Consider the following 56,287-nt stretch of genomic DNA (forward strand, 5'->3'; position numbering starts at 1 on the left):
TGGTGTTTGCGAACTGATGCCCCGGTTTGCGGAACTCGGGGGAAGGACTGCTCAGGGTTGGAAAGTGCCTGACGCGATGCCCACCGTGAACGATAACAATCAGCCTCTTGCAGTCATCGGAGCGTTTAGGGGCTGCTCGGACCGCAAGAACTTCTAGGAAAACCAAAGAAAAAGAGCGCTCACCTTGAGCGCTCTTTTTTGTATAGCAACAAGTCCAATCTATACCTAGGCGACATTCGCATGTATAGGTCTTCTTTACCCGTTGAATTCGAGTTTACGACTTTACAGTTACAAATGACCGTCCCGCAAACCCGCATGAATGCTAGAGGTCTGTTTACGACTTTATTTGCGAGTTTACGACTTTAATTACCCGGATTAGCGTCGGCCCATAGCGCGCCGGTCATTCGACCGTCACGCTCTTGGCGAGGTTTCGGGGCTTGTCCACATCCGTCCCGCGCGCGCAGGCGGTGTGGTAGGCCAGCAGTTGCAGCGGCAGCACGTGCAGGATGGGTGACAGGGCGCCGTAATGCTCGGGCATGCGAATGACGTGGATGCCCTCACTGCTTTCGATGTGCGTGTCGGCATCGGCCAGCACATAGAGCACGCCGCCGCGGGCGCGCACTTCCTGCATGTTGCTCTTGAGCTTCTCCAGCAGCGCATCGTTCGGTGCCACGGTGACCACGGGCATGCTGCTGGTCACCAGCGCCAGCGGGCCATGCTTGAGTTCGCCAGCCGGGTAGGCCTCGGCGTGGATGTAGCTGATCTCCTTGAGCTTGAGCGCGCCCTCCAGCGCAATGGGGTAGTGCAAGCCCCGGCCCAGGAAGAGTGCGTTTTCCATGCGGGCAAAGTCTTCCGCCCAGCCCATGACTTGCGGCTCCAGCGCCAGCACGGCCTGCAGAGCCACGGGCAGATGGCGCATGGTCTGGAGGTGTTCAGCCTCTTGCGCTTCACTCAGGCGCCCACGTGACTGCGCCAGGGCCAGCGTCAGCAGGAACAGGCCTGCCAGTTGGGTGGTGAAGGCCTTGGTGCTGGCCACGCCGATTTCGACCCCGGCGCGGGTGATGTAGGCCAGCTCGCACTCGCGCACCATGGCGCTGGTGGCCACGTTGCAGATGGTGAGGGTGTGGCGCATGCCCAGGCTCTGGGCGTGGCGCAGCGCGGCCAGGGTGTCGGCGGTTTCGCCGCTCTGGCTGATGACCACGACCAGGGTACGCGGGTCGGGCACGCTGGTACGGTAGCGGTATTCGCTGGCCACCTCCACCTGGGTCGGGATGCCGGCGATGTCCTCCAGCCAGTACTTGGCCGTGCAGCCGCTGTAGTAGCTGGTGCCGCAGGCCAGGATGAGCACGCGGTCGATTTCCTTGAATACGCGCCAGGCGGCGGTGCTCTGCTTGCCGTCCTGGGCCAGGCCATCGAACAGCTCGGGCACGATGCCCTGCACACCTTCGAGCGTGTCGGCAATGGCGCGCGGCTGCTCAAAGATTTCTTTCTGCATGTAGTGCCGATACGGCCCCAGTTCGGCCGCGCCGCTGAAGGCCTGCACGGTGCGCACAGGGCGCTGCGCAGGCGTGAGCGGCGCGCGGTCTTTGCCCACGATCCAGTAGCGGCCCAGTTGCAGGTCCACCAGGTCGCCTTCTTCCAGGTACACGATCTGGTCGGTGACACCCGCCAGGGCCATGGCATCGCTGGCCAGGAAATGCTCGGCACCGTCCTGCCCCACGCCCAGGATGAGCGGCGAACCGGCGCGTGCACCCACCACGCGGTGCGGCTCGTCCTTGTGCAACACGGCTATGGCGTAGGCGCCGCGCAGCTCGGCAATGGCCGCCTGTACCGCTTGGAACAAATCACCGTCGTAGTGGCTGTCCACCAGGTGGGCGATGACCTCGGTGTCTGTCTGGCTGGCAAAGACATAGCCACGCGCCTGCAGTTGCGTGCGCAGCTCCTCGTGGTTTTCGATGATGCCGTTGTGCACCAGGGCCACACGGCCGGGGCGCTGCGCGCCATCCGCGGCTGCCTCGGCGCCGGGTCCAACGCTGAAATGCGGGTGCGCGTTGTGCACCGCCGGTGCACCATGCGTGGCCCAGCGCGTGTGGGCAATGCCGGTGGCGCCTTCGATGTGCTCGCTGTGCACCTGCACCAGCAACTCGGCCACGCGGGCCGTGCTGCGTGCGCGCTGCAAGCCTGCAGGCCGCGCGACATCGGGGCTGGCGGCATGCACCGCCAGGCCGCAGGAGTCGTAGCCGCGGTATTCCAGCCGCTGCAGGCCTTGCACAAGAATGGGAACGATGTTGCGCCGTGATACCGCGCCGACGATGCCGCACATGGTTTTCTCCTGCCTGGTGGAATGCAATGGCGCGATGGTAGGCAGAGAAATGCAAAATTTCAGATTGATTTTCTTTTGTTTTTGAAATTTAATTTCAATCAATCAACCGCATGTAATTTTTGATCAAAAGGCTAAACAGTATGGAAGAAATGGTCTTGGATGCCGTGGACCTGAAGCTGCTGGACCTGCTGCAGGACGATGCCACGCGCAGCAACCAATGGCTGGCCGAGCAGGTGCATGTGTCACCCCCCACCTGCCTGCGGCGCGTGCGGCGCCTGCACGAATGCGGGCTGATCGAGCGGCAGGTGGCCATTGTCCAGCCCGAGCGGCTGGCTGCCCTGCAAGGGCACGGGCTGGCGTGCATCGTGGAGGTGTCGCTCGACCGCCAGGGCGCCGAGTGGCTGGACGCCTTCGAGGCCCGCGCCGTGCAGGAGCCCGGCGTGCAGCAATGCTGGCGCGTGTCACCGGGGCCGGACTTTGTGCTCGTGCTGCACACGCACGACATGCCCGCCTACCTGGCGCTGGCGCAGCGCCTGTTCACGGGCGACGCCAATGTGCGCAATGTGAAGGCCTTTTTTGCTACCAAACGAGCAAAATTTTTGACAAAAGTGGCTGTAACGCCCGTCAAATAAGCGCCAGTAGCTATTATATTTATAGCATTACAGCAGGCCAGCACACACTGACCGTGCAGCCCGCACCAGGCGCCGCCTGCGCGCTTACGGTGCCGCCGTGGCGCTGGGCGATGGCGCGCACGGCCGCCAGGCCGCAACCCACGCCGTCGAACTCGCTCTCGCGGTGCAGGCGCTGGAAGATGCCGAACAGCGCCTGCGCGCGCGCGGGGTCAAATCCCACGCCGTTGTCCTGTACGCACAGGGTGCAGTGCCCGTCTGCGCCGCATTCGGCGGTCACGCGGATCTGGGCCGGGCTGCGCGCTTGCGTGAACTTGAGCGCATTGCCGATCAGCTCGGCCAACAGTTGGCGCAGCAAGGCAGGGTCGCCCTGCACGGTAGGCCAGGGGCCATCTGCCTGCCACTGCACCGTGCGGTCTGCGCAGCGCGGCGCCAGGGCCTCGCGCACTTCGTGCACCAGCGCCCCCAGGTCCACGGTCTGCGGCGTGAACGGTGCGCGCGCAATGCGCGCCAGTTGCAGCAGGCCGTCGAGCATGCGGCCCATGCGGCGGGCAGACTGGTCCATGGTGGCCAGAAATTCCAGCGCCTCCTGGCGGGTGGCTGCGTCCAGGCCAGGCGCCTCCTGCAACAGCTCATGCACCAGCGGGCCGAAGGAGGTGATGTGGCGCAGCGGTGCGCGCAGGTCGTGCGACACGGCGTGCGTCCACGCCTGCAGCGCGGCGCCTTGCTCCGCCAGTTGCTGATCGCGCTGCGCCAGCAAGGTGCGCAGTGCGGGGGCGTCGAGTGCGTCGTACCGATCCGCTCCCGGCTCGGGGCACCCGGAAGACTCCGACGGGGCCGACGGCACTGCGCTCATGGCTTGGGCTGCTTGGTGGGGCGCTGCCAGTTCGCAATGGCCACTTGCTTGCCGCGCGCCACAGCCAGGGCGCCTGCAGGCACGTCCTTGGTGATGGTGGAGCCGCCACCCACCGTGGCCCCGGCGCCCAGGGTGACAGGCGCCACCAGCACGCAATTGCTGCCCACATGCACATCGGCCTCGATCACAGTGCGGTGCTTGTTGGCGCCGTCGTAGTTGGCGGTGATGCTGCCCGCGCCGTAGTTCACGCGCTCGCCCACGCTGGCGTCGCCCAGGTAGGCCAGGTGGTTGGCCTTGGCACCATCGGCGAGCTGGGAGTTCTTCACCTCCACGAAGTTGCCGATGTGCACCTCGCGCCCCAGCACGGCGCCAGGACGCAGGCGTGCAAACGGGCCGACGAGCGCACCCGCGCCCACGCTGGCACCGAGCTTCTCGCCGTCGATGTGGGTGTATGGGTGGATGACGGCGCCCGCCGCAATGCGCGCGTTGGCAATGCAGCAGTGCGCGCCCACCTGCACGCCTTCGCCCAGCTCCACGGCGCCGGTGAAGATGCAGCCCACATCGATCTCGACATCCTGCCCGCAGCGCAGCTGGCCGCGCACGCCGGAGCGCGCGTCGTCGCGCAGGTCAAAGCGTGCGGGGTCCAGCAGGCGCACGCCCTGCTCCATCAGCGCGCGCGCCTGGCGCAGTTGGTGGGCGCGCTCCAGCTCGGCCAGTTGCAGGGGGCTGTTCACGCCCGCGACCTGCAGCGCATCGTCGATGCGGTGGGCCGCCACCGGCAGCCCTTCGGCCACGGCCATGGCGACGATGTCGGTCAGGTAGTACTCGCCCTGGGCGTTGTGGTTGGTCAGGCGCGCCAGCCAGGGCTTGAGCAGGCGCGCAGGCACGGCCATGATGCCGCTGTAGATCTCATCGATGGCACGCTGGGCTTCGCTCGCGTCCTTGTGCTCGACGATGCCCGCCACCTGCCCTGCGCCATCGCGCAGGATGCGGCCGTAGCCCGTGGGGTCGGGCAGGCGCACGGTCAGCAGCGCCAGCTGCCCCCCCGCCTGCGACGCGGCCACCAGCGCGCGCAGTGTGTCGGCCTGGGTCAGCGGAACGTCGCCCGAGAGCACCACCACCGTGCCGTCATCCGCCAGGCAGGGTACGGCCTGCTGCACGGCGTGGCCGGTGCCCAGCTGCGGCTCCTGGCGCACAAACTTCAGGTCATATTGGCCTACAACGCTCGCCAGTCCTGCGGTAGCCGCTTCAACTTCTGTAGCACCATGACCGGTGATGACGATGGCGCTGCGCGCCTGCAAATGCGCAGCCTGGTCGAGCACGTGGTGCAACAACGGGCGGCCCGCCAGGCGCTGCAGCACCTTGGGCGTGCGGCTTTTCATGCGCGTGCCCTTGCCGGCCGCCATGATGAGGATGTCTATGGGTGTCATGGGATGGTGCGGATGCTAGTGTAGTGTTGCACTCTGATTGGTACTTTCAGCCAGTGGCCAAGGGGTCAGTTGCTAGGCGCAGGGGCGCAGGCATAACGGGTTACGTCAAGCCACTGCAACAACGCAGATGGCCCCTTGGCCACTGGCCCCAAGGGAGCCCCGAAAAAGCCGCCCAGCGTTGTTGCAGCCCTTGGCAAGGGCACCACCATTGCCTGCGCGCTGCGCCTAGCCGGGCAGCTTTTTCGGGGCTCTGAAAGTGCCAATCAGAGTGAAACACTACACCAGGTGCGGCGCACACCGACGCGCGACCGCGGTGGCCCGGATTATCCGCTGTGCAGTCCCCAGGGAATGCGCCGCGCCGCACCCCGGGCGAGCAGCGAAGCCACCCAGGGGCGTGCCAACGCCCATACCGCCAGCCCCAGCAGGCCTTTGGCCAGTCGTCCTGCGGCGTCCAGCAAGACCAGGCCCGCCTGGCCCAGGTCGCGCGCCGGTGCAGCCACGGTCTGCCGCCAATCGAGCGGTGCCACAGCCGCTGCGGGCAGCGCCGCCCACCGCCAAGCCAGCGCCGGCCCACCACCGGGCTGTGGCCAGGCTTCAAGCACGGCGTGGCTGTGGGCAGGCAGCACAACGCACTCCCCTGCGTGCAGCACCATGTCGGTGGAGGGCTGTCCGGCCGCTGACACCGTCAGCCAGGCCCGCCCCTGGACCAGGGTCAAACGGCCACTGCTGCGCGGGTGCAAGGACAGCGCCCGGCCGGGCAGCAAGCCCCAGCTCCCCGCCGGGGGCAGCAGGCTCTGGGAACCGAGGGAAGGGATCGTGTCGCACATGACAGCTCCTTTTGCATCAATGAAGCCACATGATCCGCCGCCAGCGCTTGGCAGTCCAATGAATTGACGCTAGGCTATTGATTCCCTAATCGCATCAATTGCACCATGAGCACCCTTGCATCGGCCAGCCCGGTACTGCGCACCCGCCCCGTGGGGGTGGGCCACTGGCGCGCCTTCCTCTGCGTGGCGCGGCACCTGAACTTTCGGGCTGCGGCCGAGGAACTGGCACTCACCCAGTCAGCGGTGAGCCGCCAGATCCAGGCGCTGGAGGACGAGGTGGGCATCGCCCTCTTCCTGCGCCACACGCGCGCGGTGGAACTGACCAGCGCCGGTGCGCAGTTGCTGCGCACCGTGGGCCCGGCGGTCGAACGCATGGACGCGGCCGTGCGCCAGGTGCGCCAAACGGCGGGGCGCAAGAGCGTGGCGATCACCACCTGGTCGAGCTTTGCGTCGATGTGGCTGATCCCGCGCATGGAAGCCTTCCAGCAAGCGCATCCGGACATCGACATCCGCATCGACGCCAGCGACAGCCACACCGACCTGGACACCGCGGACCTGGACCTGGCGCTGCGCTACAGCGCGCCCGGCCCGCGCGTGCACGGCGGCGAGCGCTTGTTTGGCGAGCAATTGGCCGTGGTGGCCAGCCCCTGGCTGCTGAAAAGCGCAGCGCCGGTGCGCCAGAGCAGCGATCTGGAGCAGTTCACCCTGATCGAGGCCGGGGATGCGCACCGCAGCACGCACCTGCAATGGCTGTCATGGCGGCGCTGGTTCGACGCGCAGGGCTGCCCGCTGCTGCAGCCCCAGCGCTGGCTCTATTTCAACTACGCGCACCAGATCGTGCAGGCCGCCCTGGCCGGCCAGGGCCTGGCCCTGGCGCGCCTGCCACTGGTGGCCGATGCGCTGGCCAGTGGTGACCTGGTGGAGGTGCTGCCGGGCACGCGGCTGGACTCGCCACTGGCCTATTGGCTGCTGCTGGGCCCGCGCAGCCGCCAGCGCCCGGAGGCTCAGGCTTTTACGGCCTGGCTGCGCCAGGAGGCTGGCGCCACGCGCCGTTTTCTGGGCGAGGGCTCTGAAAACGCCGATCAAGCGTAACGCTTGTTGCGCAGGTTCTCTTTCATCTGCTGCAAGATGGGCTGCAGCGAACTGCCGATGCGCAAGGCCACGCATGTCACCAGCACATCGATGATGAGCAGGTGCAGCAGGCGCGAAACCATGGGGCTGTAGCGGTCGTAGCCCTCGGGATGATCGGCCGAGAGGTGGATGAGGCACGCGCTGGCCAGAGGCGAGCCACTGGCGGTGATGGCGATGGTGGTGGCGCCGTTCTTGCGCGCAATGTCGGCCGCGTCCATCAGGTCGCGCGTGCGGCCCGAGTTGGAGATGATCACCAGGCAATCGCCCGGCCCCAGCAGCGTGGCACTCATCACCTGCATGTGGCCGTCACTGGTGGCGTTGCAGGTCACGCCCAGGCGGAAGAACTTGTGCTGCGCGTCCTGGGCCACGATACCCGAGTTGCCCGCACCGTAGAACTCGATGCGCTTGCCCATCTTCCAGGTGTCGGCAATAGCGCTGGCCGCGCGCTCTATGGCCACGGTGCTGGCCGCGTTGCGGTACTGCAGGAAGGCGGCGACCGCGTTGTCCACCACTTTCACCAGCACGTCACCCGTCTTGTCGTCAGCGTCCACACTGCGGTGGATGAACGGCACGCCCTCGCTCACGCTGCCCGCGAGCTTGAGCTTGAAGTCGGCCAACCCGTCGTAACCCATGCTGCGGCAAAAGCGCACCACGGTGGGCTTGCTCACATGGGCGCGCTCGGCCAGTTCGCGCACGGGCAGACGGGCAAAGGCGCGTGGGTCTTGCAGTACCAGTTTCCCCACACGCTGCTCGGCCGGGGCCAGAGAGGGCAGGGATGCGGTGATTCGATCCAGCATGGTGTTGGTAGGGGTGTGCGGGCACTTGTGAATGTAACGCCGTTTCATGGCAACCCTGCGCCAGAGGGAGGCATACACTTGAGGGTTGCGCAGCGCCCGCAGCGGCGCCACACAAACCCTTGAGGATTTGCATGAACCAGCTCGAAGCACTCAAACAGTTCACCACCGTGGTGGCCGACACCGGCGACTTCCGCCAACTGGCCCAGTTCCAGCCGCGCGACGCCACCACCAACCCTTCGCTGATCCTCAAGGCCGTGCAAAAGCCCGAATACGCACCGCTGCTGCAGTCCACCGTGCAGCGCTGGAAGGGCCGCCCCATGGACGAAGTCATCGACCGCCTGCTGGTGCGCTTCGGCGGCGAGATCCTCTCCACCATTCCGGGCCGTGTGTCCACCGAGGTCGATGCACGGCTGAGCTTCGACACCAGCGCCACTGTGTCGCGGGCCGAGCGCATCATCGAGCTGTACCAGGCCGAGGGCATCCACATCGACCGCGTGCTCATCAAGATCGCCGCCACCTGGGAAGGCATCGAGGCCGCACGCAAGCTCGAGAGCAAGGGCATCCACACCAACCTCACACTGCTGTTCTCTTTTGTGCAGGCAGTGGCCTGTGGCCAGGCCAAGGTACAGCTCATCTCGCCCTTTGTCGGCCGCATCTACGACTGGTACAAAAAACAGGCGGGCGCAAGCTGGGATGAGGTCGCCATGGCCGGTGCCAACGACCCCGGCGTGCAGTCGGTGCGTCGCATCTTCAACCACTACAAGCGCTTTGGCGTGGCGACCGAGGTCATGGGTGCGAGCTTCCGCAACGTGGGCCAGATCATCGCGCTGGCGGGCTGCGATCTGCTGACCATTGCGCCCGAGCTGCTGGCGCAACTGGCACAGTCCGACGCACCGGTGGCCCGCGCTCTGGACGCAGAGGCCGCACGCTCCATGGACCTGCCCGCGGTGCAGTACGACGAAGCGGGCTTTCGCTATGCACTCAACGAAGACGCCATGGCCACGGAGAAACTGGCCGAGGGCATCCGCGCGTTTGCGGTGGACACAGTCAAGCTCGAACAGATCATCCTGGCGGCCTGAAGCCACAGACACCCCGGCGGGGCGCACGCGCCCTAGTTACACTTGAGCATCGCGCCCGCGCGGCGGGCCACAGGATACCGATTCATGCATTCAGTCGTCATCAGCGGCACGGGTCTTTACCAGCCGCCCCACACCATCACCAACGCCGAGCTGGTGGAATCCTTCAACCGCTACGTGGACCTGCAGAATGCCCAGCATGCCACCGAGATTGCCGCAGGCACGCGCGAGCCGCTGCAGCACTCCAGCGTGGAGTTCATCGAGAAGGCATCGGGCATCAAACAGCGTTATGTGCTCGAAAAATCCGGCATCCTCGACCCGACACGCATGTACCCGCGCTTGCAGGAGCGGCCTGACGACCAACTCTCGCTGATGGGCGAGCTCGCCGTGGCCGCGTCCCAGCAGGCGCTGCAGCAGGCGGGCAAGACCGGCGCCGACATCGACGCCGTGCTGTGTGCGGCCTCCAACATGCAGCGCGCCTACCCCGCCATGGCCGTGGAAATCCAGCAGGCCCTGGGTGCTGGCGGCTATGGCTTCGACATGAACGTCGCCTGCTCGTCGGCCACTTTTGCCATTGAGCAGGCCGTCAACGCCGTACGCACGGGCAGTGCAAAGTGCGTTCTGGTGGTCAACCCCGAGATCACCTCGGGCCACCAGGCCTGGAACGACCGCGACTGCCACTTCATCTTTGGCGACGTCTGCACGGCAGTGATCGTCGAACGCGCCGACACGGCCACCGCCGCCGACGCCTGGGAGGTGCTGGGCACGCGCCTGGCAACCCAGTTCTCCAACAACATCCGCAACAACTTCGGCTTTCTCAATCGCAGCGAGGACAGTGACCCGAACGCACGCGACAAGACCTTCCGCCAGGAAGGCCGCAAGGTGTTCAAGGAGGTGGTGCCCATTGCGGCCGCCCACATCGAAGGCCACCTGAGCGACCTGGGCCACGCACCCAGCGCCGTGCGCCGCTACTGGCTGCACCAGGCCAACCAAGGCATGAACCAGCTCGTCATCAAGAAGCTGGCGGGCGACGCCAGCGCCGATCTGGCGCCACTGATTCTGGATGAGTTCGCCAACACCGCCTCGGCGGGTTCCATCATCGCCTTCCACAAGCACCGCGCCGACCTGGCGGCAGGCGATGTGGGCGTGATCTGCTCCTTTGGCGCTGGTTACTCGGTGGGCAGCGTCGTGCTGCGCAAGCGCTAACCCCACAGACTCCATGGCCGCCGCCTTTCCACGGTGCGACGAAACGCCGCAGTGGGCGCAACTGCGTGCGCACCATGCGGCGCAGGGGGCGCGCTTTGATTTGCGCCATGCCTTTGCCGAAGACACGCAGCGCTTTGCGCATTTCAGCCAAGAGGCACCCCAGGTATTTGCCGACCTGTCCAAAAACCTGTGGGACCAAAAGACTGAAGCCCTGCTGCTGGACATGGCAAGCGCCTGCGGCCTGGCGCAGCGGCGCGACGCCATGCTGGCGGGGCAGCGCATCAACACCACCGAGAACCGGCCCGTACTGCACACCCTGTTGCGCCGCCCTGCCGGGCTAGAGCTGCCGGGTGACGAGCCCTGGTTGCCCCAGGCACTGCAGCAGGTGCACGCCACGCTGCAGGCCATGCTCGACTGCGCCGAGGCGCTGCGCAACGACCCCACCATCACCGATGTGGTGAACATCGGCATCGGCGGCTCGGACCTGGGGCCGCAAATGGCGGTGCTGGCGTTGGAGCAGTTCCGCGTTCCGGGCAAGCGCTTTCATTTCGTCTCCAACATCGATGGCCACGAACTCAAGCGCGTGCTGCGTGCGGTACGGCCCGAAAGCACGGTCTTCCTGGTGGCCTCCAAAACCTTCACCACGCCGGAGACCATGACCAATGCCCGCTCGGCGCTCGACTGGTTTGTGGCCCAGGGAGGGCAGGATGTGGCGCGGCACTTTGTGGCGCTGACCTGCAACGTGGAGGCGGCGTGCCAATGGGGCATCACCACCACCTTCGGGTTCTGGGACTGGGTCGGCGGACGCTATTCGCTCTGGTCGGCCATCGGCATGCCCATCGCCATCGCGATCGGAGCCGAGGGTTTTCGCATGCTGCTGGCGGGTGCGCATGCCATGGACGAGCATTTCCGCACCGCGCCACTGACCACCAACCTACCGGTGCGCCTGGCACTGCTGGATGTCTGGTACCGCAACTTCCTGGGTTTTTCCAGCCGCTGTATCGCCCCGTACCACGCGGGCCTGCGCCGCCTGGCGGCGCATTGGCAACAACTGGAAATGGAAAGCAACGGCAAGCGTGTGGACCAAACAGGGCGCACCCTGCCCTTTGCGACCTCACCGGTGCTCTGGGGTGAGCCTGGGAGCAACGGGCAGCATGCCTTTTTTCAGATGTTGCACCAGGGCACCGACGTGCTGCCGCTGGAAATCGTGGCGGTGCGCCAATCGGCACACGGCCTGCCCGGTCACCACGAGATGCTGCTGGCCAACGCCCTGGCGCAAGCCCAGGCATTGATGCTGGGCCGCGCCAGCGACTGCGGGCACCGCCATTTCCCGGGCAACCGCCCCAGCACCTTTTTGTTGCTCGACGCGCTCACACCCACATCGCTGGGAGCACTGATCGCTCTGCAAGAGCACCGGGTGTTTGTGAGCGGCGCCCTGTGGGGCATCAACAGTTTTGACCAGTGGGGCGTGGAGCTGGGCAAGGTGCTGGCCAACGACCTGCAACAGCGTTTGGCCAGTGGCAACGTCGAGGGGCTGGACGCCTCGACTGCCGGCATGCTGTGCCGCCTGCGGCAGGATGGCTCCCACTGACACGCGCGGTGTCTGGACCAGAGAAACCCTCCAACCGCGTTCAGGTCGTGGAGCGGTAGATACGCGCCGCCGAGCCCGCCTGCCCATAGGTAGGGGCCGGTTCGGCAGGAGGCAGGATGGAAGCGGCCTGCCGATCCACCAACGCCCCCAGGCGAGCAAGCTGCTCACGCTGCATGGCAAGCTGATTGCTCACCGCCTGCATGCGTGGCCGCAAGGCCTCGGGCCAGGGCTGGCCTTGCAAGCCACGGCTTGCCTGGATCAAGGCGTCCAGGTCTCTGCGCAGCTGCGCGCTGGATTGCTCCGCCGCCAAAGCATCGGCCGCCACAAGGGCGGCCGACATCTTTGCGAGTTGCTGTTCAACGGCTTGGAGCGCGGCTTCGGGCGTCATGGGCTGGAGTGTAGTGCCAGCAGGGCCTCCGTGGTACAGAAGGTTGCATCCCTGCAAGGCGTTGCCGCCGTGACCCATTCCATGGGCCGCCAAACGCTCAAATCTTGGTGCGCGAGAGGAATTCCTGGCTGTTGGCCAGCATTTTGTCGGCCACGACCTCGGCATCGACCTTGAACGTGCCGTTTTCGATGGCAGCGCGCACGGCCTTGACCTTGCCGGCGTCAAAATCGCCCTGCACCCGGGCTGCATTGTCCAAACCCTGGGCCGCCTTGGACAGCGTGACGGGCACGCCGGCCGACGCCACTGCGGCAGCAGCCGCTGCGCTGCCTGCAGGTGCCGCACCTGTGCTGGCAGCTGGCACGGCCTTGGCTTGGCTCTTGGCCGCCGCACCGGGCGAGAGACCGCCCGGCATTTCCGGTGTTTGTCCTATTTTCATCGCTTGCTCCTAGGGCTCTGGCAACACAGGGCCCGGTAGCAATGTTTTCGACCCGCTGGACGCAGACTTTAGCGGTATTTCCCAAAAAACACCTAAAGTTGGGCGCTTATCGTCCCATCATCAAGCACAATACCCTGAATTATTCTGCCATTAGTCATTCTGACGCGCACAGTTTGGCCCACGGCCCCGGCAGACATGGCCTGCCCCGCCGCCGTGATGGCAAAGCCGGGTCCCTGCGCTTGCACCCGTACCTGGGCGCCATGGGTGAACAATTGCGGCGCCTTGACCATGGATTGGCGCAAGGCCTGCCCTGCCTGCAGCGGCTGTGCCGCCACCTGCCCCACCCACAGCGCGGGGTCGGCGAGCACGGGGGAGTGCGAAGCCGCCCAATCGACTTCGGCCTGGACGGCGTCGGCAGCCGTCAACACTGCCCCCGAAGCCACATTGCCCGCCAGCACCCACGCCGGGCCGTAGGCCTTGACCGTGACGGGAAGGAACACATTCCAGCGGGTGGCACCCTCCACACAACGCAACCCCAGGCGTGTGCGGCCCCACAGCCGGCCTCCGGTGGGCAAATAGGGCTCTGCGCGCGCACAGGGCGCCAGGCGCAAATGGGGATCCAGCGAACCGACGGTGACTTCCAAGCGAAGGGGGGATGTTTCGGCCAGCCCGCTGCTGCGCAAGGCTTCGTCGGCCCAGCGTTGCGCGACCTGGCTCCAATCCATCTGGGCGTGGGCCTGCATTCCCGTCAAGGCCAAGGCCATGAGACACAGCACGCGGGCCGCCAGGCGGTACAGCGCCACCGGCGGGAGGGTCTGGAAAGGAACAATGGAACGTTGCATGGCGGCTCTCCCGCAGTGGCTTGCGCGGCCCGCGCAGTGCGGCCGTACGTGGGGAATCGTCGAAGCCCGGTCATCGTCTGCGCTGTGCCTCGAACACTGATGAGCACTTTAGGCCCGATGAGGGCCGACGAAGCGGCAAATTGCGCACCCATCACCACGTTCTTCGGGCTTTAGAAAAGTGGGGGCATTTCCATAATCAGCCCATGCCGGAAGTCCGACTGGACACTCCGGCGCCGTGCAATCCGTGGTGCGAGGTCCCCATGCTAGACAAGATGACGAACCGGCTCGATTTCCAAGGCAAGGCCCTGGTGCTGCGTGCCGAGCGCCAGCGCGTCATTGCCAGCAACATCGCCAACGCCGATACCCCAGGCTACGTGGGCCGGGACATGAAATTCAGCGAGGCGCTGCGCGCAGCCACAGGAACCGAACCCAAGACCTTGGCAACCACAGGCGGAACGCCCGCCGCTGCCGACGCGCGGCACTTTGCCCTCTCGTCCACCCTGCCCAGCAGCCAGAACGGCAAGCTCGGCTACACGGTGCAAACCCAGCCCTCTCTGGACCAGAACACCGTGGACATGGACCGAGAACGCGCCAATTTTGTGGACAACGCCGTGCGCTACGAGGCCACGCTGCGCTTCTTCAACGGCCAGGCCAAGACCATGCTCAGCGCCATCACCGGCCAGTGATGGCAGCAGAAAGCGAAATTCATCATGTCGATGTTCTCCATCTTCAACGTCTCGGGCAGCGCGGTCAGCGCGCAGTCCCAACGCCTCAACGTGGTCGCCAGCAACCTGGCCAACGTCGATGCCGTGGCCGGCCCCGACGGCAAGGCCTACAAGGCGCGCCAGGTGGTTTTCCAAACCCAGGCCATGGGACCGGACAACGCCGCCGGGGTGCGCGTATCCGCCGTCAAGGAAAGCGAAACCCCTGGACGCCGCGTGCACGACCCCAGCCACCCGGCTGCCGACGAGGAAGGCTACGTGACCCACTCCAACGTCAATGCCGTGGACGAGATGGTCAACATGATCTCGGCCTCGCGCTCGTACCAGAACAACGTCGAGGTCATGAACACGGCCAAGTCGCTGCTGCTCAAGACACTGCAGATCGGCCAGTGATTTCGGGAGACACACCATGTTCATGACCCCCATTGACACCAGCGCGCTGGATGCCGGCAGAACCACCACGGCGGCCCAATCCAACAACGCCTCGGACGCTGCCCAGTCACAGGACCGTTTTCTCAAGCTCCTGGTTGCGCAGCTCAACAACCAGGACCCGATGAACCCGCTGGACAACGCGCAGATGACCTCGCAGATCGCGCAGATCAACACGGTCACCGGCATCCAGCAGCTCAACGACACCGTCAAGGGCATGATGAACCAGTTTGCCGCCCAGCAATTGATGCAGGCCGGCAGCATGGTGGGCCGCCAGGTGCTGGTGGAGGGCAACACCCTGGCCATCGACAGCACCACCGACAAGGCGGGCGGCGTCTTCGACCTGGCCGGCTCTGCCGCCTCGGTCACCGTGCAGGTGCTGGACCCCAATGGCAAGCAGGTGGGCACCGTGGAAATGGGCCCGCTCAAGGCCGGGCGCTACAACTTCGACTGGGACACCTCGGACTATGAAGGCGCCACCCCGCTGCGCTTCAAGGTGGTGGCGGCCAATGGCGAGACGGCGGTGGCGTCCACCGCACTGATGCGCGACAAGGTCAGCGCCGTCAGCATGGACAACGGCACCCTGTACCTGCAACTCGAAGGCGGCGGCACCGCCAACTACAACGGCATCAAGGCCATTCTGTAATTACTGCGAAGGAGCTTCCACCATGGCATTCCAGCACGGCCTCTCGGGCCTCAACGCCGCCAGCAAGAACCTGGACGTGATCGGCCACAACATCGCCAACGCCAATACCACCGGTTTCAAGGCCTCACGTGCCGAGTTCGCCGACATGGTGGCCTCCGCCATCGGCGGCGCGGGCGGCAGCAACGTGGGCATTGGCGTGCAGGTGGCTGCCGTGGCGCAGCAGTTCTCGCAAGGCAACCTCACGGTCACCGGCAACACGCTGGACGTGGCCATCAACGGCAGCGGCTTTTTCATGCTGCAGCAGCCCGATGGCTCCTCGGCCTACACCCGCGCGGGCAACTTCAAGCTCGACAAGGACGGCGACCTCAAGACCAACAGTGGCGCGCGGGTGCTGGGCTATCCGATCGATCCGGCCACCGGACTGCGCACGGCCACCGTCCCAGGCCCGCTGAACTTCCCCTCGTCCCAGCCGATTGCGGCCAAGCAGACCACCACGGTCACGGCCGCCTTCAACCTGGATGCGCGCGCCTACGACGCCGCCGGCGTGCCTGCCACCCCCGGCCCACCACCCACACCGGCCATTCCACCCACGCCCCGTGCCACCTATGGCACCTCGATCAATGTGTTCGACAGCCAGGGCGTGGCCGTCCCCGTGACCCTGTACTTCCAGAAGACAGCCACGGACAACGAGTGGGAGGTGTACGACTCGCTCGACCTTGCGGCACCCTCCAGGGGCACCATCACGTTTGACAACAACGGCGCCATCACGGGCCCCGTGGCCCCCGCGCCCGCCACGGGCTTTGGGCTGACGCTGTCGGTGGACCCTTCGCCACCCAACCCCAACAACCTGCCGGCCTTCAACGTGCTGGTGAACCTGGACGACGTGACCCAGTTCGGCAGCAAGTTTGCCGTGTCCGACCTGAGCCAGGACGGCTATGCCTCGGGCGAGCTCACGGGCATCAACATCGAGGCCAGCGGCATGATCATGGCGCGCTACTCCAACGGCATGACGCGTGCCGAAGGCCAGGTGGCGCTGGCCAACTTCCGCAACCCGCAGGGCCTGATGGCCGTGGGCAACAACAACTGGGTCGAGACCTTCGAGTCGGGCCAGCCCGTCATGGGCACCCCCACCGATGGCAACTTCGGCGCCCTGCGCTCGGGTGCGCTGGAAGACTCCAACGTGGACCTCACGGCCGAGTTGGTCAACATGATGACGGCGCAGCGCACCTACCAGGCCAATGCGCAAACCATCAAGACCCAGGACCAGGTGATGTCCACCCTGGTGAATTTGCGATGAACCCCCTGAGCGGCTGCGCCGCTTCCCCCCTTCTCTCGCGCTTCGCGCGGGAGGGAGGACGCCGCCAACGCTGCGGGGCGGCCCTTGCGCGGCGGCCCGCGCTTCGGCCACGCCAGATTCAGGCGCAGCGGACGACGCGCAGCACGGCAAGCCACTGAAAAGAAAGCGACGCCATGGACCGCATCATCTACACCACCATGACCGGCGCCAACGCGGCCGCGCATCGGCAGGCCGTGCTGTCCCACAACCTGGCCAATGCGTCCACGCCGGGGTTCCGCGCCGAGATGTCCACCTTCCGTTCGGTGCCGCTGCAGGGCGACGGCGCCAGTACCCGGGTGTTTGCGCTGGAGGCCACCTCGGGCCACCGCGACATTTCCGGCCCGGCCCAGCGCACAGGCCGCAGCCTGGACGCCATGGCCATGGGCAACGCCTGGTTTGCGGTCCAGGGCGCGGATGGCACCGAGGCCTACACGCGCGCAGGCTCCTTTGAAGTGTCGGCCACCGGCCAGTTGCTGACCTCCACCGGTCGGCCCGTGCTGTCCGACGGCGGCGCGCCCATCGACATTCCGCCAGGGGCCGAAGTCTCGCTGGGCAGCGACGGCACCGTGACGGCACGCACCGGCGGGCAGGCGCCGCAGGCCGTGGGGCGCCTCAAGCTGGCCACCCCCACGCCGGAAGACCCGCTCAAGCGCGGCGACGACGGGCTGTTCCGAGCCACGTCAGGCGAGCCCATTCCCAACGATGCCAACGCCCGCATGGCCAGCGGCACGCTGGAAGGCTCGAACGTCAACGCCGTCGAATGCATGGTGGGCATGATCGCCGCCTCGCGCCAATTCGAGCAACAGATGCGACTGCTGCAAACCGCAGAAACCAACGACAAAACGGCCAGCCAACTGCTGGGCATGAACGGCTAAGCGCCACCCGCCAGGAGATACCGCCATGATGAATTCCCTCTGGATTGCCAAGACCGGCATGACTGCCCAGCAAACACAGCTGGACGTGATCTCGCACAACCTGGCCAACGTCTCGACCACGGGCTTCAAGCGCAACAACGCGGTGTTCGAAGACCTGATCTACCAGAACCTACGCCAGGTGGGTGCCAACACCACCGAGCAAAACCAGTTGCCCACCGGCCTGCACCTGGGCCTGGGCGTGCGCACCGTGGCCACCAGCCGCAACTTCACCCAGGGTTCGCTGCAGGAAACCAAGAACAGCCTGGACGTGGCCATCAACGGCAACGGCTTCTTCGAGGTCACCATGCCCGACGGCACCATCGGCTACACGCGCGATGGCTCCTTCCAGGTGGACGCCCAGGGCCGCGTGGTCACCTCCAGCGGTCTGCCGGTGGCCAACGGCATTACCGTACCGCAAGGGGCCACCAGCATCAGCATCAGCGCGGACGGCGTGGTCTCCGCCATCGTGGCAGGCAACACCCAGCCGCAACAGTTGGGCAGCCTGGCCATGTCCAGTTTCATCAACCCCGCGGGCCTGGAGCCCGTGGGCCAGAACCTGTTCAAGGAATCGGCCGCCTCGGGCCAGCCGCAACAGGGCACGCCCGGCACCAACGGGCTGGGCTTCATCAAGCAGGGGTTCCTGGAGTCGTCCAACATCAACGTGGTGGAAGAGCTGGTCAACATGATCCAGACCCAGCGCGCCTACGAGATGAATTCCAAAGCCATCCAGACCAGCGACCAGATGCTGGCCAAGCTCAGCCAGCTCTGAACCTCTCTTGCGCCACGGAGCCACACCATGAAACGCCTGCTCTCCCCCTCTGCCCTGCGCCTGGGCGCCCTGCTGTGCGCCGCCTGGCTGGCCGGTTGCGCCAGCCTCTCGCCCGCCCCGCCGGTGGACGTGCTGCCCACCACGCCGCCAGCGCTCACCACCCAGCCGCGCATGGCTCCGCAGCCTGCCACGGGCAGCCTGTTCCAGCAGGCCAGCTACCGCCCCATGTTCGAAGACCGGCGCGCGCGCATGGTGGGCGATATGGTGACGATTCAGATCGTCGAGAACATCACCGCCAGCCAGAAGTCCTCTTCCACCGTGGACCGCAGTTCCGATGTGTCCGGCGGCATCACGGCGCTGCCGTTCGTGGGCTCCACCTTCACCGACAAGACCAAGCTGGCCGCCAAGTCGGGCAATGCCTTTGCCGGCAAAGGCGGCACCGAGAGTGCCAACAAGTTCGAGGGCTCGATCACGACGACCGTCATCGACGTGCTGCCCAACGGCCACCTGGTGGTGGCGGGTGAAAAGCAGATCGGCGTGAACCAGAACGTGGACGTGCTGCGTTTCTCCGGCACGGTGGACCCGCGCTTGCTGCAGCCCGGCAGCATCGTCAACTCGACCCAAGTGGCCAATGTGCGCGTGGAGTCGCGCGGCCGCGGGGCCCAGAGTGAGGCCCAGATCATGGGCTGGCTGGGCCGCTTTTTCATGACCATTCTGCCGTTTTGAGCATTCATTTGCTATCATTTTCATAGCTTGCAGCGCTTGATCAATAAGCGCTGCAGGCATTTTTTGCTTGTATTTTTGGGGCAACAGGTGGGTGCGGGCAGCAGCCCCGCCACTGCACCAAATGGCCGGTGAAGGAGCCGCTTTTCGGGTTTTAGAAATCCCGCATCGCTCCCACAATCAAAGCCATGCAAGCCACGCCCCACTCCTTCCGCTGGAACGTCCGCCGCCTACTCTGGCCGCTGCTGGCCGTGCTGGCGCTGTGCGCTGCCTGGCCCGCCCAGGCGCTGCGCATCAAGGAAGTGGCGGCCGTGCAGGGCGTGCGCAGCAACCAGCTCACCGGCTACGGCCTGGTGGTGGGGCTGGACGGCACGGGCGACCAGACCACGCAGATGCCCTACACCACACAGTCGCTGCAGAACTACCTGCAGAACATGGGCGTGAGCCTGCCGCCCAACTTGACGGGCCAGTTGCAGCTCAAGAACGTGGCGGCCGTGATCGTGACGGCGCAACTGCCCGCCTTTGCGCAACCGGGCCAGTTTGTGGATGTGAACGTGTCCTCCATGGGCAACGCCAAGTCGCTCAAGGGCGGCATGTTGATTGCCACGCCGCTGCGCGGCGCCGACGGCGAAATCTACGCCCTGGCGCAAGGCAGCCTGGTGGTGGGTGGCGCGGGCGCGTCCTCGGGTGGCAGCAAGGTGCAGATCAACCACCTGAGTGCCGGGCGCATTCCGCAAGGGGCGCAGGTGGAGCGCTCGGTGCCCACGCCGCTGCACGAGGGCGACAGCGTCACGCTCGGGCTCAACGCATCCGATTTTCAAACCGCACGCCGCGTGGCGCAGGCCATCAACGCCCGCATGGGCGAGGGCCGTGCCCAGGCCCTGGACGGACGCACGGTGCAGGTGCGCGCGCCCAACGACCCCAACGCCCGCGTCAATTTCATTGCCGAGCTGGAGGAGTTGCCCATCGAATCCATGGTGCCCTCGGCCAAGGTGGTGATCAATGCGCGCACCGGCTCGGTGGTGCTGAACCAGGCCGTCACGCTGGGGCCCTGCGCCATTGCGCACGGCAACCTGTCCATCGTCATCAGCAGCCGCCCGGTCATCAGCCAGCCCGCACCGCTGTCACAGGGCCAGACGGTGGTCACACAGCAAAGCGATATCCAGATCAACCAGGACCCGGGCAACATCATCCAAATGCCAGCTTCGGCGCAGTTGTCCGACGTGGTGCGCGCGCTCAACGGGCTGGGCGCCACGCCGCAAGACCTGTTGGCCATTCTGCAGGCCATCAAGGCCGCAGGTGCGCTCAACGCGGAGTTGGAGGTGATCTAGCATGGCCTTCTCCCTGTCCTCCTCGCACCCCCTGCACGCTGGCCAAGGGCTGGCGGCGGACGTGCAGTCGCTGCAAAACCTCAAGCGCGACGCCACCCAGAACGACCCCGCCGCCACCAAGGAGGCAGCGCGCCAGTTCGAGTCGCTGTTCATGCGCGAGATGATCAAGAGCATGCGCGAGGCCACCATGAAATCCGGCCTGCTCGACGGCGCCCATGGCGACCTGGGCACGGACATGCTGGACCAGCAACTCTCGGTGCAGATGTCGGGCCAACCCGGCGGGCTGTCCGAGATCATTGCCCGCCAGTTGGCGCAGGCCATGGGCGTGGAACCTGCGGCAGCCAGCCATGCCACCACCCCTTCCACCCTGAGCCTGGGCGGAGCCCTCAAAAACAACGCGCCCACATCCGGCCCAATCACCACCACCACCACCCCCGCCCCCGCCGGGCGCGACGCCTTCGTCCAGCACCTGAGCGGAACCGCCGAGCGCGTGGCGCAGGAGAGCGGCATCCCCGCCGCCTTCATGCTGGGCCAGGCAGGCCACGAAACCGGCTGGGGCAAGAGCGCCATCAAGAAGGCCGATGGCAGCGACTCGTTCAACCTGTTCGGCATCAAGGCCACCAAGGGCTGGACAGGCAAGGTGGCCGAGGTGACCACCACCGAGTACATCGATGGCAAACCACGCAAGGTGACGGCCAAGTTCCGCGCCTACGACTCCTACGAAGAGTCGTTCCGGGACTACGCACGACTCATCAAGGAAAGCCCACGCTACGAGAAAGCCGAGTCCGTCGCCAAAACAGGCTCGGCCGTGGCCTACGCGGCCGCGCTGCAGAAGGCGGGCTACGCCACCGATCCCGAGTACGCCAGAAAGCTCAGCGGCGCGATCCAGAGCGCGCTGCGCGCCATGGCTTGATATGGAACACCCCCCTATGTCGCTACGCTCCCTCCCCCCGCTCTCGCAGCGCTGCGCGCTGCGGGCAGGAGGACGCCCCCAGCACGGCGGGGCGGCCCTTGCGCGGGGGCTCTGGCCTGGTCTGCGCCCACAATATGCGGCGCAGGCGGCGCAAGTGCCATGGCACCTTGAACCCCATCGCCGGGAGGCAGCACCATGAGCCTGCTCAACGTCGGTGCCCGGGCCCTGCTGGCCAACCAGGTGGCCTTGCAGACGGCGGGGCACAACATTGCCAACGTCAGCACGCCGGGCTATTCACGCCAGAGCGTGGTGCTGTCCACCGTGCAGGGCCAGTTCACGGGAGGCGGGTACATCGGCAAGGGGGTCAACGTTGACACCATCATCCGCAACCACAGCGAGCTGCTGACGCGCCAGGCGGCCTCGGCGGCGTCGGTGTCGGCGGGTGATGCGATCCGTTCCACGCGCCTCAACCAGTTGCAGGACGTGTTCGCCGGTGGTACCGCGGGCCTGGGCGCAGCCATCAACGACATGATGAACGCCTTCTCGGACGTGGTCACCGCGCCCACGGACCTGTCGGCGCGCAACCTGGTGCTCACACGCATCGACGAAACCGCAGGTCGCTTGCGCACCGCGGCGGAGCGCCTCGACGAAATCCAGGCCACGGTACGCTACGAACTGGACGGCGCGATCAACGACATCAACACCATTGCCAAAAGCCTGGCTTCGGTGAACGAGCAGATTGCACGCGCCAAGGGCTCCGGGCAGCCGCCCAACGACCTGCTGGACCAGCGCGACACGCTGATCCGCGACCTCAACCGCTACCTGCAGACCACACAGGTCGAAGCCGACGACGGCACCATGAGCGTGTTTGTGGCCTCCAGCCAGCCGCTGGTGCTGGGCACCACGGCCGCCACCCTCAGCATCGACAACGCCAGCCTGTACCCCGGCAGCGGGGATTTGAAGGTCGTTTTCCATACCGCTGGGGGCGCCTCCATCGAGCTGAACGAAGGCATGCTGGGCGGCGGCGAAGTGGCGGGCCTGCTGCGCTTCAACAACAGCGACCTGGCCGAGGGTCGCAACCTGCTGGGCCGCATGGCCGTCGCGATCAGCGAATCGATGAACACCCAGCACCGGCTGGGCCTGACGCTGGATGGCCAGGTGGGCGGCAACCTGTTCACCCCCATCGCACTGGCCGATGCCCGCGGCGCCAGCACCAATGTCTCCGGCGCCACCATTGGACTGGCCGTGTCCGACCCCACGCGGCTGGCTGCATCCAACTACGAGATCAGCTTCACGGCCGCCAACGCAGGCAGCGTGCAGCGCCTGTCGGACGGCAAGTACTTTGAATTCGGCCCGGCGCTGCCGCCGCCAGGCTACACCAGCCTCAACGCCCTGTTTGCCGACCAGGGGCTGGCGCTGACCATCACCGGTGCACCGGTGGCGGGCGATCGCTTCCTCATCAACTCGCTGCAGGGCGCGGCCAACAACATCGACTCCATGGTGTATTCGCCGCGCGACCTGGCGGCGGCCAGCCCGGTCAACGCCACGCTGGGCCCCAACAACACCGGGCAGCTCAAGATGGCGAGCCTGAAGGCGCTCACCAACCCGCCCGGAGCAACGGTGCCGGTGACGCTGACCTTCACCGGCCCCAACACCTACACGCGCTCGGACACGGGCGCCGTGGTGCACAACTACGTGTCGGGCCAACCCATCAACTACGACACGGCCGTGCCTCCCACGGGCTGGTCCATCACGCTCAGCGGCAGCCCGGCGGCGGGGGACACCGTGGTCATCGGCAATGCGCTGAATCCCGCCTACGGCGACTGGTACAAGCGCAATGCAGGCAACGCCAGTGCACTGCTGGGCCTGCGCGACGTGAAGATGTTTGACGACGCGACCCTGGCCGACGGCTACGCCGGCCTGATGGCGCAGGTGGGCACACGCACGCAGAGCGCGCAGTTTGCCGCCCAGGTGTCTGAAAAGATCGCCGCCCAGCTCGAAGGCGACTGCACCGCCGTCTCCGGCGTCAATCTGGACGAAGAGGCCGCGCGTCTGATCCAATACCAGCAGGCTTACCAGGCTTCTGCCAAGATGATCCAGATTGCGCAGAACGTCTTTGACAGCCTGATTTCCAGCATGGGCCGCTGACCCGCGCAAGGAGCACTGACATGAGCAACACATTCATGCGCGTCGGTACCGCGAACATGTACGACAACGCCCTGCGCAACCTGGGTGAGCGCCATTCCAGCCTGGTGGGCCTGCAGGACAACCTGACCTCGGGCAAGCGCGTGGTGCGCCCCAGCGACGACCCGGTGGCCGCCGCCCAGGCCGAGCGCGCGCTCACCCGCATCACCCGCATCCAGACCGAGCAGCGCGCACTGGAAGTGCAGCGCAATGCCATCGCCCAGGCCGAAGGCTCTTTGGGCGATGCCGTCAACCTGGTGCAGGAAATGCGCGAACTCATGGTCAAGGCGGGCAGCGGCACGCTGACCCCCAATGACCGCAAGACCATTGCCCAGCAAATCCAAAGCCTGCGCGACCAGTTCATCGACGTGGCCAACCGCAAGGACACCAACGGACTGCCCCTGTTCAACAGCCTGGGCAGCGCGCTGCAGCCCTTCCTGGGACCATTGGCACCGCCGCCGGACTACAGCTTTGAGGGCCTTCCCGGCCAGTCGGCCGCAGACACCGTGTCCATCCCGCTCACGCTCGATGGCGATGCGGCCTTCATGTTCCGCCCCCAGCGCGATGGCGTGTACCACGCCAGCATCAGCACCACGCCGCCGGATCGGCAGTTTGGCACCACCGCCATCACCACCACCGACCCCTCGCTGGTGACGGGCGACAACTACCAGGTCGTCTTCAGCGGCGTGGGACCAGGGGCCACACCGGGCACGCTCACCGCCACCTACACCATCACCAACACCACCACGGCCGTGAGCCTGCCGCCGGTGACCGTGCCCGACTTCCCGGCCGACAAGCCAGTGACCATTGGCATCACCACCATCCCTGGCCTGAGCTTCGAGATCAAGGGCACGCCCGCCAACGGCGACACCGTGACCCTGGAGCCCAGCTCCAGCGTGTTCAGCGTGATGGACACCGCCGTGCGTGAGATTGGCGGCTCCCCCCACAGCAATGCCGCAGCGCAGGCCGTGGGCCAGGCGCTGGCCAACATCGACCGCGGCCTGGAGCGCATGCAGGCAGTGCGCGGCTACGCGGGCGAACTGCTCAACCGGGCCGACCGCATCACGGGCAACCAGGAAACCCGCTCCACGCAGCTCGAAGGCGACCGCTCAAGGGCAGAAGATCTGGATATGATCAAGGGCATCTCGGACTTCCAGAACCAGCAGGTGGGTTACGAGGCAGCGCTCAAGTCCTACTCCATGGTTCAGAAGATGTCGCTGTTCAACTTCATTTCCTGATAGTGCAATCCGTCCTTGGCAGTCTGGTTCTGGGCTACCGCCCTTTGTGGGGTGCAGCGCGTTCGCTGGCCGGTGTGCAGTTGTACGTGCGCGAGGCAGCCGCCGTGGGCGTGGATGCGCCCCACCTGCTGCGCACCGTGCAGGAAATGTGGTCCGCCAGCTCACCGCCACTGCTCATCTCGCCGCTGTCACGCCAGTTGCTGAGCGACCTGCTGGAACACGCACCGCGCGGCAGCCCCTGGATTCTGGTGCCCGGCCAGTGGCTGGGCGATTCGGCCCTGTTTGCCCAGGTGCAGGCCGCCCACCAGCGCGGCCTGCGGCTGGTGTGGCGCGGGCCGCTGGGTCGCCTGCCCGAGCCCGAGGTGGCCCGCTGCTTCGACAACAGCCTGCTGAGCCTGCAACCCGAAGAAGCCATGGCAGCGCTGCAGGCATCGCCCCCACCCCGCCCTGGTGCACCCCATCCCCCAGGGCATGGCACCAGCCCGGTGGTGGACGGGCAGATGTACGAAGACATTGCCAGCCGTGCGCTCATGTCCCACTGCCTGGATGAACACCGCGCCGTGGCCCTGGCTGGCTGGCCCAAGGAGGACGTGCTCTACAGCCTGCGCCACCAGCCCATGCAGCCGGCGCATGCCACCATCCTCAAGCTGCTCAAGGCCATCGACGCCGAGCAGTCGCTCGACGTGTTCGAGGGCATCCTGGGCGAAGACCCGCTGCTGGCCTACCGTTTCATGGTCTATACCAACTCGGCCTCGCTGGGCTTGCGTACGGGCATCGACTCGCTGCGCCGTGGCCTGGTGATGATGGGCTATGGCTCCATCCGCAAGTGGCTGGGCGACCAGCTCCCGCACGCCAGCACCGAGGCCGACCTGCGCCCGGTGCGCGAGTCCATGGTGCTGCGCGCACGCCTGATGGAGCAACTCATCGAGCCCGGCCTGCAGCACGAGCTGCGCAGCGAGGTGTACCTGTGCGGCCTGCTGTCGCAACTGGACGATTTGCTGGGCGAACCGGTGGGCACCATCCTGCACCGCATTCCCCTGTCCGACCGGGTGTTTGACGCCATCGTCATGAACCACGGCCCCTACGCCCCTTGCCTGCAAATGGCCCGCGCCCTGGAGACCGATGACGCCAGCGCCATCCACCAGCTCTGCACGGACCACGAGATGGAGCAGGAGGACATCAACCGCATCCTGCTGCGGACCCTGGCAAGTACACGAAGGGGCACTCCCGCCTGAGGCGCGGCGAGGCGGCCCTTGCGCGGCTGCCCGCGCGGGTTTCATGCCGCAGGCATCTGGTCGCGGATGCGTTCGAACACGGACCAGAACGCGGCATCCTGCGTGGTGCTGAAATTGATGCGCATGAGCGTGCTGGGCTGGCGGCTGGAGTGGAACAACGCCCCAGGGGCGAGCAGATAGCCCTCATCCAGCATGCGCTGAGCGAGTGCATCGGTGTCCACCCCGGTGTCCACCCAGCCGAACAGGCCCGCAGGTTCCGCCACGAAGCGGCAGCCTGCCTGCAGCGCCAGGCGCACGCTGCGCTCGCGCGCCTGGGCCAGGCGCAGGCGGATGCGCTCGGCGTGGCGGCGCAGCTGGCCCTGGTCTATGCACAGCGCCATGGCCTGCTCCAGCACCGAGGGGGTGGTCAATGTGGACAGCAGCTTGGTGTCGAGCAGCCGCTCGCACAGCTCGGCGGGTGCGGCGAGGTAGCCCACGCGCCAGCTCGGCGCCAGGATCTTGGCAAAACCACTCACGTAGATGGTGCGTTGCAGGCCGTCGAGCGCGCACAGGCGCGTGGCGTGCTCCGGCGCGATGTGGCTGTAGGTGTCGTCCTCGACGATATGAAAGCCGTGGCGCTGCGCCAGTTGCAGCACCTGGTGCGCGCTGCCGGGCGTGAGGCAGTAGCTGGTCGGGTTGTGCAGCACGCTCACACTCACAAACAACTTGGGCGCATGGGCCTCGCAGTAGCGCGCCATCACCTCCAGGTCGGGGCCCTCGGCGCGGCGCGGCACGGGCAGCACGCGCATGCCCAGGGCATCGAGCCGGGCAAACTCCACCGACCAGCCGGGCTCCTCGACCATCACCGGATCACCCGCCTTGAGCAGCGTGCGGCTCACGATGTCCAGCGCCTGCGTGGCGCCCACGGTGGTCATGATCTGCGCGGGGTGCACCGGGATGTTGAGATCAGCCAGGCGGCGTGCCAGCACCTGGCGCAGGCCCGCATCGCCCTGGGGTTCACCATAGTTCAGCGCACCCGAGGCCAGTGCTCGCCCGGCGGTGATCTTGCGCAGCGCGGCCGGCATGAAGCGCGCTTCCTCCAGCCACTGCGGTGGCAGCACGCCCGCACCGGGCTGGGGCTTGCCCGAGCCCTGGTGGAACATGCCCCGGATCAGCGCCGTGGCATGGATTTGCGAACCCGAGGGCAGAGGAAAAGGCTCCGGCCGCTCCGTCTCATTTGCTACTGATTTGATAGCATTTTGCGCTTGTCCATATTGCCCTGCAGCCCGATTTTGTGTCAAATCCCGCACATAGAAGCCACGCTGACGCCGTGCCTCCACCAGTCCCTGGGCCAGCAACTGGTCGTAGGCGGCCACCACGGTGTAGGGGCTCACACCCTGCTGGCGCGCGCAGTCGCGCACCGAGGGCAGGCGCGAACCGGCAGGCAGCAGGCGCGAGCGGATGCGTTCGGCAAAGCGCTCGGCGAGCTGGTCGGTGAGGGTGCGGTGGGGGCTTTTGATGAGCATGGCGCAAGCTGTACCGCCCTGTGCACCAGCACAGTTCGGTGATTTGTCAGAAAAACTGTGCTGGAACTGTAGCGGAAATTGGCCCTACAGTGCATGCAACTGTTCGACACAACCCATGCCCTTGTCCGAATTCACCGCCCTGCTGCTGCTCGCCACGGCCATGAGCTTCTCGCCCGGCCCGAACACCACGTTGTCCACCGCACTGGCGGCCAACCGGGGCTTGCCGCACGCCATGCGCTTTGTCTGCGCCGTGCCCGTGGGCTGGTCTGCGTTGCTGCTGCTGTGCGCAGGCGGGGTGGGTGCGCTGGTGCTGGCAGCGCCCATGCTGCGCCTGGCGATCAAGGCCGTGGGCATTGGCTACCTGCTGTGGCTGGCCTGGAAACTGAGCCAGACGGCAAGTCTGGCCGCTGCCGACAGCGCGCGCCTGGACGTGGGCTTCTGGCAGGGCACGCTGCTGCAGTTCGTGAACATCAAGGCCTGGCTGCTGGCGCTGACCATCGTGGCGGGCTGGATCGCCGGGCGCCCCGACGCGCTGCAGCGCCTGGCCGTGGTGCTGCCGGTGATGCTGCTGTTCGCATTTTTCAGCAACCTGGCCTATGCAGCCACCGGTGCGCTGCTGCGCCAGTGGCTGGCCCAGGGTCGGCGCCTGCTGTGGTTCAACCGCGCCATGGCCGGCGTGCTGACCGCCACCGCCGCCTGGATGACGACCGCCTGACCCGTCCACCCCACCACCGCCCGGAGCCCGCCATGCGCACCTCGCCCCCCGCCAGCGCCCCCCTGCGCCCTGCGCCCTGGCCCTGCCCAGGCCTACAGCCTGCACCGACAAGAAACCCGGGGCCTGGCCCTGGGCCTGCTGGGCGTGGCGATCTTCGCCCTCACACTGCCCATGACGCGCCTGGCCGTGGGCACGCCCGAGGCGCCGTTGATGTCGGGCCTGTTCATCGCCATGGGGCGTGCTGCGGTGGCCGGGGTGCTGTCCGCGTTGCTGCTCATCGCGCAGCGTGCCCCCTTGCCGCGCCGGGCCGACTGGGGGCCGCTGGCCCTCACCGCGTTGGGTGTGGTGTTCGGGTTTCCGTTGCTCAGCTCCATCGCCATGCGCCATGTGGGCGCCGTGCATGCCAGCGTGATCGTGGGCGCGTTGCCGCTGGCCACCGCCGCCGTGGGCGCACTGCTGCACCGCCAGCGCCCCTCGGGGGGCTTCTGGGCCTGCGCGCTGCTGGGCGCGGCACTGGTGGTGGGTTTTGCACTGCTGCGTTCGGGCACGGCAGGGCTGGCGCTGCACCCGGCCGACCTGCTGCTGCTGGGCGCCGTGCTGTGCGCCGCCGTGGGCTATGGCTACGGCGCACGCCTGTCGCAGCACCTGCGTGCCGACACGGTGATCTGCTGGGCGCTGGTGATCTCGCTGCCCGCCACGCTGCCGCTGGGGCTGCTGTCCTGGCCCGCAGCGCCCGTGCCCGCCTCGGCCTGGGCCGCGTTCGGCTACGTGGCGGTATTCTCGATGTGGCTGGGCTTTTTCGCCTGGTACCGCGGCCTGGCGCTGGGCGGCACGGTGCGCGTGAGCCAGGTGCAACTGGTGCAGCCCTTCCTGGGCATGCTGTTTGCCGTGCCGCTGCTGGGTGAGCGCCTGGACGCTGTGAGCCTGGGCTTCGGCCTGGCAGTGATGGCTACCGTTTTGGCAGGAAGGCGCATGCCCGTGCGTGGCAAACCCTGAATCCTATTTTTCCGCGCCAAGGTTAAGCTTGCAGGTCGGCTACACAATGGCCGCAAATTCGAACCTGCGCCCACCCTCAGCGCACCCTCAACTGGAGATGATTGCAATGACCCACTGGACCCTGGCCGCTCGGGCCGCCAAGATGAACCCCTCGGTGATCCGCGAGATCCTCAAGGTCACCGAAAAGCCCGGCATCATCAGCCTGGCTGGCGGCCTGCCCTCGCCCAAGACCTTCCCGGTCGATGCCTTTGCCAAGGCCTGCGAAGTGGTGCTGGGCCACGACGGCGCCAGCGCACTGCAGTACGCCGCCAGCGAGGGCTACGGCCCGCTGCGCGAGGCCATTGCCGAACAACTGCCCTGGGACGTGGACCCTGCCCAGGTGCTGATCACCACCGGATCGCAACAAGGCCTGGACCTGGTGGCCAAGGTGCTGATCGACACCGGCAGCCGCGTGCTGGTGGAAACACCCACCTACCTGGGCGCGCTGCAGGCCTTCACGCCCATGGAGCCTCAGGTGGCCGCTGTGGCCAGCGACGATGAAGGCGTGGTCGTGGACGAGCTGCCCGCCAAGGTGGGCAGCGGCGCCGACAAGGCGCGCTTCCTGTACGTGCTGCCCAACTTCCAGAACCCCACAGGCCGCACCATGAGCGAAGCGCGCCGCGCCGCGCTGGTGGAGAAGGCCGCCGCACTGGACCTGCCGCTGATCGAGGACAACCCCTACGGCGACCTGTGGTTCGACAACCCGCCGCCGCGCCCGCTGACGGCGCGCAACCCCGAGGGCTGCATCTACCTGGGCTCGTTCTCCAAGGTGCTGGCACCGGGCCTGCGCCTGGGCTATGTGGTCGCGCCCAAGGCGGTGTTCCCCAAACTGCTGCAGGCCAAGCAGGCGGCCGACCTGCACACCCCCGGCTTCAACCAGCGCATGGTGGCCGAGGTGCTCAAGGGCGGCTTCCTCGACCGCCATGTGCCCACCATCCGCGCGCTTTACAAGCAGCAGCGCGACGCCATGCTGGCCGCGCTGGAGCGCGAGATGGCCGGCCTGGGCGTGCACTGGAACAGCCCGCAGGGCGGCATGTTCCTGTGGCTGCGCCTGCCCGAAGGCCTGGACGCCACCGCACTGCTGCCCCAGGCCGTGGAGCGCAACGTGGCCTTTGTGCCCGGTGCCGCCTTCTATGCCGACCAGGCGGACGCGCGCACGCTGCGCCTGTCCTTCGTGACGGCCAGCGCCGCCCAGATCGACACCGGCATTGCCGCACTGGCCGCCACCATCCGCGCCGCCCAGCTGGCCTGACCGACCCACGCCACTCACCGCCAGCCCAGGAGCCACGCCCATGCCCGAACGCGCCTTTCAGCAGATCGACGTTTTCAGCCAGCGCCCGGGCGACGGCAACCCGCTGGCCGTGGTGCTGGACGCCCAGGGCCTGAGCGACGCCGACATGCAGCGTTTTGCCACCTGGGCCAACCTGTCGGAAACCACCTACCTGCTCCCGCCCACCGAGGCGGGCCTGGCCGCTGGGGCCGACTACCGCGTGCGCATCTTCAGCCCGGGCGGCGAGCTGTCCTTTGCCGGCCACCCGACACTGGGCAGTTGCCATGCCTGGCTGAAAGCCGGTGGCTCCCCGCGCGTGCCGGGCTCCATCGTGCAGGAATGTGCGGGCGGCCTCGTGCGCATCGAGCAAAGCGATGGGCTGCTGGCCTTTGCTGCGCCCCCCATGCAACGCAGCGCCCCCAACCCCGCGCTGCTGGCGCTGGTGACCGGCGCGCTGGGCCTGCGGCCCCAGCAGGTGCTGGCAGCCCAGGTGCTGGACAACGGACCGCGCTGGCTGGCACTGCTGCTGCCCAGCGCCGAACTGGTGCTGGGCCTGCAACCCGACCATGCCCGCCTCAAGGACCTGGGCCAGGACGTGGGCGTGGTGCACGTGGCCCCCAGCGCCAGCGACACCAGCCGCCCCGGTGTGACCGTGCGCGCCTTTGCCGCGCCCATGGGCAACCCCGAAGACCCGGTCACCGGCAGCCTCAACGGCAGCCTGGCGCAGTGGCTCATTGCCGAAGGGCTGGCGCCGCAGCGCTACCTGGTGGCCCAGGGCGAACGCCTGGGCCGCGCCGGGCGCGTGCACATCCGTCAGGACGAGCAAGGCCAGGTCTGGGTGGGGGGCCAGAGTGTGACCTGCATCCAGGGCACGGCCCTGCTCTGAGAACGTGTTCACAATCTGACGTCTTTCCCCCCCTATTGCCACAGGAGCCTCCATGCGCCAGCGCCCGTTCCAGCAAGTCGATGTCTTTACCGCCACCCCCTACCTGGGCAACCCCCTGGCGGTGGTGCTGGACGCAGAAGGTTTGGCCACCGAGGCCATGCAGCAGTTCACCAACTGGACCAACCTGTCCGAAGCCACCTTTGTGCTGCCGCCCACGCCCGAGGGCCGCGCCGCCGGGGCCGACTACCGCGTGCGCATCTTCTGCCCCGGCGCCGAGTTGCCCTTTGCGGGCCACCCCACGCTGGGCACCTGCCATGCCTGGCTGCAGGCGGGTGGGCAACCGCGCACGCCTGGTCGCGTCGTGCAGGAATGCGGCGTGGGCCTGGTCACGCTGCGCCAGGACGGCGAGCGCCTGGCCTTTGCCGCGCCACCGCTGATCCAGAGCGGCCCCCTGGACGAGGTGGATGTGGAACGCATTGCACGCGGCCTGGGGGTGGCGCGCAGCGACATCGTGCACCACGCCTGGTGCCACAACGGCCCGCACTGGCGCGCCGTGCTGCTGCGCTCTGCCGAGCAGGTGCTGGGCTTGCGGCCCGACCCCGCCACGCTGGGCGGGCTGTCCATCGGCGTGGTGGGCCCGCGCAGCGCCGCACGCCAGGCCGCCGACGGCTGCGCCTTTGAAGTGCGCGCCTTCTTCCCCGGCAACCACGGCCTGGCCGAGGACCCGGTCACCGGCAGCCTGAACGCCGCACTGGCGCAGTGGCTCATCCCTGCCCACCTGGCACCCCGCAGCTACGTGGTCAGCCAGGGCACAGCCCTGGGCCGCGCCGGGCGCGTGCATGTGGACCAGGAAGGCGCCCAGACCTGGGTTGGCGGCCAGGCCGTCACCTGCATGCGCGGCGAAGTCCGCCTGTGATCCCCCGCGCACCCTGCGTGGACCACCTGGTGGTGCTGGCCACCGACCTGGCCAGTGGCGCCGCCTGGTGCGAGCACACGCTGGGCGTGGCCCCGGCCGCCGGGGGCGAGCACCCGCTCATGGGCACGCACAACCGGCTGTTGCAGCTCAGCGGCCCGGCACACCCGCGCGCCTACCTGGAGATTATTGCTATCAATCCAATAGCTACTCCCGCAATACCCACGGGCGCAAAGCGCTGGTTTGATATGGATTGCAAGGCCCTGCAAGCCCAGGTGGCACAGCACGGCCCCCGGCTGATCCACTGGGTGGCCGCCGTGCCCGATGCGGCAGCCGCCTGCGCTGCACTGGCCGCGCAAGGCCTGGAGCGCGGCGAGATCCTCAGCGCCAGCCGCGCCACGCCCCAGGGCCTGCTGCAATGGCGCATCACCGTGCGCCCGGACGGCCAACGCCTGCTGGACGGTTGCCTGCCCACGCTCATCGAATGGGGCGCACAGCACCCCTGCGATGCCCTGCCCGAAAGCAGCGTACGCCTGCAGTCGCTGGAACTACGTCACCCCCAGGCCCCCACCCTGACTGCAGCCTGCCAGGCCATGGGCCTGGACGGGCAGGCGGCCGTGCAAGCCGCTGCGCAGCCCTGTCTGCGCGCCACGCTGGCCACGCCGCATGGCCTGGTGACCCTGACCTCTTGATGCCCCCCATGACCCACCTGCTCCCATCCCTTGCCGACATCGAAGCCGCCGCCACAGTGGTGTACCGCGACTTCCCCCCCACGCCCCAGTACCGCTGGGGCCTGCTGAGCGAACGCCTGGGCACCGAGTGCTGGCTCAAGCACGAGAACCACACACCCGTGGGTGCCTTCAAGATCCGAGGCGGCCTGACCTATTTCGACCAGCTCGCGCGCCGCGGCCCGCTGCCACGCGAGGTCATCAGCGCCACACGCGGCAACCACGGCCAGAGCATGGGCTGGGCCGCGCGCCGCCATGGCGTGGCCTGCACCATCGTCGTGCCGCGCGGCAACTCGCTGGAGAAGAACGCTGCCATGCGCGCACTGGGCGTCACGCTCGTCGAGCATGGCGATGACTTCCAGGAAGCGCGCGAGCACGCCCTGCACCTGGCCCAGGAGCGCGGCGCGCACATGGTGCCCAGCTTCCACCCCGACCTGCTGCGCGGCGTGGCCACCTACTGGTGGGAATTCCTGCGCGCCGTACCGCAACTCGATGTGGTCTATGTCCCCATCGGCCAGGGCTCGGGCGCCTGCTCAGCCATTGCCGCCAAGCGTGCGCTGGGCCACGGCGTGCGCATCGTGGGCGTGGTGAGCCGCCACGCCACCACCTACGCCGACTCCATCGCCGCAGGCCGGGTGATCGAAGCACCGGTGACCACGCAACTGGCCGATGGCATGGCCTGCCGCGTGGCCGACCAGGCGGCGCTGGACATGCTGATCCCGCACCTGGACCATGTGGTGCAGGTCAGCGACACCGAAGTGGCCGCCGCCATGCGCGCCCTGTTCACCGACACACACAACGTTGCCGAAGGCGCAGGCGCCGCCGCCCTGGCCGCCGCGCTGCAGGAGCAAGGTAGCCTGCGCGGGCAGTGCGTGGGCCTGGCACTCACGGGGGGCAATGTGGATGCGCCCGTGTTCAGCGAAGTGTTGTCGCGGTAAGGCAATGCCGCGCCCCCGTCGCTTGCGTGACAAGGCGGCAGCCACCTGCGCCGCCACAATCGCGCCCCATGGGAACGCTCTACCTCGTGCGCCACGGCCAGGCCTCGTTTGGCGCAGACGACTACGACCAACTCAGCCCCTTGGGTCTGCAGCAAGCGCAGCGCCTGGGCGCGCACTGGCTTGCGCACGGCCAGCGCTTTGACACCGTGCTCATGGGCACGCTGCGCCGCCATGCGCAAACCCTGGACGGCATCGCCCAGGGTCTGCCCGGCCTGCCTGCGCCGCAGGTGTTGCCCAGCCTGGACGAATACGACAGCCTGGCGCTGATCCGCGCCATCCATACCGAGCCGCTGCAAAAACCCAATACGCCCGAGCTGTACCGCCACCACTTCCGCCTGCTGTGCGACGCCATTGCGCAGTGGATGGCCGGCGTCATCAGCCCCCAGGGCATGCCGAGCTGGGAGGACTTCTCACTCGGTGTGCGCCGCGTGCTCGACCAGGTGCGCCGCGACCACGCTGACCAGAACGTGCTGCTGGTCAGCAGCGGCGGCCCCATCTCCACCGCCGTGGGTGAAGTGCTGGGCACCGCGCCCGAGGTGACCATTGCACTGAACATGCGCATCCGCAACAGCGCCGTCACCGAGTTCAGCGTGAGCCCCAAGCGGCTGATGTTGCAAACCTTCAACACCCTGCCGCACCTGCATGCTGCGGAGCATGCCTCGTTGGTCACCCACGCCTGAAACCGGAGCATCGAGCCGTCCGCCACCTGGGCGGCAGCGTCCAAAGCCAATCCAAAGCTTGCGGGCCGACCATGGCGCCACCATCGTTTGGAGGCGCTTTTCATGCTCGATCTTGTTCCCCGTTCTCCCCGTACTTCCCTTCATCGGCGCAGGTTTCTGGCGGCGCTGGGCGTTGCACCCGCGTGCCTGGGTGGCCTGCTGACCGGCTGTGGCGGCGGTGACGACGACCCGCCCTCTGGCCCCGCAGACATCAGCGCCCAAGAGGCCGCCAAGGCGGCGGTGGCCCAAGGCATCGTCGGCGCGCTGTGCCAGTACTTTGAAGGCACAGCCTCGCAGCCCCCACAGCTGGGCACGGCGGGGGTTCGGCGCCTGGGCCAGGCCAGCAGCGTGCAGGCCAGCGATCCGTTTGCCATTGGCTCCACCACCAAGGCCATGACGGCCGCACTGGCCGCGCGCCTGGTGGACAGCGGCCGCCTGCGCTGGGAGTCCACGCTGGAGCAGATGCTGCCTGCGCTGGCGGCAGACATGCGGCCGGTGTACCGCAGCGTCACCTTGCGCCAATTGCTGGCGCACCGCAGCGGCTTGATGGCGTTCCAGAGCGGCGCCGATGTCGAGGCCCTGGAAAACAGTTTCGGGGAGGACATCCCTGACAACGTGGCTGCGCAGCGCCAGTTGTTCGCGCGCTGGGTGCTGGCCCAGGCGCCCCTGGCCGGGATCCGGCCCGGCGTTGACTATGCCTATTCCAACGCCGGATACACGGTGGTGGGCGCCATTGTGGAGGCCCATACGGGCCAGCGCTACGAAGACCTGTTCACCACGCAGCTGGCACGCCCCCTGGGCATGCAGCACCCCTGGCGCGACCCCTTCACTGGCGACAGCCTGCCGGTGGCCGGCCATTTCGGCAGCCCCGGAAAACTGAGCGTCCACCAGCCGTCCGACCCGCTGGCCGACATCCTCACGCGTCTGATGGCGCCTGCGGGAACCTCGCTGCACCTCAGCGCAGCCGACTATGGCCTGTGGCTGCAATGGCACATGCGCGCCATGGCGGGCCAGCCCACCCCCTTGCCCGCCAGCTATCTGGGCGCCCTGCGCGCAGCCCAGGACGAGGAGTACCTCATGGGCTGGATCGCCCGCAAACGCGTGGCCACGCCCATGCTGGTCCATGACGGCAGCACCTTGGGATTCCAGTCGCTGGCGTGGGTGGACTGGGATGGCCTGGGCGGCGGCCACCTCTGGGCCAATTGCGCCGAAGGCGGCGGCAGCCCGTGGGTGAGCACCGCTTTGATCGCGCTGATGGAAGGCATGCGCCGGCACTACCGCCGCTGACCCCTGCCGCAGCGCACACCGTGCGACACAATGCACCGCATGACCACCCCTGCGCCCCAGCCACCGCGCCATGGTTCCCTGCGGACCCAGGCATGGGCTGCCTGCGCGCGCCTGCAGGGCAGCGCCTTGCTGCGCCCGTCCCTGTTCAAGCGGCTGCTGGGCGTGCAGTTGCTGGTGTTTGGCGCGCTGCTGGCGGTGCTGCTGTCGCTGACCCTCATGCTGCTGCTCGCGCGCGGCAATGGGGGGTTGGACACCGACCTCAAGCTGCTGGCCCAGGCCCTGGCGCGCACCAGCAGCCTGAACCCCACGCCCGATGGCATCGCTGCGGCGGCAGAGCACATCACCGCCCTGCACCTGGAAACGGCGGACACTGCGATCTCGCCGGACGAACTGGGTTGGCAGGTGTGGCACAAAGACGGCCGCTTGCTCGCACGCTCCGCCAACCGGGACAGCCTGCCGGACTTCCCACCCGGCAGCCTGTCCACGAGCGAGCGGTCAGAGCACCCGGGCTGGATCCTGCTGGCCGCCTGGGACCCTGCGCAGCAGCTCTATGCCGTGTTCGCCCAGTCCAGCCAGGTCACCACGCGGCTGCTGGACCGGACGTTCAAGGGCATGCTGCCCACGACCATGGTGATCGTTGCCACCGTTTTTGCGGCGCTGTGGCTGGCCATGCGGCTGGGGCTCCAACCGCTGGCGCAACTGGCACGCCAGTTGTCGCAGCGCGACCCGCAAGAGACCACCGAGCTGGCAAACGCCCCACCCCACGTCGAACTCGCGCCCATGGTGCACGCCCTCAATGCGCTGCTGGCCCGGGTGCGCTCGCTGCGCGCCGCAGAGCATGGCTTCTTTGCCGACGCAGCCCACGAGCTGCGCACCCCGCTGGCAGCCATCAACGCACAGGCGCATGCCTTGACCATGGCATCGTCCGCTGGGCAGCGCGCTGCCGCCCTGCAAGCCCTGCAAGGCGGCGTCGAACGCGCTGCCAATGTGCTGGACAAGCTGCTCACCCTGGCACGCCTGGACCACACGGTCACCCTGGGCCCACAGGCTACCGCCCTGCACCGGACCGACCTGGCCGCCTTGCTGCGCGACACCCTTGCCATGCAGGCCTCGCGCACGGCCCTTTCGCAACACACGCTGGATCTGGACGCACCCACCGAGCTGTGGGCACCCGCAGACGCGCCCGCCCTGGCCGCAGCACTGGACAACCTGGTGGACAACGCGCTGCGCTACACCCCACCGGGATCGCAGGTGCGCGTGCGCCTGGCGGCAGAACCACCGCAGGCCCTGATTGCGGTGGAAGACAGCGGGCCTGGCATTGCCGCGCAGGACCGTGTGCGGGTGTTCCAGCGCTTTGAAAGAGGCCCGCACAGCGACGGCATCAGCGGCTGCGGTCTGGGGCTGGCCATTGTGGAGCGCGTGGCCGCAGCGCACCACGGCAGCGTGGCCCTGGACGCCAGCCCCGCGCTGGGCGGTGCCCGCTTTTGCATCCGAATTCCCTTGAATAACCATGGCCATCTTGCTCGTTGAAGACGACCTGGACCTGGGACGCGCGCTGCAGCAATCCCTGCAGGCCACCCATTGGCCCACGGTCTGGGTGCGCCATGCGCAACAGGCCCGCAGCCACGCGGCGCAGGGCAACCTACATTGCATTTTGCTGGATCTGACGCTGCCCGACGGGGACGGCCAACTGCTGCTGACCGAGTGGCGCAGCGCGCGCATCCAAACCCCGGTGCTGGTGATGACGGCACGGGACGCGCTGGCCGACCGCCTTAAAGCATTGCGCAGCGGTGCCGACGACTACGTCATCAAGCCCTTTGCCACCGAGGAGCTGATCGCACGCGTCCAGGCCCTCATTCGCCGCAGCGGCGGCCACACCCAGCAGCGCTGGCAGGTGGGCGATCTGTGTCTGGACGAAGTCACCGCGCAGGTGAGCATTGCCGACCAGACCATTGCGCTGACGCCGCGCGAAGCCGCCATCCTGCGGGAACTGGCCCTGGCACGGGGCCGTGCGGTGTCCCGCGAGACCCTGATGGACAGAGTGTGGGGGCTGGGGGAGACGCTCAGCGATGGCGCCATCGAGTACCAGATCCACGGCCTGCGCCAAAAACTGGGCAGCCAACGCATCTGCACCTTGCGCGGCGTGGGGTATGCGCTGGTGAGCCAAGGCACCCACCAGTGACAGCCGTGCCCGCAGGGCGATGAGATCACCCAGGCGCGGGGGCCAGGGTCTGCGCGGGCAGCGCGTGCAGCTCTTGCAGCAACTGGGCCAGCGCCTGCGCCGCCGCCAAGACCAGGGCGCGGCCCTTGTCGGCGCTGGCTGCACGGGCATCGCCCACGGCTCCTGCGGGGTGGTAGTCCTGCATGGCCCAGCCCATCTTGGCGCTCTTGCCGTCGCCCAACATTGCATGCTGCGCAGCCCGGTCCTGTGAGCTGGAGCGCCACTGTGCTGCGTGCTCCATGCGCACCGTGGCGGGTGCCAGGTGCAGCATCATCGAGGTTTCCACCGCCCCGCCGTGGATGCCAAAGCGCTGCTCCTCGGCGCTGAACAAGGCCTGCACCTCGGGCGGCTGGGGCAGGCTGAACCAACTGCTGCTGTACACCAGCAGGCCGTGGTGCTGGCGCAGCTCACGCGCCACGATGTCCATCACCGCCACGTTGCCTCCGTGGCCGTTGAGCAGCAACAGCCGCTTCACCCCAGCGCGCGCCACGCAGGCGCCGATCTCGGTCCACAGCGCGATCACCGTGGCGGGCGACAGCGACAGCGTGCCGGGGTAGGCCAGGTGCTCCGTGCTCAGGCCCACCACCTGCGGCGGCAGGAACAACGCCGGCAAGGGCTCGGGCAACAGGGGCAGGGCCGCATCGATCACGCCTTGGAGCAGCGTGGCATCGACACTCAGCGGCAAATGCGGCCCGTGCTGCTCGATGGCGGCCACGGGCAGCACGGCCACGGTCTGCGCGGCCAGGGGGCTGGCCTGCAGTTGTGCGAAATCGCGCGTGGTGAGCTCGGCCCAGAAGCGCGAGGGCAGGGAGAAGGCGGCTGCGGTCATGCCCGCCATGGTAGTTCAGTGCAGCAGCCAGTACAGCAAGTGCCCCGCGCCCAGCGCCAGCAGCAGGCCCAGCGCCCAGGCAGTGGAGCGGGTGCCCACCCCCCGGCGCCGCTGGGCCGCGCCGAATGCGAGCGCCATCACCAGCACCACGGCCCACAGCCCGGCCAGCACCACCCAGATCACGCCCACGAAGGTGCAGCCAAAGCTCTCGCAGCGCAGTTGCCAGGTGCTCCAGGCCAGCACGGCCAGGCCCACGGTGAGCACCAGCAGCCCGGCCCCGGCGTGGCGCAGCAGTCCGGCCCAGGCGCGCTGCACGTGGGACGGGGGGGTGTTTGCAACGGCAGGGTCGGTCGCCATCAGGCGGGCAGAACGATCTCGTCCTGGTGGTTGGCAATGTGGAAGGCGTGCGCCCGGGCGTACTGCGCCTTGTCCAACCGGCCGTAGGCAAAGTGCGGCGCCAGCGCTCCGCTGTGCCCATCGAAGCGCGCAATGGCCGCGCGCAGCCGTGCCACTGAGGCGGTCAGGTCACCGGGCAGCGCCAGTGGGGGCGCACCGGGGATGGGTTCGTCCAGCCCGTGGCTCATGCGGCCGCGCCACTGGAAGACGGCGAAGGCCGCCGCGCCCAGGGTGTTCTGGAACAGCGCACTGCGCGGCTGGGGATAGCCGTCCAGGCTCATCTCGATGCTCTGCGCCAGGTGCTCCAGCACGGCCGGCAGGGGCCAGGCGCCGGTGGTGCGTGCGCCCTTGGCGGCCGCCACGCGGTCAAGCCAACGCAGGGCATCTGCCAGGTTGTCCACTTTGGGCAAGTCGGCCCATGCCGCCAGGGGCGTCAGCGCCAGCGGCGCCTGCAAAAGGGTGCGTCGTTTCATGCCGCGCATGGTAAGGCTTCGCACTTGTTCTCGCTCGCGGCGGCCGCTGACCGACAATACGGCCTGAGCGGCGGGCGCCTACCCCCGCGTTCAGCCCCGGAACCAAAGCGCGCCGCTGCGCTCCCACAGGACGACCATGTCCCGCTTCAGCCTTCACCGTTGTCTCACTGCTCTTGTTTTCATAGCTGCTGCCGCAGGATGGACGAGCGCAAACGCCCAATTCAGCAACAAACCGGCCGCCGCCACGGGCAGCGTGGTCAGCAGCCCGCAGGTGCGGGCCGAACTCATTGCCCACGCGCCCGAGGGCCTGGGGCCGGGCAAACTGGCGTGGCTGGGCCTGCGCATTGCGCACCAGAAGGACTGGCACACCTACTGGAAGAACCCCGGCGACTCCGGCCTGCCCACCGAACTGCGCTGGGAGCTGCCCCCCGGCATGGACGCGGGCGAGATCGCCTGGCCCGTTCCGCGCCTGTTCCGCATCGGCCGACTGGCCAATTACGGCTATGACGGTGAAGTGCTGCTGGTGGCTCCGCTGAAGATGCCCCAGGAACTGCCGCCCGCCCCTGGCGGTATGGGCACGGTGCGCATCGGGTTGCACGCCACCTGGCTGGCCTGCCGCGTCGAGTGCATCCCCGAAGAAGGTCGGTTGGTGCTGGACCTCCCCATCCAGGGCACCACCGCCATGCATGCCGCTGCGTTCGCGCAGGCCCAGGCCGCGCAGCCCGTGCCGCTGCAGGGCAGCAGCCAAGTGCGCGTGGAGGGCGAACGCCTCAAACTCAGCGTGCAAGGCCTGCCCGAGGCACTGCGCGGACAGAAGCTGGAGGTGTTCCCGGAAACGCCTGCCGTTCTGATCCCGGCGGCCGTCGAGGGCAAGGACTGGACCCAGGCCTGGGAAGGCAACACCTGGACGGCCAGCCTGCCGCTGTCGCCCGAGCGCGGCAAGGCGCCCACCCAACTGCCCCTGGTGCTGGCCCCTGCGCAGCCATCGGCCGCCCAGGATTCCGGCAGTCCGCAGGGCTGGCACACCGTCGCAGCCATCGAGGGCGCCTGGGCGAGCGCCACCACCGCCGAGGTCTCGCCCGCACTGGCGGCGGCGCTGCAAGCCAACCAGGCGGCGGCGCAGCCTCCCGGCGGCGCTCCAGCGCCCGCGGGTGGCAGCTTCTGGTTCGCCCTGTTGGGGGGCTTGCTGGGCGGCATGCTGCTCAACCTCATGCCCTGCGTATTCCCGGTCCTGGCCATCAAGGTCATGGGCTTTGCCCGCCACGGCAACCACCTGCCCGCCCAGCGCGTGGGTGGCCTGGCCTACACCGCTGGCGTGGTGCTGTCTTTCCTGGCGCTGGGCGGACTGCTGCTGGCGCTGCGCGCGGCGGGTGAGCAACTGGGCTGGGGCTTTCAGCTCCAGTCGCCTGCCGTGGTGGCGCTGCTGGCAGGCCTGTTCACCCTCATCGGGCTGAACCTGGCAGGCCTGTTCGAGTTCGGCCAGTTCCTGCCCAGCCGCGTGGCCACGCTGCAGGCGCGCCATCCGGCGGCCGACGCTTTCCTCACCGGCATGCTGGCTGTGGCGATTGCCTCGCCCTGCACCGCGCCCTTCATGGGGGCGGCGCTGGGGTTTGCCGTGGGCCTGCCCGCACTGCAGGCGCTGGCTGTGTTTGGCGCATTGGGCGTGGGCATGGCCCTGCCTTACCTGCTGGCAGCCTGGGTGCCTGCGGTGGCGGGCTGGCTGCCGCGCCCCGGCGCCTGGATGGACACGTTCCGTCGCGCCATGGCCTTCCCCATGTTTGCCACGGTGGTGTGGCTGGTGTGGGTGCTGGGCCAGCAAAGCGGCATCGACGGCGCAGGCGCGCTGCTGGCGCTGCTGGTGGCAGGCAGCAGCCTGGTGTGGGCGCTGACGCTGCGCGGGCGCAGCCGGACGGTGCTGGCCACGGTGCTGCTGGCCTTGACCGCCTGGCTGGCGGGCAGTATCGGGCCGCACATCACCCGCCCTGCCCTGGCAGCGGTACCTGCCACGGGGCAGGCCGCTGCCGGCGCCGACTGGCAGCCCTGGTCGGCCCAGCAGGTACAGGACCTGACGGCGGCAGGCAAGCCGGTGTTCATCGACTTCACTGCCGCCTGGTGCATCACCTGCCAGTACAACAAGCGCAATGCACTGGCCGATGCGCAGGTACTGGCCGACTTTGCGGCCAAGGGCGTGACCCTGTTGCGCGCCGACTGGACGCGGCGCGACCCTGCCATTACCGCCGCCCTGGCCGACCTGGGCCGCAACGGCGTGCCGGTGTACGTGCTCGTGGCGCCTGGCCGCACACCGGTGGTGATGAGCGAGATCCTGAGCGTGTCGGAGCTGCGGGCGGCGCTGGCCGTGCTCTGATTTCTGCCGACAAGCGCCCCGCGTTCTGCAGGGTCTTGTAGTTAGGCTGTCACATCGGGTTGTTGCAATAGCGGCAAGCCGTCGGGTCCTCCTTGCGAGGCGCCGACGCGCTTGCCTTTTCAACAACTACCGGAATGACTCCATGAATAAATCCCTGATCGCCCTGGCTGTTCTCAGCTCCGTTGCGTGCATCGCCTCGGCCCAGTCCAACGTGACCCTGTACGGACGCCTCGACGCTGGCCTGGGCAAGGCCTTCGGCGGCCAGTCGCAGATGATCGGCAACTACAAGGAAACCTCCATGTGGGGCGTGCGTGGCCAGGAAGACCTGGGCGACGGCATGAAGGCGTCGTTCAACTTTGAACAAGGTATCAACATCGAAGACGGCGCCCTGACGGGTGGCGCTACCGGCGCCTGGAACCGCGCCGCCTGGCTGGCCCTTGGCGGCGGCTTCGGCGAGTTCGCGATGGGACGCATGACCACGGCGCAGAACCGCACCATGGGCACGTTCGACCTCAACGGCACGGCCAACAACACTTCGGCACTGAAGAACCTCGGCCTGGACGCCGACGGCTCCTTGGGCGGCAACCGCGCCAACAGCCAATTTCTTTACACCTCGCCCAAGCTGAACGGCTTTCAGGCGCGCGCCGCAGTCGTCATGAAGCAGGACAAGGCGGCCCCCGCCGCAGGCGCCGCAGACACGCGCAAGGGCTCGTACCAGCTCGCCGCCAGCTACCAGAACGGCCCCCTGAGCCTGGGCGCCGTGGTGCAGAGCAAGATGGCCGAAGGCGCCAACAACCGCACCGGCTATGCCCTGGGCGCGCGTTACGACTTCCCCTCGGTGCGGGTGAGTGCGCTGTACACGCAAGACGAATCCAAGACCACCGGCAAGGGCTTTGGCCTGGGTGTGGCCGTACCGCTGGGCGCCTGGGTGCTGGGCGCGCAGGTGGCCCGCATCACCGACAACCCCAACCCCGCACGCGACGGCGCCATGGCTTATGAGCTGTTCGCCAACTACCACCTGTCCAAGCGCACCATGATGTATGCAGGCTACGGCAACCTCAACAGCGCCGGCAAGGCGGTCAAGGGAACGACCGGCTCCAACACCTTCGGCGTGGGCCTGTTGCACCGCTTCTGAACGCCGGCGGCACACGCCGCCTGCCCAGACTGCCGTCGCCTACCGGGCCGACGGCCCCATCCAACGCCGCGCCCTGCGCGGCGTTGCCGTTTCTGGCGCCCCCTCTGCATCCCCACAGCACCCCGAAGGATGCCCGGGACCGGCAAGCGGCCGTACGGCCAAAAAAAAGAGCGGCCTGTCAAGCCGCTCTTTCTCTGGTCACTCGCTCAGAAACCCCTGGTACAGACTGCGCAGCACCGTCCCCTCCACCAAGGGTATGGCGGGTGCGCGTGGCATGCCTGCAAAAGCCATTGTGTGCCCAGCGTATGACATGGGCATGACCAGCACAGCCGCCTTCCGCATGCGTACACTGGAACGCATGAGCCGCACCCCCGACACCATCAGCACCCTGCGCGACGTGCTGGGCCGCTGCCGCACCATCGCGGTGGTGGGCCTGTCGCCGCAGTGGCACCGCCCCAGCTTCTTCGCCGCCAAGTACATGCAGGCGCATGGCTACCGCATCGTGCCGGTGAACCCGGTCGTCGCCCGAGACGGCGGCTGCATCCTGGGCGAGCGCTGCTACGCGAGCCTGCACGAGGCCGCGCAGGCCATCGCCCGCCAGGGCGAGCGCATCGACATGGTGGACTGCTTCCGCAAGAGCGAAGACATCCCGCCGCTGGCCGAAGAGGCTGTGGCCATCGGCGCGAGCTGCCTGTGGCTGCAGCTCGGTGTGCGGCATGAAGAAGCCGCCCAGCGCGCCGAGGACGCGGGTCTGCAGGTCATCCAGAACCGCTGCGTGAAGATCGAGCATGCACGCCTGTTCGGCGGCCTGGGCTGGATGGGCGTGAACACCGGCGTCATCTCCGCCAAGCGGCTGCGGCAGCTCCCTTATTGATAGCTTCCAGCGCTTGCCAGATAAGCGCTGGAGGCACTTTTGAATCACAAACCATGGCCCACCCCCCTTCTTCCGGCAGCGACCACGCCTTCGGCTTCGGTACCCGTGCCATCCACGCCGGCGCCCAGCCCGACCCGGTGACCGGCGCGCGCGCCACGCCCATCCACCAGACGACCAGCTTCGTGTTCGACGACGCCGAGCACGCCAGCAGCCTGTTCAACCTGCAGACCTTCGGCAACGTCTACAGCCGCATCAGCAACCCCACGGTGGCGGTGCTGGAGGAGCGCATCGCCAACCTGGAGGGGGGCCGCGCCGCGCTGGCCTGCGCCAGCGGCATGGCCGCGCAGATGGCGGCGCTGCTGGCCATCCTGAAGGCCGGCGACCACATCGTCGCGGCCAGCACGCTCTACGGCGGCACGGTGGGCCAACTGGGCGTCGGGTTCAGCCGGCTCGGCATCGAGACCACCTTCGTCGACCCCGCCGACCCCGCGAACTTCGCGCGTGCCATGCGCCCGAACACGCGCGCCGTGTACGGCGAGACCATCGGCAACCCGCTGGTCAACGTGCTCGACATTGCCGCCATCGCGGACGTGGCCCATGCCCACGGCGTGCCCCTGGTCATCGACAACACCGTGGCCAGCCCCTACCTGTGCAACCCGCTGCAGTTTGGCGCCGACATCGTGGTGCACAGCGCCACCAAGTACATCGGCGGCCACGGCACCACCATGGGCGGCGTGGTGGTGGAGGGCGGCAAATTTCCCTGGGACAACGGCAAGTTCCCCGAGATGGTGGAGCCCAGCCGCGCCTACCACGGCGTGAAGTTCTACGAGACCTTCGGCGACTTCGGCTACACCATGAAAGCGCGCATGGAGGTCAACCGCACCTTCGGCGGCGTGCTCTCGCCGCTCAATGCCTGGCTGCTGCTGCAGGGGGCCGAAACGCTGCACCTGCGCATGCGCGAACACTGCCGCAACGCGCTGAAAGTGGCGCAATTCCTGCAGGGCCACCCGAAGGTGCGCTGGGTCAACTACCCGGGCCTGGCCGGCTCGCCGTACCACGCGCTGGCGCAGAAGCAGTTCCGCGCCGTGGACGGCGCGCCGGGCGCCTCGGGCATCCTCACCTTCGGCATCGAAGGTGGCGCCGCGGCCGGCGAGAAATTCATCGACGCCTGCGAATTCCTGAGCCACCTGGCCAACATCGGCGACGCCAAGACGCTGGTGATCCACCCCGCCTCGACCACGCACCGACAACTCAACGAGGACGAACTCGCCCGGGCCGGCGTGAGCGCCGACATGGTGCGCCTGAGCGTGGGCATCGAGGACGTGGACGACATCCTCTGGGACATCGACCAGGCGCTGGAGCGCGCCACCCAGGCGTGAGCCGCCCGCCGGCGGCCCGGCGCTACCCAGCGGCGCTGGCGGCCCCTGTCTCCAGCCACCCGGATAATCCTGCCCCATGGCACTTATCACTCTTCTCAATGCGCAGCTCGCGTTCGGGCATGTCGCATTGCTGGACCACACCGGCTTTTCCCTCGAAACCAATGAACGCGTCGGCCTGATCGGGCGCAACGGCGCAGGCAAGTCCTCACTGCTCCGGATCCTGGGCGGACTTGCCAAGGCCGACGACGGCACGCTGCAGGTGCAGCAGGGCACGCGCATCGCCTTCGTCGAACAGGAACCCGCGCTGGACCCGGACGCCACCATCTTCCAGGCCGCCTCCGCCGGACTGGCCGGGGTGATAGCGCTGCGCGAGCAGTACCTGGCCCACGCTGAGGGCGTGGACCTGGACGCGCTGCAAACCCAGATCGAGGCCGCCGACGCCTGGAACTGGGAACAGCGCGTGCAGGAAACCCTGCAGCGCCTGCACCTGAACCCCGACGCGCGGGTGGGCGACCTCTCGGGCGGCACCAAGAAACGCGTGGCGCTGGCCCAGGCGCTGGTCGCCCGGCCCGACGTGCTGCTGCTGGACGAGCCGACCAACCACCTCGACCTGGATTCCATCCGCTGGCTGGAGGATCTGCTCCTGGATTTCAAGGGCAGCGTGGTCACCATCACCCACGACCGTGCGTTTCTGGACCGTATCGCCACCCGCATCGTCGAACTGGACCGGGGCATCCTGCGCTCCTACCCGGGCAACTTCGCCGCCTACGTCCAGCAAAAGGAGGAGCAACTGGCCCAGGAAGCCGTCATCAACGCCAAGGCCGACAAACTGCTGGCCCAGGAGGAAATCTGGATCCGCAAGGGCGTGGAAGCGCGCCGCACCCGCAGCCAGAGCCGCATCGGCCGCCTGGAAAAGCTGCGTGAAACCCGCGCCGCGCGCCGCGAGGTGGTCGGCAAGGTGAAGATGGAAGTGGGCACCGGCAGCGACAGCAACTACCAGGGCAAGATCGTCGCGGAGCTGCAGCATGTCAGCAAAGCCTTTGGCGACAAGGTGATTGCCAAGGACTTCAGCGCCACCTTGCTGCGCGGCGACAAGATCGGTCTGCTGGGCCCCAACGGCGCTGGCAAGACCACGCTGCTGAAAATGATCCTGGGTGAACTGGAGCCCGACAGCGGTACCGTCCGCCGCGGCGCCAACCTGCAGGTGGCCTACTTCGACCAGCTGCGCGACGCCATCGACCTGGACGCCACGCTGGAAGACTTCATCAGCCCCGGCAGCGAGTGGATCGAGATCAACGGCCAGCGCAAGCATGTGCGCAGCTACCTCGGCGACTTCCTGTTCTCGCCCGCGCGAGCCCATTCGCCGGTGCGGTCCCTCTCGGGTGGCGAGCGCAACCGCCTGCTGCTGGCCCGCTTGTTCGCCCGCCCCGCCACGGTGCTGGTGCTGGATGAGCCCACCAACGACCTGGACATCGAAACCATCGACCTGCTCGAAGAATTGCTGCAGGACTACCCCGGTACCGTATTCTTGGTCAGCCACGACCGGACGTTTTTGGACAACGTGGTCACCAGCACCATCGCCTACGAGGGCGACGGCGTGTGGCGCGAGTTTGAAGGCGGCGTGGAAGACTGGCTACAGCAATCCCTGCGCAGCCAGGCCCTGCGTGCCGCCGCTGCCACGTCCCCGGGCGCCAGGCCTGCCAGCGAGCACAAGGACAAGGGGGAAAGCAGCCCGCAGCCGCCACAGGATGGACGCAGCACGCTACAAAAAAAGAAGCTCAGCTACAAGGAGCAACGGGAGCTGGAGCAACTGCCCGATCGCATCGCAGCGCTGGAGACCGAACAGCAAGCCATCCAGCAGGAACTGGCCGACGGCAGCCTCTACACCCGCGACCCCCAACGTGCCACCGCCCTGCACACCCGCGAGGGGGAGATCGAGGAAGAACTGCTGCTGGCGCTGGAGCGGTGGACGGCACTGGCGCCGTGAGGCGGAGCATCCCTCCTGAGGGTCCGCCCCACCTCTACCTCAACGCTCTGTCGGTGCCTGCTGCGACGAGCGAGCGGCCCCGCTGGTCGTGCGCAGCGACAGGATGATGGAGCCCGCAATCAGCACGGCCGTGACCAGCAGGGCATAGCCGATCGGGATCTTGTAAACGTCGATCAGCAGCATCTTGCTGCCGATGAAGACCAGCACCAGGGCCAGGCCATAGGCCAGCAGGTGAAAGCGGTTGGCCAGATCGGCCAGCAGGAAGTACAGCGCGCGCAGGCCCAGGATGGCGAAGATGTTGGCCGTGAGCACGATGAACGGGTCACTGGTGATGGCGAAGATGGCCGGAATGCTGTCCACGGCAAAGATGATGTCGGTGGTGCCGATGAGCACCAGCACCACGAACAGCGGGGTGTAGTGCTTCACGCCATTGATCATGGTGCTGAGCTTTTCGCCATCGAACTGGTCGGTGATGTTCATGTGCCTGCGCAGGAACCCCAGAACCGGGTTGGACGCAATGTCCGACTCCTGCGAGGCGGCAAACCACATCTTCACGCCCGTGAAGACCAGGAAGGCACCAAACACGTAGAGCAGCCAATGGAACGTGGCCAGCAGCCATGCGCCCACCAGGATCAGCGCTGTACGCAGCACGATGGCACCGATGATGCCGATGATGAGCGCCCGTTTCTGGTATTGCTGCGGGATGGCGAAGTAGTTGAACAGCACCAGAAACACGAAGATGTTGTCCACCGACAGGCTCTTTTCCACCAGGTAGCCCGTGATGAACTGCATGGACACCGTGTTGGCTACCTCACGGCCCTGGTGGGTGTCCAGATACCACCACAAAAGGCCCACAAACACAAACGCCAGCGAGAACCACAACAGGCTCCAGCGCACGGCCTCCTGCATTGTCACCGTGTGGGCGCCCTGGCGCTCCATGACCCACAGATCGATGGCGATCGCCACCACCACAAAAAGGGCGAAGCCCGCCCACATCCACCAGGTACCGATCGTTTCCATGTATCGCTTCTTTGAACTTGAATGCCTTGCCGAAGGTGCGGGCAAGGGAAGCCCGTGAATGTAAAACGGACCGATTTCGTTTAAAACCTACCTCCAACTGGCATTTGGTTCGGTTTTTACGAACCATGTCGCAACCCAACCCCGAGGCCACCCCCATGCCGCAGAGCTTCAACTACCGCCATCTCTATTACTTCTGGGTGGTGGCCAAGGAAGGTGGCATTGCCCGTGCAGCGCAGCGGCTGGACATGGCGGTGCAGACCATCAGCGCCCAGGTGAGGGAACTGGAGAAGTCCCTCGGCGTAAGCCTGCTGCGCAACGAAGGGCGGAACCTGGTACTGACGGACGCTGGCATGGCGGCACTGCACGAAGCCGACCACATCTTTGCCCTGGGCGAACTGCTGCCCATCCGTGTGCGCGAGGCCGCCGTCGGCCAGACCCTGCGGCTGAACCTGGGCATCTCCGACGGCATTGCCAAGCTGGCCGTGCACAGGCTCTTGCGCACTGTGCTGGAAGAGCCCCACCTGCGGCTGCTGTGCCACGAGGGGGAGTTTCAGCCGCTGCTGGGCGAACTGGCGCTGCACAAGCTCGATGCCGTGCTCGCAGACCGCGCAGCGCCCACCAACCCCCACCTGCGCGCCAGCAGCCAGCTGCTCGGGAGCAGCGCCATCGCCTGGTATGCGCCCCCGTTGTGGGCCGAAGCAGCGGCACACCAGTTTCCGCACAGCCTGGCGGTGGTCCCCGTGCTGCTGCCCACGCACCATGCTGCGGTGCGCGCACGCATGGACCACTGGCTGGAACAGGAACGCATCCGCCCACGCATCGCCGGGGAGTTCGAGGACAGCGCCTTGCTGAGCACCTTCGCCACCAGCGGCATGGGCGTGATGCCCGCACCGATCTCGCTGGGCAACCACCTGCAGCAGACCTTCGGCCTGGTCCAGATCGGCGCCACACCCGAAGTGAGCGAAGAATTCCACCTGATCTACAGCGCCCGCAAGGTCATGCACCCCTTGGTGACCCGCTTGTTGGAGACCGGCCCGCAGGAACGACTCCTGAACCCGCAGGCAGCGTTGCAAGCACCCCCATGACCGCAGGCGTGGCAGGGACAGCCAAGCCTGGAATGAGAGAATGGCGGGCATGAGCACCTCCTTCGCCCCCCTCACCAACGACACCTTCCTGCGCGCCTGCCGCCGCCAGGCCACCGACTACACCCCCCTGTGGCTGATGCGCCAGGCGGGCCGCTACCTGCCCGAATACAAGGCCACGCGCGCCCAGGCCGGCAGCTTCATGGGCCTGGCCATGAACGTGGACTACGCCACCGAGGTCACGCTGCAGCCGCTCGAGCGCTTCCCGCTCGACGCCGCCATCCTGTTCAGCGACATCCTCACCGTGCCCGACGCCATGGGCCTGGGCCTGTCGTTCGCCGAGGGCGAGGGCCCGCGCTTCGCCCAATCGGTGCGCACCGAAGCCGATGTGGCCCAGCTCGCCGCACCCGACCTGGACAAGCTGCGCTACGTGTTCGATGCCGTCACCAGCATCCGCAAGGCCCTCAACGGCCGCGTGCCGCTGATCGGCTTCTCGGGCAGCCCCTGGACGCTGGCCTGCTACATGGTCGAAGGCAAGGGCAGCGACGACTACCGCCTCGTCAAGACACTGATGTACAGCCGCCCCGACCTGATGCACCGCATCCTGGCCGTGAATGCCGACGCCGTGGCGCAGTACCTCAACGCCCAGATCGACGCGGGTGCCCAGGCCGTGATGGTTTTCGACAGCTGGGGCGGCGTGCTGGCCGATGGTGCTTTTCAGGACTTCAGCCTCGAATACACCAAGCGCGTGCTCGCGCAGCTCAAGCGCACCGGCGTGGACGGCCAGGACGTGCCGCGCATCGTCTTCACCAAGGGCGGCGGTATCTGGCTCGAAGACATGAAGGACATCGACTGCGAGGTGCTGGGCCTGGACTGGACGGCCAACCTCGGCAAGGCGCGCGCCATCGTCGGCGGCCAGGTCGGCGGCCCCGGCAAGGCGCTGCAGGGCAACATCGACCCCAACGTGCTGTTCGCCCCGCCGGCGCAAATCGTCACCCAGGTGCACGCCGTGCTCGACAGCTTCGGCAAGCCGCACACCGACCGCAGCACCACCGGCCCCACGCACATCTTCAACCTGGGCCACGGCATCAGCCAGTTCACGCCGCCCGAGCATGTGGCCGCGCTGGTCGAGGCCGTGCACAGCCACTCGCGCGCGCAGCGCCAGCGCTGAGCGCACCAGGGCCTGGACTTATGCACACCTTCCGTGCAGCGCGTTCTGCGTCATCCGGGCTTTCCCTGGGTCCATGTAACGGCATCACGCAGCGGCCGCACACACGTAAGTGCTTGATTTTGAATGGATCGCTGCATTGCCCATGAAGCACGCAAACTGTGCAGCGCACGCATTGGCGCGGCTTGCGGCGCCATCTCCGACAGCTATCAACAAAGTTATCCACAGAATTCGGGGATATGTGGCAAAACCCCAAGCCCATCAAGCACTTGCGGCCATCAGGCGATAAATAGCATGAAGCAGGTCGGCCCGTAACGCTGTTTCAAGAACAGCCCCAGGTCTTGACAAGCGTAGCCCTGCACAGTTATGCACACATCCAAGGGAGCCATGCACCCTATCTGCGCCGTCCCAATGTCGCCCCGCCAGAGCGCATGGTTACCATGCAAACCGTTGATTCATAAATACTTTTCCAGAGACTCGTTACATTTACCTGAATGTTGATCTGGGTCACCTGCCCGCCGCACTGCCTCCAGCATGTGGGATGTCAACAAAGTTATCCACATGTTGACCCAACGATGGGCCTCCTGAAAAATCAAACACTTGAACGCCGCAGCTGATCCATCACCTTGCAAGCCGGGCGCAACTGCCGTGACCGTGCGCGTGGCGGTGCAAACCCCAGCGCACAGCGGCGTGGGCGAGCCGCTGGACTACCAGTGCGACCGGCCCCTGCCCCCAGGTACCCTGGTGCGCGTGCCCCTGGGCCAGCGCGAGGTGCTGGGCCTGGTGTGGGACGGCGACGACGGCACGCCTGCACCGCCCGAGCGCAGCCTGCGCCCGGTGGCCGCCGTACTCGACGGCATTGCGCCGCTCGGCGCTCCCTGGCGCCGCCTGGTGGCCTTTGCCGCGCGCTACTACCAGCGCAGCCTGGGCGAGGTGGCCCTGTCGGCCCTGCCACCGCAACTGCGCACACTGGGCCCCGCGCAGGTGGCGCGGCGCCTCCAACGTCCATCGGAGGCGACCGCGCCCTCGAATGCTACTGATTTAATAGCACTCAGCGCAGAACAGGAAAGCGCCAAGGCCGAAATTCTTTCCAAACCTGGCCCCTTTCTGCTGTTCGGCAGCACCGGCAGCGGCAAGACCGAGGTGTACCTGCGCTGCGTGCAGGCCGTGCTGGAGCAGGACGCCCACGCCCAGGCGCTGGTCATGGTGCCCGAGATCAACCTCACGCCCCAGCTGGAAGAACGCTTCACCGCCCGGTTTGGCGCGGGCGCCGTGGTCTCGCTGCACAGCGGCATGACGAACCCGCAGCGCCTGAAGGCCTGGCTGGCAGCGCACACAGGGCAGGCGCGCATCGTGCTGGGCACGCGCATGGCGGTGTTTGCCTCGCTGCCGGGGCTGGCCCTGGTCATCGTGGATGAAGAACACGACCCCAGTTACAAGCAACAGGAAGGCGCCCGTTACTCCGCCCGCGACCTGGCCGTGTGGCGCGGCCACGACCAGGGCGCCAAGGTCGTCCTCGGTTCGGCCACGCCATCGCTGGAGAGCTGGCACGCCAGCCGCCCACCCAGCCCCGAAGACCCGGCCGGCGGGCGCTACCAGCGCCTGTGCATGCCCAGCCGCATTGGCGCAGGCGCCCTGGCGCGGGTGCGCCGCGTGGACATGAACCACCAGCCCCGGCGCACCGTGTTCTCGGCCCCGCTGCTGACGGCGCTGCAAGAGCGCGTGGCGCGCGGCGAGCAAAGCCTGGTGCTGCTCAACCGGCGCGGCTACGCGCCCGTGCTGCACTGCCTGGACTGCGGCTGGAAAAGCGACTGCCCCCACTGCAGCGCCCACCAGGTCTTCCACAAGGCCGACCGCAGCCTGCGCTGCCACCACTGCGGCGCCGCACAGCATGTGCCGCGTGCCTGCCCTGGGTGCGGCAGCCCCGACATCACCACCCTGGGCCGGGGCACCGAGCAACTCGAAGAACAGCTCGCCACCCTGCTGTCCCATGTGCAGCGCCCCGACGGCAGCGCGGTGCGCGTTGCCCGCATCGACGCCGACTCCACCCGCGCCAAGGGCGCGCTGCAAAGCCAGTTGGCCCAGGTGCATGCGGGCGAGGTGGACGTGCTGGTGGGCACGCAAATGATTGCCAAGGGGCACGACTTTCGCCGCGTCACCCTGGTGGCCGCCGTGCAGCCCGACGGCGCGCTGTTTTCCAGCGACTTTCGCGCACCCGAACGCCTGTTCGCCCTGCTGGAGCAGGCGGCAGGCCGCGCTGGGCGCGACGCCGCCTACCTGGCCGCGCAAGGCACGCAATGCGAAATGTGGGTGCAGACCCTGCACCCCCAGCACGCCGTGTACGAAGCCCTGCACGCGCACGACTACCCCGCCTTTGCCGCACAGCAATTGCGTGAACGCCAGGAAGCAGGCATGCCCCCCTTCAGCTACCAGGCTCTGGTGCGTGCCGACGCACGCACCCAGGAAGTCGCCCAGGCCTTCCTGCACGCTGCCAGCCAGGCCGCGCAGGACGCCCAGCTCCCCGGCCTGGAGCATGTCACGCTCTATCCCCCCATCCCCCTGGCCGTGCAGCGCGTGGCCAACGTGGAACGCGCCCAGATGCTGCTGGAGAGCCCGCACCGCACCGCGCTGCAACGCTTCCTGGCCGCCTGGCAACCCCTGCTGCACAGCACCCGCCAGCAGCCGGAGCACAAAGGCCTGGTGCGCTGGCTGGTGGATGTGGACCCGCTGGGGATTTGAGCGGCTGAGAGTCATAGGCCTGTGCCCGCCGGACAAGGCAGGAACCAACGACGCCAACACCAGATCCCCGGCCTTAGCCATCGACCCGGACCAAGCCAGGGCTCCCGCGCAAGGGCCGCCCCGCCGCGCCGGGAGCGTCCCCCTGCCCCAATCGCGCAGCGATTGGAGAGCGGGGGGAAGCGGCGCAGCCGCTCAGGGGGGTGCTACCCCTGCCCTTGCTCCATCTGCACCACCAGATGCGCCTCGTAGCGGTCCCACTGCACCGGGATGACGAAGGGCGCCATGCCCTGTGCCTGGTGTTGGTTTGCCTCGTGGCGGGCCTGGTCGCGGTCGATCACGCGCGGGGGTGAGATGTCCATGGCCTCGCCAAAGTGACGGCGGGCCTGGCCCGACATCTGGTTGGCAATCTCGCCCACGATGTCGCGGTGGCTGGCGTCGGTGTAGTCGCTCTCGCCAATGGACAGCAACACATGGGTGAGCAGTGCGCGCGGCGCGGCAAAGGTGACGTTGCCACGGTAGCGCCCGCCCAGGTCGATGCGGCCATGGAAGTCGCTCCACACGGCGGGGGCGTCGTGGTCCATCAGGTAGGCGGTACGCACGTTGGCGCGGTGGCCGGTGGTCTGGGCAAAGAAGCCCAGAGCGGCATCCGTGAAGATCTTGACATCTTCGGCCCGAAGGCGGGGGCGGGTCATGCCATCAGCTCCTGCAGGGATTGGACCATCTGGTCGTCGGAAAACGGTTTGAGCAAAAAGCCATGCGCGCCCTTGGCCAGCGCCTTGAGGGCGGTGGCGCGGTCGCTCAGTGCCGACACCACCAGAATGCGCGCCTCGGGCAGTTGCTCGCGCAGCACCTCCAGGCAGGCCGGTCCGTCCATGCGTGGCATGGTCAGGTCCATGGTGACCAGGTCGGGCCGGTGGTGGCGCGCCTGGGCAATGGCCTCTTCGCCGTTCTCGGCCATGGCCACCAGTTGTACGCGCGGCAGGCGCGGGTCGGCGGCCAGGCGGGCGATGCGGTTGCGGAACACCATGGAGTCGTCCACCACCATGAGCTTGTGCGGCCTCATACGGCGCTCCCAAAGCGCAGGATGAAGGTGGTGGACACATGCGGCTGCGTGAGCACGCGCAGCTTGGCGCCAGCGTCTTCCACCGCCTTGCGTACCAGCGACAGGCCCATGCCCCGGCCGGCGTGCTCGGTCACCTCGGTGGCGGTGCTGAAGGCGGGGTCGAAGATGTGGCCCAGCACCTCGTGGTCGGACAGTTGCGCCACATCGCTGCGCTGGCGCGCGATGCGCTCGCGCAGCTCGGGCAGCACGATGCCGCGGCCGTCGTCGCTCAGGCGCACCTCCACAGTGCCGTCCTGGTCGTGGGCAATGTCCAGGCGCAGCGCGCCCGCTTCGGGCTTGCGGAACTGGGCGCGCACGCCGGGCTGTTCGATGCCGTGCACCACGGCGTTGCGCACCAGCTGGGGCAGCACCTCACGCAAGATGCCCTGCACCTGGGGCGGCAGTTCGTCCTCGGGCAGGCGCGCAGCAAACTGCACCTGCTTGCCCATGGACTGCGCCACGCGCTCGGCCAGGCCGCGCAGGTTGTCCACCAGGGCCTGCAGCGCGGCCGAAGGTGCGCGGCGCGGCGCGGTCGGGCCCAGGCGCAAGAAGAAGCGTTGCAGGCGCTCGACCTGGTCCTGCAGGCGCGACAGCGCCACCACCACGGGAATCAGGTCTTCGCCCTGCAGGCGCGGTCGGCGCAGCAGCGGAGCGAGGGCGTCTTCCATCTCGTGCGCTGCGCGTGCAATGCTGGCCGAACCCAGCGCGCCCGCTTCGCCCTTGATGCCGTGCACCAGGCGAGCGGCGTCTTCCACCAGCGCCAGGTAGTCGCCGGGGTTGCGGCCCGCATCGCGCAGGGTCTGGTTGAGGTCGCCCAGGCGCACGCGTGCGCCCAGCAGAAAGTCCTGCAGCAGCGCCGGTTCCTGCTCCAGCACGACGAGCAGGTCCTCCACATCGTTCTTGGCGGCCTGCTGGGTGGCCGCCAGCTCGCGTTCGAGCTGCACTTTTTCGGTCATGTCGAACACGGTGACCAGCAGCTCCTTGATGCGCCCGCCCTCGCGCACCTGGCTGATCTGGAACGTAAGGTAGCGCGGCTTGCCCTGCCGGTCTTCGGGCGGCCGCACGGGCACTTCCTGCAGCGGGTTGAGCTGCGCCAGCAGCGCGGGCTTGACCTTGGGGTCCAGCAGCAGGGTCAGGTAGGTGGCGGCCTCGTCGGCGCGCTCGGGCTCGAGCATGCGGGCCAGCAGGGCGCGGAAGTCCTCGCCAGGTTTGACCGTGCGCATGAACATCTGGTGCGTGGCGGCCGACATCTGGCCGCCGATGCGCCCGTCCGGCCCCACCAGCAGCAGGCCTTCGGACACGGTGCGCAGGATGTCGTCGGTCTCCTGGCGCGCGGCCTCGGCCACGCGGTCCGACGCGCGCAGCTTGCGCACGAACTTGAACACGATGAACACGAAGTTGAGCAGCGCCAGCACGATGGCCGCCACCTGGATGGTGCGCATCATGCGCGTCTTGGTGCCTGCGGCCTCTTCCACGGCGCGGGCCAGAT

The 56,287-nt window shown here is 67.6% G+C and carries 52 protein-coding genes (1 of these 52 cut by a window edge); 36 read left to right on the forward strand and 16 right to left on the reverse strand.

Annotated elements, in window-relative coordinates; all coding sequences use genetic code 11:
• Positions 1-400 precede the first annotated feature (400 nt).
• Positions 401-2,323, reverse strand: a complete 1,923-nt coding sequence (gene glmS / locus MJ602_RS07960) for a glutamine--fructose-6-phosphate transaminase (isomerizing) (protein WP_243020286.1) — start codon at positions 2,321-2,323, stop codon at positions 401-403.
• 140 nt (positions 2,324-2,463) lie between these two features.
• Here glmS and MJ602_RS07965 point away from each other — a divergent pair, with 140 nt between their 5' ends.
• Complete coding sequence (locus MJ602_RS07965; protein WP_243020287.1) at positions 2,464-2,955, forward strand: Lrp/AsnC family transcriptional regulator; 492 nt, start codon at positions 2,464-2,466, stop codon at positions 2,953-2,955.
• Between the two features lie 19 nt (positions 2,956-2,974).
• Here the strand turns inward: MJ602_RS07965 and MJ602_RS07970 are convergent, their stop codons facing one another.
• The 3 genes from MJ602_RS07970 to MJ602_RS07980 all read right to left on the reverse strand — a co-directional run bounded on the left by MJ602_RS07970 (position 2,975) and on the right by MJ602_RS07980 (position 6,065).
• Positions 2,975-3,808 carry a sensor histidine kinase gene (locus tag MJ602_RS07970; RefSeq protein WP_243020288.1) on the reverse strand — a complete coding sequence of 278 codons (834 nt, stop codon included), beginning with the start codon at positions 3,806-3,808 and terminating at the stop codon, positions 2,975-2,977.
• On the reverse strand, positions 3,805-5,238 hold the full coding sequence (gene glmU / locus MJ602_RS07975) for a bifunctional UDP-N-acetylglucosamine diphosphorylase/glucosamine-1-phosphate N-acetyltransferase GlmU (RefSeq protein ID WP_243020289.1): 1,434 nt from the start codon (positions 5,236-5,238) through the stop codon (positions 3,805-3,807). The genes MJ602_RS07970 and glmU overlap by 4 nt, the downstream gene beginning before the upstream one ends.
• A gap of 323 nt (positions 5,239-5,561) precedes the next feature.
• Entirely contained in the window at positions 5,562-6,065 is a 504-nt protein-coding gene (locus MJ602_RS07980) for a DUF2917 domain-containing protein (protein WP_243020290.1), read from the reverse strand.
• A gap of 105 nt (positions 6,066-6,170) precedes the next feature.
• On the opposite strand from MJ602_RS07980, the gene MJ602_RS07985 reads away from it, so the two are divergent.
• On the forward strand, positions 6,171-7,157 hold the full coding sequence (locus MJ602_RS07985; RefSeq protein ID WP_243020291.1) for a LysR substrate-binding domain-containing protein: 987 nt from the start codon (positions 6,171-6,173) through the stop codon (positions 7,155-7,157).
• Here MJ602_RS07985 and MJ602_RS07990 read toward each other — a convergent pair.
• The gene (locus tag MJ602_RS07990; RefSeq protein ID WP_243020292.1) at positions 7,148-7,993 is read right to left on the reverse strand and encodes a MurR/RpiR family transcriptional regulator; all 846 of its coding nucleotides are present in this window, start codon (positions 7,991-7,993) and stop codon (positions 7,148-7,150) included. The two genes, MJ602_RS07985 and MJ602_RS07990, sit on opposite strands and share 10 nt — an antisense overlap.
• A gap of 131 nt (positions 7,994-8,124) precedes the next feature.
• On the opposite strand from MJ602_RS07990, the gene tal reads away from it, so the two are divergent.
• The 3 genes from tal (at position 8,125) to pgi (ending at position 11,866) form a co-directional block, all read left to right on the forward strand.
• Positions 8,125-9,072, forward strand: a complete 948-nt coding sequence (tal, locus tag MJ602_RS07995) for a transaldolase (RefSeq protein ID WP_243020293.1) — start codon at positions 8,125-8,127, stop codon at positions 9,070-9,072.
• 84 nt (positions 9,073-9,156) lie between these two features.
• Positions 9,157-10,275, forward strand: coding sequence for a beta-ketoacyl-ACP synthase III (locus MJ602_RS08000; protein ID WP_243020294.1), 1,119 nt, complete (start codon positions 9,157-9,159; stop codon positions 10,273-10,275).
• 13 nt (positions 10,276-10,288) lie between these two features.
• Entirely contained in the window at positions 10,289-11,866 is a 1,578-nt protein-coding gene (pgi, locus tag MJ602_RS08005; RefSeq protein WP_243020295.1) for a glucose-6-phosphate isomerase, read from the forward strand.
• Positions 11,867-11,906: 40 nt separating this feature from the next.
• Here the strand turns inward: pgi and MJ602_RS08010 are convergent, their stop codons facing one another.
• The 3 genes from MJ602_RS08010 to flgA all read right to left on the reverse strand — a co-directional run bounded on the left by MJ602_RS08010 (position 11,907) and on the right by flgA (position 13,532).
• A complete protein-coding gene (locus MJ602_RS08010) occupies positions 11,907-12,254 on the reverse strand; it encodes a hypothetical protein (RefSeq protein WP_162015134.1) in 348 nt (115 codons plus the stop codon).
• 97 nt (positions 12,255-12,351) lie between these two features.
• Positions 12,352-12,690 (reverse strand): flagellar biosynthesis anti-sigma factor FlgM, encoded by a 339-nt coding sequence (gene flgM, locus MJ602_RS08015; protein WP_162015133.1) that lies wholly within the window; start codon positions 12,688-12,690, stop codon positions 12,352-12,354.
• A 92-nt stretch (positions 12,691-12,782) separates the two neighbouring features.
• Entirely contained in the window at positions 12,783-13,532 is a 750-nt protein-coding gene (flgA, locus tag MJ602_RS08020) for a flagellar basal body P-ring formation chaperone FlgA (RefSeq protein ID WP_423246696.1), read from the reverse strand.
• A gap of 260 nt (positions 13,533-13,792) precedes the next feature.
• Between flgA and flgB the strand changes: the two genes are divergently transcribed.
• The 12 genes from flgB to MJ602_RS08080 all read left to right on the forward strand — a co-directional run bounded on the left by flgB (position 13,793) and on the right by MJ602_RS08080 (position 25,972).
• Entirely contained in the window at positions 13,793-14,218 is a 426-nt protein-coding gene (flgB, locus tag MJ602_RS08025; protein ID WP_243020296.1) for a flagellar basal body rod protein FlgB, read from the forward strand.
• A gap of 24 nt (positions 14,219-14,242) precedes the next feature.
• Entirely contained in the window at positions 14,243-14,647 is a 405-nt protein-coding gene (flgC, locus tag MJ602_RS08030) for a flagellar basal body rod protein FlgC (RefSeq protein WP_243020297.1), read from the forward strand.
• 16 nt (positions 14,648-14,663) lie between these two features.
• The gene (locus tag MJ602_RS08035) at positions 14,664-15,329 is read left to right on the forward strand and encodes a flagellar hook assembly protein FlgD (protein ID WP_162015129.1); all 666 of its coding nucleotides are present in this window, start codon (positions 14,664-14,666) and stop codon (positions 15,327-15,329) included.
• A gap of 22 nt (positions 15,330-15,351) precedes the next feature.
• On the forward strand, positions 15,352-16,626 hold the full coding sequence (gene flgE, locus MJ602_RS08040) for a flagellar hook protein FlgE (protein ID WP_243020298.1): 1,275 nt from the start codon (positions 15,352-15,354) through the stop codon (positions 16,624-16,626).
• 173 nt (positions 16,627-16,799) lie between these two features.
• Complete coding sequence (gene flgF / locus MJ602_RS08045; RefSeq protein ID WP_162015127.1) at positions 16,800-17,540, forward strand: flagellar basal-body rod protein FlgF; 741 nt, start codon at positions 16,800-16,802, stop codon at positions 17,538-17,540.
• Positions 17,541-17,565: 25 nt separating this feature from the next.
• Positions 17,566-18,348: a flagellar basal-body rod protein FlgG gene (flgG, locus tag MJ602_RS08050; RefSeq protein WP_162015126.1), complete on the forward strand. Its 783-nt coding sequence runs from the start codon at positions 17,566-17,568 to the stop codon at positions 18,346-18,348.
• Positions 18,349-18,375: 27 nt separating this feature from the next.
• Positions 18,376-19,074 carry a flagellar basal body L-ring protein FlgH gene (locus tag MJ602_RS08055; RefSeq protein WP_162015125.1) on the forward strand — a complete coding sequence of 233 codons (699 nt, stop codon included), beginning with the start codon at positions 18,376-18,378 and terminating at the stop codon, positions 19,072-19,074.
• 185 nt (positions 19,075-19,259) lie between these two features.
• Positions 19,260-20,402 carry a flagellar basal body P-ring protein FlgI gene (locus tag MJ602_RS08060; RefSeq protein ID WP_243020299.1) on the forward strand — a complete coding sequence of 381 codons (1,143 nt, stop codon included), beginning with the start codon at positions 19,260-19,262 and terminating at the stop codon, positions 20,400-20,402.
• Between the two features lies 1 nt (position 20,403).
• Positions 20,404-21,315 (forward strand): flagellar assembly peptidoglycan hydrolase FlgJ, encoded by a 912-nt coding sequence (gene flgJ / locus MJ602_RS08065; protein WP_243020300.1) that lies wholly within the window; start codon positions 20,404-20,406, stop codon positions 21,313-21,315.
• Positions 21,316-21,510: 195 nt separating this feature from the next.
• On the forward strand, positions 21,511-23,463 hold the full coding sequence (flgK, locus tag MJ602_RS08070; protein WP_243020301.1) for a flagellar hook-associated protein FlgK: 1,953 nt from the start codon (positions 21,511-21,513) through the stop codon (positions 23,461-23,463).
• A 20-nt stretch (positions 23,464-23,483) separates the two neighbouring features.
• On the forward strand, positions 23,484-24,737 hold the full coding sequence (gene flgL, locus MJ602_RS08075; protein WP_243020302.1) for a flagellar hook-associated protein FlgL: 1,254 nt from the start codon (positions 23,484-23,486) through the stop codon (positions 24,735-24,737).
• Positions 24,737-25,972: an HDOD domain-containing protein gene (locus MJ602_RS08080; protein WP_243020428.1), complete on the forward strand. Its 1,236-nt coding sequence runs from the start codon at positions 24,737-24,739 to the stop codon at positions 25,970-25,972. The genes flgL and MJ602_RS08080 overlap by 1 nt, the downstream gene beginning before the upstream one ends.
• Before the next feature lie 41 nt (positions 25,973-26,013).
• On the opposite strand, the gene MJ602_RS08085 is transcribed toward MJ602_RS08080, so the two are convergent.
• Positions 26,014-27,477, reverse strand: a complete 1,464-nt coding sequence (locus MJ602_RS08085; protein WP_243020303.1) for an aminotransferase-like domain-containing protein — start codon at positions 27,475-27,477, stop codon at positions 26,014-26,016.
• Positions 27,478-27,592: 115 nt separating this feature from the next.
• On the opposite strand from MJ602_RS08085, the gene MJ602_RS08090 reads away from it, so the two are divergent.
• The 11 genes from MJ602_RS08090 to MJ602_RS08140 all read left to right on the forward strand — a co-directional run bounded on the left by MJ602_RS08090 (position 27,593) and on the right by MJ602_RS08140 (position 38,210).
• Positions 27,593-28,192 (forward strand): LysE family translocator, encoded by a 600-nt coding sequence (locus tag MJ602_RS08090; RefSeq protein ID WP_162015119.1) that lies wholly within the window; start codon positions 27,593-27,595, stop codon positions 28,190-28,192.
• A gap of 69 nt (positions 28,193-28,261) precedes the next feature.
• Complete coding sequence (locus MJ602_RS08095) at positions 28,262-29,188, forward strand: DMT family transporter (RefSeq protein ID WP_423246698.1); 927 nt, start codon at positions 28,262-28,264, stop codon at positions 29,186-29,188.
• Positions 29,189-29,294: 106 nt separating this feature from the next.
• Positions 29,295-30,479, forward strand: coding sequence for an aminotransferase-like domain-containing protein (locus MJ602_RS08100; RefSeq protein ID WP_243020304.1), 1,185 nt, complete (start codon positions 29,295-29,297; stop codon positions 30,477-30,479).
• Between the two features lie 40 nt (positions 30,480-30,519).
• Positions 30,520-31,383 (forward strand): PhzF family phenazine biosynthesis protein, encoded by an 864-nt coding sequence (locus MJ602_RS08105; protein ID WP_243020305.1) that lies wholly within the window; start codon positions 30,520-30,522, stop codon positions 31,381-31,383.
• Between the two features lie 52 nt (positions 31,384-31,435).
• Positions 31,436-32,299, forward strand: a complete 864-nt coding sequence (locus tag MJ602_RS08110) for a PhzF family phenazine biosynthesis protein (RefSeq protein ID WP_243020306.1) — start codon at positions 31,436-31,438, stop codon at positions 32,297-32,299.
• Positions 32,296-32,988 carry a VOC family protein gene (locus MJ602_RS08115; RefSeq protein ID WP_243020307.1) on the forward strand — a complete coding sequence of 231 codons (693 nt, stop codon included), beginning with the start codon at positions 32,296-32,298 and terminating at the stop codon, positions 32,986-32,988. The genes MJ602_RS08110 and MJ602_RS08115 overlap by 4 nt, the downstream gene beginning before the upstream one ends.
• 8 nt (positions 32,989-32,996) lie before the next feature.
• Positions 32,997-33,962: a threonine dehydratase gene (locus MJ602_RS08120; protein ID WP_243020308.1), complete on the forward strand. Its 966-nt coding sequence runs from the start codon at positions 32,997-32,999 to the stop codon at positions 33,960-33,962.
• Between the two features lie 68 nt (positions 33,963-34,030).
• Positions 34,031-34,702, forward strand: a complete 672-nt coding sequence (locus MJ602_RS08125) for a histidine phosphatase family protein (protein WP_162015113.1) — start codon at positions 34,031-34,033, stop codon at positions 34,700-34,702.
• A gap of 102 nt (positions 34,703-34,804) precedes the next feature.
• Positions 34,805-36,028, forward strand: coding sequence for a serine hydrolase domain-containing protein (locus MJ602_RS08130; RefSeq protein ID WP_162015112.1), 1,224 nt, complete (start codon positions 34,805-34,807; stop codon positions 36,026-36,028).
• A gap of 39 nt (positions 36,029-36,067) precedes the next feature.
• Positions 36,068-37,558 (forward strand): sensor histidine kinase, encoded by a 1,491-nt coding sequence (locus tag MJ602_RS08135; protein WP_243020309.1) that lies wholly within the window; start codon positions 36,068-36,070, stop codon positions 37,556-37,558.
• Positions 37,539-38,210 carry a response regulator gene (locus MJ602_RS08140; protein WP_243020310.1) on the forward strand — a complete coding sequence of 224 codons (672 nt, stop codon included), beginning with the start codon at positions 37,539-37,541 and terminating at the stop codon, positions 38,208-38,210. The genes MJ602_RS08135 and MJ602_RS08140 overlap by 20 nt, the downstream gene beginning before the upstream one ends.
• 25 nt (positions 38,211-38,235) lie before the next feature.
• Here MJ602_RS08140 and MJ602_RS08145 read toward each other — a convergent pair whose 3' ends face one another.
• The 3 genes from MJ602_RS08145 to MJ602_RS08155 are packed head-to-tail and all read right to left on the reverse strand — an operon-like array spanning position 38,236 to position 39,947.
• Complete coding sequence (locus MJ602_RS08145) at positions 38,236-39,078, reverse strand: creatininase family protein (RefSeq protein ID WP_243020311.1); 843 nt, start codon at positions 39,076-39,078, stop codon at positions 38,236-38,238.
• A 15-nt stretch (positions 39,079-39,093) separates the two neighbouring features.
• Positions 39,094-39,435 carry a hypothetical protein gene (locus MJ602_RS08150; protein ID WP_243020312.1) on the reverse strand — a complete coding sequence of 114 codons (342 nt, stop codon included), beginning with the start codon at positions 39,433-39,435 and terminating at the stop codon, positions 39,094-39,096.
• Complete coding sequence (locus MJ602_RS08155) at positions 39,435-39,947, reverse strand: DUF1569 domain-containing protein (protein ID WP_243020313.1); 513 nt, start codon at positions 39,945-39,947, stop codon at positions 39,435-39,437. The genes MJ602_RS08150 and MJ602_RS08155 overlap by 1 nt, the downstream gene beginning before the upstream one ends.
• 136 nt (positions 39,948-40,083) lie before the next feature.
• Between MJ602_RS08155 and MJ602_RS08160 the strand changes: the two genes are divergently transcribed.
• The 5 genes from MJ602_RS08160 to abc-f all read left to right on the forward strand — a co-directional run bounded on the left by MJ602_RS08160 (position 40,084) and on the right by abc-f (position 47,687).
• On the forward strand, positions 40,084-42,312 hold the full coding sequence (locus MJ602_RS08160) for a protein-disulfide reductase DsbD family protein (RefSeq protein WP_243020314.1): 2,229 nt from the start codon (positions 40,084-40,086) through the stop codon (positions 42,310-42,312).
• A 142-nt stretch (positions 42,313-42,454) separates the two neighbouring features.
• A complete protein-coding gene (locus MJ602_RS08165) occupies positions 42,455-43,447 on the forward strand; it encodes a porin (RefSeq protein ID WP_162015105.1) in 993 nt (330 codons plus the stop codon).
• A 358-nt stretch (positions 43,448-43,805) separates the two neighbouring features.
• Positions 43,806-44,321: a CoA-binding protein gene (locus tag MJ602_RS08170; RefSeq protein WP_243020430.1), complete on the forward strand. Its 516-nt coding sequence runs from the start codon at positions 43,806-43,808 to the stop codon at positions 44,319-44,321.
• Positions 44,322-44,374: 53 nt separating this feature from the next.
• Positions 44,375-45,700 (forward strand): O-acetylhomoserine aminocarboxypropyltransferase/cysteine synthase family protein, encoded by a 1,326-nt coding sequence (locus MJ602_RS08175; protein ID WP_243020315.1) that lies wholly within the window; start codon positions 44,375-44,377, stop codon positions 45,698-45,700.
• 76 nt (positions 45,701-45,776) lie between these two features.
• Positions 45,777-47,687 carry a ribosomal protection-like ABC-F family protein gene (abc-f, locus tag MJ602_RS08180; protein ID WP_243020316.1) on the forward strand — a complete coding sequence of 637 codons (1,911 nt, stop codon included), beginning with the start codon at positions 45,777-45,779 and terminating at the stop codon, positions 47,685-47,687.
• Positions 47,688-47,726: 39 nt separating this feature from the next.
• Here the strand turns inward: abc-f and MJ602_RS08185 are convergent, their stop codons facing one another.
• Positions 47,727-48,707 (reverse strand): TerC family protein, encoded by a 981-nt coding sequence (locus tag MJ602_RS08185; protein ID WP_162015103.1) that lies wholly within the window; start codon positions 48,705-48,707, stop codon positions 47,727-47,729.
• 155 nt (positions 48,708-48,862) lie between these two features.
• Between MJ602_RS08185 and MJ602_RS08190 the strand changes: the two genes are divergently transcribed.
• The 3 genes from MJ602_RS08190 (at position 48,863) to priA (ending at position 53,696) form a co-directional block, all read left to right on the forward strand.
• Positions 48,863-49,792 carry a LysR family transcriptional regulator gene (locus MJ602_RS08190; protein ID WP_243020431.1) on the forward strand — a complete coding sequence of 310 codons (930 nt, stop codon included), beginning with the start codon at positions 48,863-48,865 and terminating at the stop codon, positions 49,790-49,792.
• A gap of 49 nt (positions 49,793-49,841) precedes the next feature.
• Complete coding sequence (gene hemE, locus MJ602_RS08195; RefSeq protein ID WP_243020317.1) at positions 49,842-50,960, forward strand: uroporphyrinogen decarboxylase; 1,119 nt, start codon at positions 49,842-49,844, stop codon at positions 50,958-50,960.
• Positions 50,961-51,605: 645 nt separating this feature from the next.
• The gene (priA, locus tag MJ602_RS08200) at positions 51,606-53,696 is read left to right on the forward strand and encodes a replication restart helicase PriA (RefSeq protein WP_243020436.1); all 2,091 of its coding nucleotides are present in this window, start codon (positions 51,606-51,608) and stop codon (positions 53,694-53,696) included.
• Between the two features lie 203 nt (positions 53,697-53,899).
• On the opposite strand, the gene MJ602_RS08205 is transcribed toward priA, so the two are convergent.
• The 3 genes in view from MJ602_RS08205 to MJ602_RS08215 are tightly spaced (each overlapping or abutting the next) and all read right to left on the reverse strand, a layout consistent with a single transcriptional unit that may run on beyond the window.
• Positions 53,900-54,388: a chemotaxis protein CheX gene (locus MJ602_RS08205; protein WP_243020318.1), complete on the reverse strand. Its 489-nt coding sequence runs from the start codon at positions 54,386-54,388 to the stop codon at positions 53,900-53,902.
• Positions 54,385-54,759, reverse strand: a complete 375-nt coding sequence (locus tag MJ602_RS08210) for a response regulator transcription factor (RefSeq protein ID WP_162015100.1) — start codon at positions 54,757-54,759, stop codon at positions 54,385-54,387. The genes MJ602_RS08205 and MJ602_RS08210 overlap by 4 nt, the downstream gene beginning before the upstream one ends.
• Positions 54,756-56,287 carry the 3' portion of an ATP-binding protein gene (locus MJ602_RS08215; RefSeq protein ID WP_243020319.1) on the reverse strand. It continues 502 nt past the right edge of the window, so 1,532 of the gene's 2,034 nt are visible here — the last part of the coding sequence; the start codon falls outside the window, past its right edge — the gene reads right to left on this strand; the stop codon is at positions 54,756-54,758. The genes MJ602_RS08210 and MJ602_RS08215 overlap by 4 nt, the downstream gene beginning before the upstream one ends.

The sequence above is a fragment of the Simplicispira sedimenti genome (assembly GCF_022760965.1).
Lineage (GTDB): Bacteria > Pseudomonadota > Gammaproteobacteria > Burkholderiales > Burkholderiaceae_C > Simplicispira > Simplicispira sedimenti.

Excerpts from the sequence above, each read along its gene's own strand:
- MJ602_RS08010 (WP_162015134.1), bottom strand. The coding sequence starts at position 12,254 with ATGACGCCCGAAGCCGCGCTCCAAGCCGTTGAACAGCAACTCGCAAAG.
- MJ602_RS08090 (WP_162015119.1), top strand. The coding sequence starts at position 27,593 with ATGCCCTTGTCCGAATTCACCGCCCTGCTGCTGCTCGCCACGGCCATG.
- hemE (WP_243020317.1), top strand. The coding sequence starts at position 49,842 with ATGAGCACCTCCTTCGCCCCCCTCACCAACGACACCTTCCTGCGCGCC.
- MJ602_RS08165 (WP_162015105.1), top strand. The coding sequence starts at position 42,455 with ATGAATAAATCCCTGATCGCCCTGGCTGTTCTCAGCTCCGTTGCGTGC.
- MJ602_RS07980 (WP_243020290.1), bottom strand. The coding sequence starts at position 6,065 with ATGTGCGACACGATCCCTTCCCTCGGTTCCCAGAGCCTGCTGCCCCCG.
- flgG (WP_162015126.1), top strand. The coding sequence starts at position 17,566 with ATGATGAATTCCCTCTGGATTGCCAAGACCGGCATGACTGCCCAGCAA.
- flgJ (WP_243020300.1), top strand. The coding sequence starts at position 20,404 with ATGGCCTTCTCCCTGTCCTCCTCGCACCCCCTGCACGCTGGCCAAGGG.
- MJ602_RS08135 (WP_243020309.1), top strand. The coding sequence starts at position 36,068 with ATGACCACCCCTGCGCCCCAGCCACCGCGCCATGGTTCCCTGCGGACC.
- MJ602_RS07985 (WP_243020291.1), top strand. The coding sequence starts at position 6,171 with ATGAGCACCCTTGCATCGGCCAGCCCGGTACTGCGCACCCGCCCCGTG.
- glmU (WP_243020289.1), bottom strand. The coding sequence starts at position 5,238 with ATGACACCCATAGACATCCTCATCATGGCGGCCGGCAAGGGCACGCGC.
- flgK (WP_243020301.1), top strand. The coding sequence starts at position 21,511 with ATGAGCCTGCTCAACGTCGGTGCCCGGGCCCTGCTGGCCAACCAGGTG.
- MJ602_RS08190 (WP_243020431.1), top strand. The coding sequence starts at position 48,863 with ATGCCGCAGAGCTTCAACTACCGCCATCTCTATTACTTCTGGGTGGTG.
- MJ602_RS08155 (WP_243020313.1), bottom strand. The coding sequence starts at position 39,947 with ATGAAACGACGCACCCTTTTGCAGGCGCCGCTGGCGCTGACGCCCCTG.
- MJ602_RS08085 (WP_243020303.1), bottom strand. The coding sequence starts at position 27,477 with ATGCTCATCAAAAGCCCCCACCGCACCCTCACCGACCAGCTCGCCGAG.
- MJ602_RS08175 (WP_243020315.1), top strand. The coding sequence starts at position 44,375 with ATGGCCCACCCCCCTTCTTCCGGCAGCGACCACGCCTTCGGCTTCGGT.
- MJ602_RS07990 (WP_243020292.1), bottom strand. The coding sequence starts at position 7,993 with ATGCTGGATCGAATCACCGCATCCCTGCCCTCTCTGGCCCCGGCCGAG.
- MJ602_RS08035 (WP_162015129.1), top strand. The coding sequence starts at position 14,664 with ATGTTCATGACCCCCATTGACACCAGCGCGCTGGATGCCGGCAGAACC.
- abc-f (WP_243020316.1), top strand. The coding sequence starts at position 45,777 with ATGGCACTTATCACTCTTCTCAATGCGCAGCTCGCGTTCGGGCATGTC.
- MJ602_RS08140 (WP_243020310.1), top strand. The coding sequence starts at position 37,539 with ATGGCCATCTTGCTCGTTGAAGACGACCTGGACCTGGGACGCGCGCTG.
- flgF (WP_162015127.1), top strand. The coding sequence starts at position 16,800 with ATGGACCGCATCATCTACACCACCATGACCGGCGCCAACGCGGCCGCG.
- MJ602_RS08145 (WP_243020311.1), bottom strand. The coding sequence starts at position 39,078 with ATGACCGCAGCCGCCTTCTCCCTGCCCTCGCGCTTCTGGGCCGAGCTC.
- flgM (WP_162015133.1), bottom strand. The coding sequence starts at position 12,690 with ATGAAAATAGGACAAACACCGGAAATGCCGGGCGGTCTCTCGCCCGGT.
- glmS (WP_243020286.1), bottom strand. The coding sequence starts at position 2,323 with ATGTGCGGCATCGTCGGCGCGGTATCACGGCGCAACATCGTTCCCATT.
- MJ602_RS07965 (WP_243020287.1), top strand. The coding sequence starts at position 2,464 with ATGGAAGAAATGGTCTTGGATGCCGTGGACCTGAAGCTGCTGGACCTG.
- MJ602_RS08210 (WP_162015100.1), bottom strand. The coding sequence starts at position 54,759 with ATGAGGCCGCACAAGCTCATGGTGGTGGACGACTCCATGGTGTTCCGC.
- flgL (WP_243020302.1), top strand. The coding sequence starts at position 23,484 with ATGAGCAACACATTCATGCGCGTCGGTACCGCGAACATGTACGACAAC.
- MJ602_RS08100 (WP_243020304.1), top strand. The coding sequence starts at position 29,295 with ATGACCCACTGGACCCTGGCCGCTCGGGCCGCCAAGATGAACCCCTCG.
- MJ602_RS08185 (WP_162015103.1), bottom strand. The coding sequence starts at position 48,707 with ATGGAAACGATCGGTACCTGGTGGATGTGGGCGGGCTTCGCCCTTTTT.
- MJ602_RS08160 (WP_243020314.1), top strand. The coding sequence starts at position 40,084 with ATGTCCCGCTTCAGCCTTCACCGTTGTCTCACTGCTCTTGTTTTCATA.
- MJ602_RS08110 (WP_243020306.1), top strand. The coding sequence starts at position 31,436 with ATGCGCCAGCGCCCGTTCCAGCAAGTCGATGTCTTTACCGCCACCCCC.
- pgi (WP_243020295.1), top strand. The coding sequence starts at position 10,289 with ATGGCCGCCGCCTTTCCACGGTGCGACGAAACGCCGCAGTGGGCGCAA.
- MJ602_RS08120 (WP_243020308.1), top strand. The coding sequence starts at position 32,997 with ATGACCCACCTGCTCCCATCCCTTGCCGACATCGAAGCCGCCGCCACA.
- MJ602_RS08000 (WP_243020294.1), top strand. The coding sequence starts at position 9,157 with ATGCATTCAGTCGTCATCAGCGGCACGGGTCTTTACCAGCCGCCCCAC.
- MJ602_RS08170 (WP_243020430.1), top strand. The coding sequence starts at position 43,806 with ATGAGCCGCACCCCCGACACCATCAGCACCCTGCGCGACGTGCTGGGC.
- MJ602_RS08105 (WP_243020305.1), top strand. The coding sequence starts at position 30,520 with ATGCCCGAACGCGCCTTTCAGCAGATCGACGTTTTCAGCCAGCGCCCG.
- MJ602_RS08130 (WP_162015112.1), top strand. The coding sequence starts at position 34,805 with ATGCTCGATCTTGTTCCCCGTTCTCCCCGTACTTCCCTTCATCGGCGC.
- MJ602_RS08055 (WP_162015125.1), top strand. The coding sequence starts at position 18,376 with ATGAAACGCCTGCTCTCCCCCTCTGCCCTGCGCCTGGGCGCCCTGCTG.
- MJ602_RS08060 (WP_243020299.1), top strand. The coding sequence starts at position 19,260 with ATGCAAGCCACGCCCCACTCCTTCCGCTGGAACGTCCGCCGCCTACTC.
- MJ602_RS08205 (WP_243020318.1), bottom strand. The coding sequence starts at position 54,388 with ATGACCCGCCCCCGCCTTCGGGCCGAAGATGTCAAGATCTTCACGGAT.
- MJ602_RS07970 (WP_243020288.1), bottom strand. The coding sequence starts at position 3,808 with ATGAGCGCAGTGCCGTCGGCCCCGTCGGAGTCTTCCGGGTGCCCCGAG.
- MJ602_RS08125 (WP_162015113.1), top strand. The coding sequence starts at position 34,031 with ATGGGAACGCTCTACCTCGTGCGCCACGGCCAGGCCTCGTTTGGCGCA.
- MJ602_RS08150 (WP_243020312.1), bottom strand. The coding sequence starts at position 39,435 with ATGGCGACCGACCCTGCCGTTGCAAACACCCCCCCGTCCCACGTGCAG.
- flgA (WP_423246696.1), bottom strand. The coding sequence starts at position 13,532 with ATGCAACGTTCCATTGTTCCTTTCCAGACCCTCCCGCCGGTGGCGCTG.
- flgC (WP_243020297.1), top strand. The coding sequence starts at position 14,243 with ATGTCGATGTTCTCCATCTTCAACGTCTCGGGCAGCGCGGTCAGCGCG.
- flgB (WP_243020296.1), top strand. The coding sequence starts at position 13,793 with ATGCTAGACAAGATGACGAACCGGCTCGATTTCCAAGGCAAGGCCCTG.
- flgE (WP_243020298.1), top strand. The coding sequence starts at position 15,352 with ATGGCATTCCAGCACGGCCTCTCGGGCCTCAACGCCGCCAGCAAGAAC.
- tal (WP_243020293.1), top strand. The coding sequence starts at position 8,125 with ATGAACCAGCTCGAAGCACTCAAACAGTTCACCACCGTGGTGGCCGAC.